The sequence below is a fragment of the Caballeronia sp. HLA56 genome, from assembly GCF_054655155.1.
Map to the genome: position 1 here is coordinate 110,843 of NZ_BAAHOB010000003.1, position 57,671 is coordinate 168,513.

Annotated in this window: 50 protein-coding genes (2 of these 50 running past the window's edge); 22 read left to right on the top strand and 28 right to left on the bottom strand. The window is 61.6% G+C overall.

All coding sequences use genetic code 11. The features are described from left to right. From ACYQ47_RS12505 to ACYQ47_RS12530, 6 genes are all read left to right on the top strand, one after another. Positions 1 to 65: the end of an ABC transporter substrate-binding protein gene (locus ACYQ47_RS12505; RefSeq protein WP_459905544.1), read on the top strand. It extends 844 nt beyond the left edge of the window; only the last 65 of its 909 coding nucleotides appear in the window; its start codon lies beyond the left edge, outside the window; it ends in the stop codon at positions 63 to 65. Next, the gene (gene fhuB, locus ACYQ47_RS12510) at positions 58 to 2,088 is read left to right on the top strand and encodes a Fe(3+)-hydroxamate ABC transporter permease FhuB (RefSeq protein ID WP_459905545.1); all 2,031 of its coding nucleotides are present in this window, start codon (positions 58 to 60) and stop codon (positions 2,086 to 2,088) included. Before ACYQ47_RS12505 ends, fhuB begins: the two co-directional genes overlap by 8 nt. Before the next feature lie 129 nt (positions 2,089 to 2,217). Continuing rightward, positions 2,218 to 4,416 (top strand): TonB-dependent siderophore receptor, encoded by a 2,199-nt coding sequence (locus ACYQ47_RS12515; protein ID WP_459905546.1) that lies wholly within the window; start codon positions 2,218 to 2,220, stop codon positions 4,414 to 4,416. A 317-nt stretch (positions 4,417 to 4,733) separates the two neighbouring features. Further along, the gene (locus tag ACYQ47_RS12520; RefSeq protein WP_244831710.1) at positions 4,734 to 5,105 is read left to right on the top strand and encodes a response regulator; all 372 of its coding nucleotides are present in this window, start codon (positions 4,734 to 4,736) and stop codon (positions 5,103 to 5,105) included. Between the two features lie 25 nt (positions 5,106 to 5,130). After that, positions 5,131 to 5,523 carry a hypothetical protein gene (locus ACYQ47_RS12525; protein ID WP_459905547.1) on the top strand — a complete coding sequence of 131 codons (393 nt, stop codon included), beginning with the start codon at positions 5,131 to 5,133 and terminating at the stop codon, positions 5,521 to 5,523. Between the two features lie 43 nt (positions 5,524 to 5,566). Continuing rightward, the gene (locus ACYQ47_RS12530; protein ID WP_459905548.1) at positions 5,567 to 6,160 is read left to right on the top strand and encodes a pyridoxamine 5'-phosphate oxidase family protein; all 594 of its coding nucleotides are present in this window, start codon (positions 5,567 to 5,569) and stop codon (positions 6,158 to 6,160) included. An 18-nt stretch (positions 6,161 to 6,178) separates the two neighbouring features. On the opposite strand, the gene ACYQ47_RS12535 is transcribed toward ACYQ47_RS12530, so the two are convergent. Next, positions 6,179 to 7,303: a sensor histidine kinase gene (locus tag ACYQ47_RS12535; protein ID WP_250469649.1), complete on the bottom strand. Its 1,125-nt coding sequence runs from the start codon at positions 7,301 to 7,303 to the stop codon at positions 6,179 to 6,181. Positions 7,304 to 7,732: 429 nt separating this feature from the next. Here ACYQ47_RS12535 and ACYQ47_RS12540 point away from each other — a divergent pair, with 429 nt between their 5' ends. Continuing rightward, positions 7,733 to 7,954 (top strand): hypothetical protein, encoded by a 222-nt coding sequence (locus ACYQ47_RS12540; RefSeq protein ID WP_459905549.1) that lies wholly within the window; start codon positions 7,733 to 7,735, stop codon positions 7,952 to 7,954. A 70-nt stretch (positions 7,955 to 8,024) separates the two neighbouring features. On the opposite strand, the gene ACYQ47_RS12545 is transcribed toward ACYQ47_RS12540, so the two are convergent. After that, positions 8,025 to 8,429 carry a DUF6632 domain-containing protein gene (locus ACYQ47_RS12545; RefSeq protein WP_310390846.1) on the bottom strand — a complete coding sequence of 135 codons (405 nt, stop codon included), beginning with the start codon at positions 8,427 to 8,429 and terminating at the stop codon, positions 8,025 to 8,027. Between the two features lie 324 nt (positions 8,430 to 8,753). Here ACYQ47_RS12545 and ACYQ47_RS12550 point away from each other — a divergent pair, with 324 nt between their 5' ends. The 4 genes from ACYQ47_RS12550 (at position 8,754) to ACYQ47_RS12565 (ending at position 13,824) form a co-directional block, all read left to right on the top strand. Next, positions 8,754 to 10,340: a sugar ABC transporter ATP-binding protein gene (locus ACYQ47_RS12550; protein ID WP_459905550.1), complete on the top strand. Its 1,587-nt coding sequence runs from the start codon at positions 8,754 to 8,756 to the stop codon at positions 10,338 to 10,340. Next, positions 10,337 to 11,335: an ABC transporter permease gene (locus ACYQ47_RS12555; RefSeq protein ID WP_459905551.1), complete on the top strand. Its 999-nt coding sequence runs from the start codon at positions 10,337 to 10,339 to the stop codon at positions 11,333 to 11,335. Before ACYQ47_RS12550 ends, ACYQ47_RS12555 begins: the two co-directional genes overlap by 4 nt. 98 nt (positions 11,336 to 11,433) lie before the next feature. Further along, positions 11,434 to 12,576: a substrate-binding domain-containing protein gene (locus ACYQ47_RS12560; RefSeq protein ID WP_244831718.1), complete on the top strand. Its 1,143-nt coding sequence runs from the start codon at positions 11,434 to 11,436 to the stop codon at positions 12,574 to 12,576. A gap of 177 nt (positions 12,577 to 12,753) precedes the next feature. Continuing rightward, positions 12,754 to 13,824 (top strand): SDR family oxidoreductase, encoded by a 1,071-nt coding sequence (locus ACYQ47_RS12565; protein ID WP_459905553.1) that lies wholly within the window; start codon positions 12,754 to 12,756, stop codon positions 13,822 to 13,824. 142 nt (positions 13,825 to 13,966) lie between these two features. On the opposite strand, the gene ACYQ47_RS12570 is transcribed toward ACYQ47_RS12565, so the two are convergent. Next, a complete protein-coding gene (locus tag ACYQ47_RS12570; protein WP_309846091.1) occupies positions 13,967 to 15,319 on the bottom strand; it encodes an MFS transporter in 1,353 nt (450 codons plus the stop codon). Between the two features lie 57 nt (positions 15,320 to 15,376). Continuing rightward, entirely contained in the window at positions 15,377 to 16,315 is a 939-nt protein-coding gene (locus ACYQ47_RS12575) for a beta-keto acid cleavage family enzyme (protein WP_459905555.1), read from the bottom strand. A gap of 157 nt (positions 16,316 to 16,472) precedes the next feature. Between ACYQ47_RS12575 and ACYQ47_RS12580 the strand changes: the two genes are divergently transcribed. The 4 genes from ACYQ47_RS12580 (at position 16,473) to hfq (ending at position 21,389) form a co-directional block, all read left to right on the top strand. Continuing rightward, positions 16,473 to 17,498: an AraC family transcriptional regulator ligand-binding domain-containing protein gene (locus tag ACYQ47_RS12580; RefSeq protein ID WP_244831722.1), complete on the top strand. Its 1,026-nt coding sequence runs from the start codon at positions 16,473 to 16,475 to the stop codon at positions 17,496 to 17,498. A 176-nt stretch (positions 17,499 to 17,674) separates the two neighbouring features. Next, positions 17,675 to 18,835, top strand: coding sequence for a helix-turn-helix transcriptional regulator (locus ACYQ47_RS12585; RefSeq protein ID WP_459905557.1), 1,161 nt, complete (start codon positions 17,675 to 17,677; stop codon positions 18,833 to 18,835). A 289-nt stretch (positions 18,836 to 19,124) separates the two neighbouring features. Beyond that, entirely contained in the window at positions 19,125 to 20,903 is a 1,779-nt protein-coding gene (locus ACYQ47_RS12590) for a hypothetical protein (RefSeq protein ID WP_459905559.1), read from the top strand. Between the two features lie 213 nt (positions 20,904 to 21,116). Further along, a complete protein-coding gene (gene hfq, locus ACYQ47_RS12595) occupies positions 21,117 to 21,389 on the top strand; it encodes an RNA chaperone Hfq (RefSeq protein ID WP_250469659.1) in 273 nt (90 codons plus the stop codon). Positions 21,390 to 21,401: 12 nt separating this feature from the next. Here hfq and ACYQ47_RS12600 read toward each other — a convergent pair whose 3' ends face one another. Both ACYQ47_RS12600 and ACYQ47_RS12605 read right to left on the bottom strand, forming a co-directional pair. Then, the gene (locus ACYQ47_RS12600) at positions 21,402 to 22,415 is read right to left on the bottom strand and encodes a hypothetical protein (RefSeq protein ID WP_244831727.1); all 1,014 of its coding nucleotides are present in this window, start codon (positions 22,413 to 22,415) and stop codon (positions 21,402 to 21,404) included. A 123-nt stretch (positions 22,416 to 22,538) separates the two neighbouring features. Continuing rightward, positions 22,539 to 23,954, bottom strand: a complete 1,416-nt coding sequence (locus ACYQ47_RS12605) for an amidase (RefSeq protein WP_459905560.1) — start codon at positions 23,952 to 23,954, stop codon at positions 22,539 to 22,541. Positions 23,955 to 24,089: 135 nt separating this feature from the next. On the opposite strand from ACYQ47_RS12605, the gene ACYQ47_RS12610 reads away from it, so the two are divergent. Then, the gene (locus ACYQ47_RS12610) at positions 24,090 to 25,001 is read left to right on the top strand and encodes a LysR family transcriptional regulator (RefSeq protein WP_459905562.1); all 912 of its coding nucleotides are present in this window, start codon (positions 24,090 to 24,092) and stop codon (positions 24,999 to 25,001) included. A 68-nt stretch (positions 25,002 to 25,069) separates the two neighbouring features. Beyond that, positions 25,070 to 25,627, top strand: a complete 558-nt coding sequence (locus ACYQ47_RS12615; RefSeq protein WP_244831730.1) for a TetR/AcrR family transcriptional regulator — start codon at positions 25,070 to 25,072, stop codon at positions 25,625 to 25,627. Here the strand turns inward: ACYQ47_RS12615 and ACYQ47_RS12620 are convergent. The 14 genes from ACYQ47_RS12620 to ACYQ47_RS12685 form a co-directional block, all read right to left on the bottom strand. After that, a complete protein-coding gene (locus ACYQ47_RS12620) occupies positions 25,580 to 27,076 on the bottom strand; it encodes an efflux transporter outer membrane subunit (protein ID WP_459905563.1) in 1,497 nt (498 codons plus the stop codon). The two genes, ACYQ47_RS12615 and ACYQ47_RS12620, sit on opposite strands and share 48 nt — an antisense overlap. After that, positions 27,073 to 30,207 carry an efflux RND transporter permease subunit gene (locus tag ACYQ47_RS12625; protein ID WP_250494960.1) on the bottom strand — a complete coding sequence of 1,045 codons (3,135 nt, stop codon included), beginning with the start codon at positions 30,205 to 30,207 and terminating at the stop codon, positions 27,073 to 27,075. Before ACYQ47_RS12625 ends, ACYQ47_RS12620 begins: the two co-directional genes overlap by 4 nt. A 15-nt stretch (positions 30,208 to 30,222) precedes the next feature. Further along, positions 30,223 to 31,503, bottom strand: coding sequence for an efflux RND transporter periplasmic adaptor subunit (locus tag ACYQ47_RS12630; RefSeq protein ID WP_459905566.1), 1,281 nt, complete (start codon positions 31,501 to 31,503; stop codon positions 30,223 to 30,225). Positions 31,504 to 31,925: 422 nt separating this feature from the next. Beyond that, positions 31,926 to 32,882 (bottom strand): hypothetical protein, encoded by a 957-nt coding sequence (locus ACYQ47_RS12635; RefSeq protein ID WP_309965283.1) that lies wholly within the window; start codon positions 32,880 to 32,882, stop codon positions 31,926 to 31,928. A gap of 62 nt (positions 32,883 to 32,944) precedes the next feature. Then, positions 32,945 to 33,952, bottom strand: coding sequence for a GntR family transcriptional regulator (locus tag ACYQ47_RS12640; RefSeq protein ID WP_250469667.1), 1,008 nt, complete (start codon positions 33,950 to 33,952; stop codon positions 32,945 to 32,947). Positions 33,953 to 34,043: 91 nt separating this feature from the next. Further along, positions 34,044 to 35,222 (bottom strand): ABC transporter substrate-binding protein, encoded by a 1,179-nt coding sequence (locus ACYQ47_RS12645; protein WP_459905921.1) that lies wholly within the window; start codon positions 35,220 to 35,222, stop codon positions 34,044 to 34,046. A 41-nt stretch (positions 35,223 to 35,263) separates the two neighbouring features. After that, a complete protein-coding gene (locus tag ACYQ47_RS12650; protein WP_250469668.1) occupies positions 35,264 to 36,313 on the bottom strand; it encodes a CobW family GTP-binding protein in 1,050 nt (349 codons plus the stop codon). Then, complete coding sequence (locus tag ACYQ47_RS12655) at positions 36,310 to 36,609, bottom strand: hypothetical protein (RefSeq protein ID WP_244831737.1); 300 nt, start codon at positions 36,607 to 36,609, stop codon at positions 36,310 to 36,312. The genes ACYQ47_RS12650 and ACYQ47_RS12655 overlap by 4 nt, the downstream gene beginning before the upstream one ends. A 12-nt stretch (positions 36,610 to 36,621) precedes the next feature. Further along, positions 36,622 to 37,377, bottom strand: coding sequence for an SDR family NAD(P)-dependent oxidoreductase (locus ACYQ47_RS12660; protein ID WP_250469669.1), 756 nt, complete (start codon positions 37,375 to 37,377; stop codon positions 36,622 to 36,624). A gap of 25 nt (positions 37,378 to 37,402) precedes the next feature. Then, the gene (locus ACYQ47_RS12665; RefSeq protein ID WP_250469670.1) at positions 37,403 to 38,158 is read right to left on the bottom strand and encodes an SDR family NAD(P)-dependent oxidoreductase; all 756 of its coding nucleotides are present in this window, start codon (positions 38,156 to 38,158) and stop codon (positions 37,403 to 37,405) included. A gap of 18 nt (positions 38,159 to 38,176) precedes the next feature. Continuing rightward, positions 38,177 to 39,547, bottom strand: a complete 1,371-nt coding sequence (locus ACYQ47_RS12670) for an MFS transporter (protein ID WP_250469671.1) — start codon at positions 39,545 to 39,547, stop codon at positions 38,177 to 38,179. A gap of 23 nt (positions 39,548 to 39,570) precedes the next feature. Continuing rightward, complete coding sequence (locus ACYQ47_RS12675) at positions 39,571 to 40,452, bottom strand: polysaccharide deacetylase family protein (RefSeq protein WP_244831741.1); 882 nt, start codon at positions 40,450 to 40,452, stop codon at positions 39,571 to 39,573. A gap of 233 nt (positions 40,453 to 40,685) precedes the next feature. Beyond that, positions 40,686 to 41,576, bottom strand: a complete 891-nt coding sequence (locus tag ACYQ47_RS12680) for an alpha/beta fold hydrolase (protein ID WP_250469672.1) — start codon at positions 41,574 to 41,576, stop codon at positions 40,686 to 40,688. Positions 41,577 to 41,692: 116 nt separating this feature from the next. Continuing rightward, the gene (locus tag ACYQ47_RS12685; protein ID WP_459905568.1) at positions 41,693 to 42,580 is read right to left on the bottom strand and encodes a LysR family transcriptional regulator; all 888 of its coding nucleotides are present in this window, start codon (positions 42,578 to 42,580) and stop codon (positions 41,693 to 41,695) included. Between the two features lie 179 nt (positions 42,581 to 42,759). Here ACYQ47_RS12685 and ACYQ47_RS12690 point away from each other — a divergent pair, with 179 nt between their 5' ends. Then, complete coding sequence (locus ACYQ47_RS12690) at positions 42,760 to 43,869, top strand: alkene reductase (RefSeq protein WP_459905569.1); 1,110 nt, start codon at positions 42,760 to 42,762, stop codon at positions 43,867 to 43,869. Positions 43,870 to 44,140: 271 nt separating this feature from the next. On the opposite strand, the gene ACYQ47_RS12695 is transcribed toward ACYQ47_RS12690, so the two are convergent. Genes ACYQ47_RS12695 through ACYQ47_RS12705 form a run of 3 tightly spaced genes read right to left on the bottom strand, consistent with a single transcriptional unit; the run spans position 44,141 to position 47,862 of the window. Further along, entirely contained in the window at positions 44,141 to 45,292 is a 1,152-nt protein-coding gene (locus ACYQ47_RS12695; RefSeq protein ID WP_459905570.1) for an epoxide hydrolase family protein, read from the bottom strand. 31 nt (positions 45,293 to 45,323) lie between these two features. Further along, positions 45,324 to 46,658 (bottom strand): tricarballylate/proton symporter TcuC, encoded by a 1,335-nt coding sequence (gene tcuC, locus ACYQ47_RS12700; RefSeq protein ID WP_459905571.1) that lies wholly within the window; start codon positions 46,656 to 46,658, stop codon positions 45,324 to 45,326. Positions 46,659 to 46,701: 43 nt separating this feature from the next. Continuing rightward, positions 46,702 to 47,862: an L-talarate/galactarate dehydratase gene (locus tag ACYQ47_RS12705; protein ID WP_250528131.1), complete on the bottom strand. Its 1,161-nt coding sequence runs from the start codon at positions 47,860 to 47,862 to the stop codon at positions 46,702 to 46,704. A 199-nt stretch (positions 47,863 to 48,061) separates the two neighbouring features. On the opposite strand from ACYQ47_RS12705, the gene ACYQ47_RS12710 reads away from it, so the two are divergent. From ACYQ47_RS12710 to ACYQ47_RS12720, 3 genes are all read left to right on the top strand, one after another. Further along, positions 48,062 to 49,093, top strand: a complete 1,032-nt coding sequence (locus ACYQ47_RS12710; protein ID WP_459905572.1) for a LacI family DNA-binding transcriptional regulator — start codon at positions 48,062 to 48,064, stop codon at positions 49,091 to 49,093. A gap of 105 nt (positions 49,094 to 49,198) precedes the next feature. After that, a complete protein-coding gene (locus ACYQ47_RS12715; protein ID WP_244831749.1) occupies positions 49,199 to 50,509 on the top strand; it encodes an SGNH/GDSL hydrolase family protein in 1,311 nt (436 codons plus the stop codon). Between the two features lie 134 nt (positions 50,510 to 50,643). Beyond that, positions 50,644 to 51,471, top strand: coding sequence for a phosphodiesterase (locus ACYQ47_RS12720; protein WP_459905573.1), 828 nt, complete (start codon positions 50,644 to 50,646; stop codon positions 51,469 to 51,471). A 9-nt stretch (positions 51,472 to 51,480) separates the two neighbouring features. On the opposite strand, the gene ACYQ47_RS12725 is transcribed toward ACYQ47_RS12720, so the two are convergent. Both ACYQ47_RS12725 and gcvA read right to left on the bottom strand, forming a co-directional pair. After that, positions 51,481 to 52,863, bottom strand: coding sequence for an MFS transporter (locus ACYQ47_RS12725; RefSeq protein ID WP_250494948.1), 1,383 nt, complete (start codon positions 52,861 to 52,863; stop codon positions 51,481 to 51,483). 127 nt (positions 52,864 to 52,990) lie between these two features. Continuing rightward, a complete protein-coding gene (gcvA, locus tag ACYQ47_RS12730) occupies positions 52,991 to 53,878 on the bottom strand; it encodes a transcriptional regulator GcvA (protein WP_250469679.1) in 888 nt (295 codons plus the stop codon). Between the two features lie 109 nt (positions 53,879 to 53,987). On the opposite strand from gcvA, the gene ACYQ47_RS12735 reads away from it, so the two are divergent. Beyond that, positions 53,988 to 54,830: a DMT family transporter gene (locus tag ACYQ47_RS12735; protein ID WP_244831753.1), complete on the top strand. Its 843-nt coding sequence runs from the start codon at positions 53,988 to 53,990 to the stop codon at positions 54,828 to 54,830. Between the two features lie 33 nt (positions 54,831 to 54,863). Here the strand turns inward: ACYQ47_RS12735 and ACYQ47_RS12740 are convergent, their stop codons facing one another. The 3 genes in view from ACYQ47_RS12740 to ACYQ47_RS12750 are tightly spaced (at most 31 nt apart) and all read right to left on the bottom strand, a layout consistent with a single transcriptional unit that may run on beyond the window. Then, positions 54,864 to 55,472, bottom strand: coding sequence for an NUDIX hydrolase (locus tag ACYQ47_RS12740; protein WP_250509179.1), 609 nt, complete (start codon positions 55,470 to 55,472; stop codon positions 54,864 to 54,866). Positions 55,473 to 55,498: 26 nt separating this feature from the next. After that, a complete protein-coding gene (locus ACYQ47_RS12745) occupies positions 55,499 to 56,371 on the bottom strand; it encodes a D-psicose 3-epimerase (RefSeq protein ID WP_250528125.1) in 873 nt (290 codons plus the stop codon). 31 nt (positions 56,372 to 56,402) lie between these two features. Beyond that, positions 56,403 to 57,671, bottom strand: the 3' portion of a protein-coding gene (locus ACYQ47_RS12750; protein WP_459905574.1) for a sugar ABC transporter ATP-binding protein. The gene runs 273 nt beyond the window's last position; the window shows 1,269 of its 1,542 coding nt (coding positions 274-1,542); its start codon lies beyond the right edge, outside the window; the stop codon is at positions 56,403 to 56,405.

Consider the following 57,671-nt stretch of genomic DNA (forward strand, 5'->3'; position numbering starts at 1 on the left):
GCTTCGCGACCGCGATGGCGAATGCACGCGCCATCATCGATAACGGCGGAGGTGGGCTTGCGTAGCAGCCGCGTCGCACTCACTCGCCCTTCGGCGCCGCCACGCGACTGGCGGCTTGCACTTTTCGCCGGCCTGATGCTGCCCGCCGCGTGCCTCGCCGCGTTGCATTTGCATGGCGCGCTCGACGGCGCATCGTTCTGGAAGGCGCTCGTTTCGCCCGATCTCACCGACATGCGCGACGTGCTGGTGCACGAGAGCGTGCTGCCGCGCATCGCCATGACGCTGCTGTGCGGCACGGCGCTCGGGCTTGCGGGCGTGCTGGTGCAGCAGGTGTTGCGCAATCCGCTTGCCGAACCGATGACGCTCGGCATCTTCCCCGGCGCGTATCTCGGGCTCGCCGTCGTGAGCGTGTGGCTGCCGGGCTGGCTCGCAGCGGGTCGCGAAACCATCGCGCTCGCGGGTGGCGCGCTGGCAATGATCCTCGTGCTCGGCCTGGCATGGTTGCAACGCATGTCGTCGCTTGCCGTGATTCTCGCGGGCATGGTGGTGAATTTGTACTGCGGCGCGATCAGCCTCGCGATCGGCGTAATGCATTTCGATCTGCTGCAAGGCTTGCAAATCTGGGGCGGCGGCGCACTCGATCAGACCGGCTGGCGAAGCGCCGCGCGCGTTGCGGCGAGCGTGGGCGGTTGCGCGCTGGCGTCGGCGCTGCTGCATCGACCGCTGCAACTCTTCGATGCCGGCGATGCCACCGCTCGCAATCTCGGCGCCGCCGTCGGCTGGATGCGCGGCGCGGCGCTGCTGGTCGCGGTCGTGCTCACGGCGAGCGTGGTGGCGCAGGTCGGCGTGATCGGGTTTGTCGGATTGGCGGCGCCGCTCCTCGCGCGGCTCACGGGCGCGCGCCGCCTGCGCGACCGGCTGGTGTGGGCGCCGCTTTTGGGCGCCGCCCTGCTCTTTCTCACCGACGAACTCGTGCGCATCGTCTCGCAGGGCGAGCTGTTCTCAGCGCATCTGATTCCCACCGGCACGGTCACGTCGATGATCGGCGTGCCGCTCCTGGTCGTCCTGCTGCCGCGCCTTCGCACCACGCCGGACATCCGCGAAACGCGTGACCGCGGCACCGCGCCGCACGCCGTGCGCACGACGCCGCTCGTGTGGGCAGCGCTCTTCGCGATCACGTGCGCGTTGTCGTTCGTCGTCACGCGCGGACCGGACGGTTGGCGGTTCGCGCATCCGGCCGACATCGACGCGCTCCTCTTCTGGCGCGTGCCGCACCTGCTGGCCGCGCTCGCAGCGGGCAGTCTGCTGGGCGCGGCGGGCGCGCTGTTGCAGCGCATGACCGCGAATCCGATGGCAAGCCCAGACCTGCTCGGCGTCGGCTCGGGCGGCATGTTCGGCGTCGTCGCGGTGCTGCTGATCGCGGGCAGCTTCGAACCGGCCGCGCTGTTCGCGGGAAGCGTGGCCGGCGCGTGCACCACGCTTGGCTTGCTGCTCTGGCTCGGGCGGCGCGCGCGGTTCGCGCCAGAGCGGTTGCTGCTCGTCGGATTGTCGATCAGCGCGCTGTTCCAGGCGGTCGTCGGCGCGGTCATGGCGAGCGGCGATCCACGCGCGGGCGTGCTGCTCGATTTGCTGGTCGGGTCGACCTACTACATCGAGCCGGCGATGGCATTGCTCATGGCCGTGCTGGCGATGTCGGTACTCGCCGTGGCGCCGCTGTTCGCGCGCTGGCTGGCGGCGCTCGGCGCCGGTCCGCAGGTGGCGGCGAGCATCGGCGTGCCGGTCGGGCGCGCGCGCTTCGGCCTGTTGCTGCTCGCGGCGGTATCGACGGCGGCGGCGACGGTCGTGGTCGGACCGCTGTCCTTCGTCGGGCTGATCGCGCCGCATATCGCGCGGCTCTCGGGCGGGCGGCGTCCGCTGCCGCAGGTCTACCTCGCAGCGATGCTCGGCGCGCTGCTGATGGTCGTCGCGGACTGGCTGGGACGGCAGATTCCTTATCCGGAGCAACTTCCGGCCGGTCTCGTCGCGACACTGCTCGGCGGTCCGTGGCTCGTCATGCTGATCCTGCTGCGCGGTGCGCGGCAAACATGACGGTTGCATCGAAGTCGATAGAACGGGGCCGCGCGTGCCTCGCACCACACAACCAATGTCCCCATCCGATTCAAGCCCGCATGCAGCGGGACGACGCCGTTTGTCTATTCAACGATGGGATGAGAAAACATGAGAAGAGGGAATGACCCGCGCGGCGCGATGCCCGCGCCGACGACGGGATGGCACGTGCGCGCGCCGCGCATGACGCCGCTTGCGCTCGCGCTTTTGACGATGCTCGGCGCGACATCGCCGCCCACACGCGCGCAAAACCCGGCGGGCAGCGATGTGACGTTGCCCGCCGTCGTGGTGACCGACAGCACCGGCGCCGATGCGACGACCGAAGACAGCGGCTCGTACGCCGCGAAACGCGCGACCATCGCGGGCAAGAGCGCGCAATCGATCAAGGAGACCCCGTATTCGGTTTCCGTCGTCACGCGCCAGCAAATGGACGACCGCAACGACACGACCATCGAAGAAGCCTTGCGCTACGTGACGGGCGTCAGTTCGGTCAGCTACGGCGACGGCACGGCTTATTTCCGCGCGCGGGGCTCACAACTTGGCATCGAATTCGATGGCACGCCCATCGTCAGCGGCCTGCAATATCTCACGCAATTCGACCTCGCGATGTACGACCGCGTGGAAGTGTTGCGCGGACCGGCCGGCGTGATCGACGGCGCAGGCGAGCCCGGCGGCGTCGTCAATCTCGTGCGCAAACGGCCGCAAAATCAATTCCATCTGACGACCGACACACAAGTCGATTCCTTCGGCAGCGTGCGGCAGATGATCGACGTCACCGGACCGCTCAACAAGGACGGCAGCCTGCGCGGGCGTGCGGTGATCGTCGGCGAGGCCGGGCATCAATCGATCGACCGGGCGCGCAGCAAGGAGTTCATGGCCTATGGCGCGATCGACTACGACTTCACGCCGCGTACGACGCTCTCGCTCTCGGGCGGCTACGAAGTCCTGCCGATGTACGGCCTCGACTACGGCGCGAGCGGCGTGCTCAATGCGGATCAGACCGCACTCGTCGGCCGCGTGCCGAGTTCGTATGCACAGAACTTCAGCCCGAGCTGGAACACGTCGTACACGTCGATTCAGGAAGCCAACGCGAACCTCGTGCATCGCTTCGAAAGCGGCTGGAAGTCCTCCACGACGTTGTTCTACCGGCACATGCTGACGCGGGCGTACTACGCGTACTCGGGACCGGGCGCGACCACCGATGGCCTCAGCTTCTACGGCGATCAGAATCAGCGCAACACGTACGACTGGTTCGGCGCGGACAGCAACGTGTCCGGTCCCATCCGGCTCTTCGGGCAGACGCACACGTTGACGGTCGGCGCAAATTATTCGGTGATGTCGTCGACGGCGCTCTCGGGCTTCCAGTCCGTCGATGGCCCGTTCGACGGCGGCACCTTCAGTCTGTTCGATCCCAACGCCGTGCCGCAGGTCGATACGCCCTTCAGCTTCGGCACGAACGAGCGCACCGTCCAGTACGGCATCTACGCGCAGGCGCGCATCAAACTCGCGAATCCGCTGACGCTCGTGCTCGGCGCGCGCGAGGCGTTCGTACAGGATCGCACGCAATCGACACTGCCCGACCTCACGGACTGGGCGACGAACTCGCAGATCAACCATCGTTTTCTGCCGTCGGCGGGACTCGTCTGGGATATCGTGCCGGCGGTCACCGCGTACGCGAATTACGCGCGCTTCCTCGACGCCCAGACGCAGACGACATTCTCCGGCGCGGGCATTCCACCGCGTTCCGGCGAGCAATACGAAGTCGGCGTGAAGAGCAGCGTGCTCGGCGGACGCCTGAATACGAACATGGCGCTGTTCCGTATCAACGACAACAACCGCGCGGTCGACGATCCCGATCATCAGTTCTATTACCTTGCCGCCGGCAAGGCACGCAGTCAGGGCGTCGAACTCGAAGTCACCGGACAGCCGATGCCGGACTGGAACGTCTATGCGGGCTACACGTATTTGAACGAGCACTTCGAGAACGATGCGCCCGGCCTCACCGATGGCACGGACCCCAAGCATCTCTTCAAACTGTGGACGCGGTATCAGTTTACGCAGGGCGTCATGCGCGGGGTATCGGTCGGCGGCGGCATGCTCGCGCAGACACGCATATCGCGCGGCGTCGAACAGGGCGCGTATGCCATCTTCGATGCGCAGGTCGGATATCGCTTCAACAAGCATCTCGAAGCGACACTGCAGTTGAACAATATCTTCGATCGCGGCTATTACATTCGCCCACCCGGCCAGTTCTACAGTGTATTCGGCGACAGGCGTAACGTCATGTTGAGTGTGCGGACCGACTTCTAAATTTACGATGACGCTTGGGCGACTGCCGGGACGGAAGCACTGACCTTCCACCGTCGGGTTGTCCGCAGACAGGCGATGATCGCCATCGGCTGTCTGCTTCTGAGTAACATAGAATCCGCAAGAATTTCGTAAGACGAAGTCGCCGCTAACGACATATGACGGAAGTTGGTAAGTCTCGGTCAAAGATTTCTCAGTGACACCAAGCAACGCAAGTTGGTGCTCAGCAGCCGCCGTCATCCAACCCAGCAACCTAGAGTAGACTGCAACCTCAACATCAAAACCCCGCACCTCGGTCCTCACTGTTGGGAGCACTTCAAATGAAAGTTCTCGTAGTGGACGATTACACCGATACCACCGACATGCTCGCCGAAATCGCGGGGTCCATGGGTCATGCGGTCACTCGCGCCTACACCGGCACCGAGGCGCTGAAAGCGGCCGCAGGCGAAGGCGCGTTCGAACTCATTCTTCTGGATATCGGGCTTCCCGATATCAATGGCCACGCTCTGTGCATGCGACTCCGCGCATCCGAGAAATATGCCTCCCGGCGCATCTTCTCGCTGACCGCACACGACGACATTCACGAACATTTCGATATGTCTTGCTTCGATGGACACTTGTCCAAACCGCTATCCGTCGCCGCCATCGAATCGTTGCTATCGGGAAAAAAAGCCGAAGAGCCGGTTCGCTAATCGAAACTCCGTCGCTTGCACCATCGTGCGCTTCGACGTATCGAACCACGGTGCAGACGATCAAATCAGGGAGGCCGCAGTGCCAGACATCAATGGATTCGCTGACGACCGTTCCGATTACAAACTCGAATCGTTACGCCCACTCGCCGATTATCTGGAACGCGCGCTCGACAAGGCGACAAGCGTCGTCCTTATTCGGCATACCGCCGACGTTTGCACGGTCTATCTCGGCGACCCATCCGGGCCCAAGGAAGAGTTGAAACAAGTAGGCTCGATTCCAAAATCGCTCGCTGATGAAATGCTGGAACTGACCTCGTCAGGTGCAAATCGAATCGAGATCGACGAGCAGTCGTATCGCTTCGTGCGCAGCTTCACGCAGATCGACGACACAGCCGCCATCGTCTTCAAGGCTGACTAATCGCCGCTGCCACTTCAACTGCATCAAGCAACGGAGGCGTCAGTTGAGCAACGCTTTGGATGCAATCCTGGCGCAGACGTGGAGCCATCTGATTTCAGGCGCCAATCCCGGCCGCGAGCGTTCCGCCTACACGTTGATGCAGTTCGCGACCATCGGGCTCGATGGCGCGCCGAAGCTGCGCACGGTCGTAATGCGGCGTGCCATCCAGGACCGCACGCTTGTGAGCTTTCACACGGACGTGAGATCGGAAAAGGTCGCTGAGATCGAACAGGAGCCGAACGTCTCCGCGCTTGTCGGCGACTGGAGTGCCGGCATCCAGATTCGACTCGAAGGGCGCGCGCAACAAGTCATCGACGACGACGAAAGACTCGCCGTGTGGAATGCGAGCCGCCCCGGATCGCTCGCGCTTTATCGTGCGCCGTTGCCTCCGGGAACACTAGTGGACAGTCCGCCCGATGCGCGCCCGAAGCCCGACGACACAACAGCGCACACTCAGACGGATGGCTTCGAACACTTCTGCCTCATCGACGTCATCGTCAGTAAGATCGATTTCCTCGACGTCTCGGGCGAAATGCACCGGCGCGCAAACTTCTGGCTCGAACGCAACGAGTGGCACGGTCATTGGATCGCGCCATGAATGCGACCAACCTCGACTTCATGCGTGTGAAACGAGCGGCAAGCGAATAATGAAGACGCAACCGTGGCCAGGAATGTCCTTCACTTCCACGGTTCCCCTCAAAGTTTCTACGTTGCGCCTCACAATAGTCAGTCCTAAGCCCAGTCCGCTGCGATCCGCATTGAATTGCACGAAAGGATCGAACATCGACTCGCCGTTCTTACAAGGAAGTCCTCCGCACTGATCGTGGATTTCAATAAAGACGTCGTGATTCACATAGATTCTCAACGCGACCGCGCTTTTCTCCTTGGTGAACTTGAACGCATTCTGTAAGAGGTTGATTATCGCCTCATACAACAAGTCGCGATCTCCACGAACCTTGATGAGCGCGTCGACCGGAGTAACGGAAAAACTTTTTCCACGGGCTGTCGCGTCCACTCGCGCCGCTCCCTCGATTTCCAGGATTAATGGAGCGAGACTGAAGATAACGTCGTCGTAACGTACGGTCGCCGGGTCTGCCGAGTCGCGAAGCATTCGGTCAGTCAGCTTGCCGAGTCGCAAAAGACTACGCTCAGCAAGTAATCCGGTGGCTCCTTTCGCGCTCAGATTTCCTCGTTGTAAAGCGGTGAATGCGAGCAGCGTAGTGTGGATCAGATTACGCATCTCGTGCGCGAGCATTCTGTTCTCATCGGTCTGCGTCTGAGCGCCGCTATTCGTGCGCGCGTTGTCTCGCGCGGCCGAATAAGCCATCACGGCATTGGCAACCGCCGTATCGATGCACAGATTGAGTATTCGAAACTCCTGTACCTTGAAAGGCGCATCCCGTTCTACGGCCAGTTCGGTAATCGCCTGGCATAGATCGCCGTAACCTACGACGATGTCTTCGATCTTGAGTCCCGTTCCGAATAGCACCCTGCCTGCTTCGCGTGCGGTTCTGCCTATCGGGGTATCCTTCGATTCACCCCGTTCGGGAAGCCCCGATGTCGAATTCGGAGTTTCGGTGGTACGGTGCTGGCGCAGAAGTTCGGTTATTTGCGTAAGCAGTTCGGGAAGGACGATCTTTATATCCGCCATCACCGGAGATTCGGCGTTCCGCTTGAAAGTCATGATGCGGCAACGTTCAAGCAAGATGCTTCGATTATTCTTGAGAAATTCGTGCATCATGGCCCTGCTCCTGATGAAGTCCAAAGCCAGGAAGCGTCCTTCAGGGAGACGATCTTGCCTGCATCGACAAGGATCGATCAGACCTTGATCGCCCGCCTTGAAACTTCGTTGGTCAAACTAATGTCGCGTTGTCGTTCGAACCGTATCGTCTTTCTTTTGTTGTGGGCGACGGTTTCACCGCTGGACTAGCGCAATCGCTATTCCCGTGCCGTGCTCCCGTGCCCATAAATAACAGTTTGGCGACGTCCCGCAGGCAACGACTAATAATCGGCGATTTCGGCTGAAGCACGACGAGAAGCGAGCGAATAACGCCCGCTCGCGTTCACACGAACTCGACTCCCTGCGCCGTTTACCGACCGGCATGACGCCGCTCGGAACGCCGATTGCTCTTTCGTCGGTCCGTATGTGGTTCCAAAAAGGAGAAGCTAAATGGCAGGCGACAGTTCGTACAAGCCCGGTGAAATCGCCAAAGTATCGGGCATTTACTCAGTGGTCTATGAGGACGGGAAAGATACCTTTGAAGTCACCTGCGTCGAAGGCGAACATTTTCCGCCCACGCGAAACGGAAAAGGCGCGCACTTCGAGCTGAAATACGGAGCGACGCATTCGCACAAGCATGAAGCGTTGAAGGAAACTCAAGCGCAAGCCTGAGCGCATATAAAGTATTGGTCGCGGTACGTCCTACATACTTGGGACGCACCGCGAACACTGCATCGGCGGATTAAAGCGCTCGTGCCTTGTTTTCGCGCGGCATAAGGAAAGCCAGCACGGCCGCGACAATAAATAGCGCAGGCACATCGCCTAGCAAATGACCGACATGGCGTGTGCCGTCCATCTCGGCGCCGAACGACTGCACAGCCATGATTGCGCCGTGCACGACGCTCGACCATACCGTGAACCAGATCAGGCTCAGATGCTTCATCGGGTTGCGCGATGCCATCAGTAGAAATACGCCGAGCGTCGCGTAGATGCCGACGATCATCAGCGGGTAGTCCGAATGGCTGCTTTGCCAACTCCATCCGGAAGGCCACAGGATCATGAGCGGCCATAACGCGAAGATGGCGATTAAACCCACGGCAATCAGCGCGATGCGCAAGGCGGCGAGTCGTCGGGCGTCGTTCATCATGCGCTCCCAAAGAAGGCGTGCTTGTCGCACACGATACTCCCGCGCACCGCTCCCTACTCGGCTGCTCCTTCGCATTGGCAACGTAGTCGAGCGTCTGCGCGCCTGACGGACAATTACTCGTAGCTCCGCGTCACAGAAAGCCGTCCCCGGAACGATAAGATCATCACAAAACGGGTCGATATTGTTGCAATTCTCCCGTTCAGAACACGAAAACTAGGGCTATCTGTTATTGACGCACCATTTACATGATGCGAAGATCACAACACAACACGCGGCCCGACCGCGAACATAAGAATTCGTCTATTTGACGAAGGAGACATCAGGATGAGTCAGCCGGTCGCGGCCGCTTCATCGCCGCCAGTTCCGTTGATCCGTGTAACCGGCGTCACCAAAAGGTTCGGTGGCGTGCAGGCGCTGCGCGGCGTCGATCTCGAAGTTCTGCCGGGCGAGGTGCACGCGCTGCTCGGCGAAAACGGCGCGGGCAAGTCCACGCTCATCAAGATATTGAGCGGCGTCCACGCCTACGACGAAGGATCGATCGAAATCGCGGGCAACCGGGTCGCATTCGAATCGCCCGCAAAGTCGCGCGAGGCAGGCGTTGCCGTCGTGTATCAGGACTTGAGTCTGGTCGAATCGTTGTCCGTCGGCGCCAACCTCATGCTCGGGCGCGAACCGCGCACGCGTCTCGGCTTCGTCCGGCAACGTGAACTCATGGCGCAGGTCAGCACCTTTTTGCGCGAACACAATATTCCGCTCGATCCGCGCGTGCCCGTGGATTCCTTGCCGTTCGCCTATCGCCAGATGACGGAGATTTGCAAGGCGCTGATGGGCGACGTGCGCGTGCTGATTCTCGACGAACCCACGTCCGCGTTGACAGGCGGCGAAGAACGGATTCTCTTCGACGCTATTCGCACCGTGACGGCGCGCGGCGTCGGCGTGATCTACGTGACGCATCGGCTGAACGAGGTCTTTCGCATCTCGCAGCGCGTGACCGTGTTCCGCGATGGTGCAAACGCCGGAAGTTTCGCCACCGCCGAAACCGACATGAAGCAGCTCGTCGCGGCTATCGTCGGCCCGCGTCATGCGGCCATGCAGGCGCGTCAGGAAACCTCGGCGGGTGCGGCGGCGCAAACCAAAGTCGCGATGGCCGATCGCGCTGCCGATGCGCCCGTGCTGAAGCTGTCGAAGGTAAGCAACGCGCATCTTTGCGCCGTCGACTTGTCCGTGAGCAAGGGCGAAGTGCATGGCATTGCCGGACTGATCGGCAGCGGCCGCACGGAGATTCTGCAAACCATCTTCGGTCTGCTGCCCGTGGAGTCGGGCAGCCTCGATCTCGACGGCGAACCGCTCGGCGCGCGCAATCCCTCCGATGCAATCCGGCGCGGCGTCGCGCTCGTGCCTGAAGACCGTCATGTGCAAGGGCTCGTGCTCGATCATTCGATCGAACGCAATCTGACCTTGCCGCGCCTGCCGCGGTTTTCGAGCGGCGGATGGCTGCGCGCGAAAGCCGCCGCGCAACAAGCACGCGTCGCGATGAAGCAGCTTTCCGTGAAAGCGCCCGATGCATCGACACACGTGAAGTTTCTCTCGGGCGGCAACCAGCAGAAGGTCGTATTCGCGAAGTGGAATCATCCGCGCCCGAAGTTGTTGTTGCTCGATGAACCCACGGTCGGCGTCGATGTCGGCGCGCGCGAGGAAATCTACGGCGTGGTACAGGACGCGGCGCGCGCAGGCACGGGCGTCGTGGTGGTGTCGTCGGATCTGGACGAACTGCTGCGGCTCTGCGACCGCATTTCCATCGTCGCCAATGGCGCGATTACACGCACTGTCGAGCGCGCCGAGATTCGTCACGCGGAAGAACTGCACCATCTCATACAACTGGCCCGCCCTACCGAAGAGCTTGCAACATGAACGAGTCTGTTTCGCCGATGCCCGCCGAACAACAAAGCGCCCAGCGTCATTCGCGCGCACGGCGCATTGCGCAGCTACTGCTGCAGGGCGACCGCCCCTACATGCTGTACTTTGCGTTCGCGATTCTGCTGGTGGTGTTCAGCTTCGCGTCGCCGTGGTTTCTCTCCATCGACAACTTCCTCAACATCGGCCGCCAGACGGCGCTCGTGTCGATCATCGCTATCGGCATGACATTCGTGATCATCGCGCGGCAGATCGACTTGTCGGTGGGATCGTCGCTCGCGCTGTCCGGCATGGCCGCCGCGCTCGCGATGTCGCATATCGGCGATAGCTGGGTCATCGGCGCGATCGCGGGCATTGGCACGGGCGCGATCGTCGGCGCGATCAACGGTCTCGTCACGACGCGTTTGAACATTCCCTCGTTTCTCGTGACGCTCGGCAGCTTGAGCGCGGCGCGCGGACTTGCATTGATGGTTACGACGACGCGGCCCGAGATCATCACGAACGATCATTTCATTGCGATCTTCGGCGAAGGCGACATTGCAGGCGTGCCGGTGCCGATCATCTGGACCTTGCTTGCCGTGATCGGCGGCATTCTGCTTCTGCATTACAGCGTGTTCGGCCGGCAAATCTATGCAGCCGGCGGCAATCCCACGGCCGCGCTCTACTCGGGCATCAACATTCGCCGCGTGACGACGCTCGCATTCGTGCTGACGGGCGCGCTTGCCGGCCTCGCCGCGCTCGTCTTGTCCGCGCGTTCGCATGCGGCGCGCCCGGACGTCGTGCAGGGCATGGAACTCGACGTGATTGCCTCCGTCATGCTCGGCGGGTGCAGTCTCTTCGGCGGACGCGGCTTCATTCTAGGCACGCTGCTAGGCAGTCTCATCATCGGCACGCTGAATAACGGGCTCGTGCTGCTCGGCGTGAGTTCGTCGCTGCAACTCGTCATCAAGGGCGTGATCATCGTCGCGGCAGTCGCGTTCACGCGCAAGTAGTTTTGGTTTCCCGCGCAGATCGACATTGCGTGAGAGACCACGAAAGGCAAGTCAAAAAAGCAGGAGACGAAGTACAACGCGACCAATGGAGGCAAGACATGAACTATCGTCGTGGATCAGGTGTAAAGCTGGCGAGTGTCGCGGCGGCGACTGCCATGGCTCTGTGCTGTGCGCAGGCGTTCGCGCAATCGTGCGAAAAGCTGAATGTGGCGTCGATCGGGCCAACGGGCATCGTCGGCCAGGGACCGAATGGCGAGAAGGCGGCAGCCGTCGATGCCGTCAAGCTGACCGATGCCGAAGCCGCCAAGGTCAAGGCCGGCAAGTTCAAGGTCGGCATTTCGATGCAGACGATGAACCTCGACTGGTCGCAACTTCAAGTGCAAGGCATTACGGATACGCTCAAGAAGTACGGCGTGGAAGTGATCGGCACGGCGTCGGCCGAGTATCAGGTCGACAAGCAGATCGCCGATATCGAGAACACGATACAGCGCCATCCGGACGGCATCATCTCCATTCCCGTGGATGGCACGGCAACGGCCGCGACCTACAAGAAGGTCTCGCAGGCGGGCATCAAGCTCGTGTTCATGGACAACGTGCCAACCGGCCTCAAGCATCCCGAGCAATACGCGGCCATGGTCTCGGCCGATAGCGAAGGCAACGGCCAGATCGCGGCGAAGGTGCTTGCGTCGTGCGTGCCGAAAGGCGGCACGGTCGGTCTCGTGAACTTCGGCGTCGATTACTTCAGCACGACGGAGCGGACCAAAGCCGTCAACGACTGGCTGAAGAAGAATCGCGCGGACATCAAGATCAAGCAGGTCGCGTTCACCGATCCGTCGAAAGTCGGGCAGATTGCGGGCGACTTTCTGACGGCGAATCCGGACGTCAAGGGCGTGTTCGCCGTGTGGGATCAGCCCGCGCTGGACACGCTTACGTCGATGCGCGCGCAGGGTATCAACACGCCTGTGACGACGGTGGACCTGGGGCTCGAATCGGCAATCGAGATTGCCAAGGGCGGTCCGCTCAAGGCGACGGGCTCGCAACGTCCGTACGATCAGGGCGCAGCCGAAGCCATGGCGATGATGAAGGCGCTGATCGGCCAGACACCGCCCGCGTGGATCGGCGTGCAGTCGCTGCCGGTCGTGCAGTCGAATGTGCTCGAGTCTTACAAGACCGTGTTCAAGAAAGACCCGCCGCCGCAATTGGCCGATGCCTGCAAGAAGGCGGCGCCCGCTTGCGGTTGATCTTCTGACCGACAGCCAGCGCGGTACTGCGAGAGCGAAGCCTTTGCGGGCTTCGCTCTTTTTGCGTGAGGCTCGTCCGATGAAGCACCGCCGTATGCAAAGTACGCGTTTGCACGATCCCGCCTACAATCGAGCGACACCAAGATTCGCATCGATCCTCATCACAGGCACATCTCCATGCAAAAACGAGCACTTATCATCGGCGCGACGGGTATTGTCGGCGGCAATCTCGCGGAACATCTTCTAACGCTCGACGACTGGCACGTAACCGGTCTTTCGCGCGGCCGCTCGGCCTTGCGCGAAGGCGTCGAATCCGTGACCGCCGACCTGACTTCAGCGGAGTCGGTCAGCGAAGCACTCAACGGGCAGCACTTCAGCCACGTGTTTTTCACGGCATGGGCGCGGCAAGCCACCGAGAAAGAAAACATCCGCGTGAATGGCGCCATGGTGCGACATGTACTCGATGCGCTTGGACCCACCGGCAAGCTCGAACATGCCGCGCTCGTGACCGGCCTCAAGCACTATCTCGGCCCGTTCGAAGCATATGGTAAAGGCAAGGTGCCGCTCACGCCGTTTCGCGAGGAACAAGGGCGGCAGGACGTCGACAACTTTTATTACGAGCAGGAAGACAAGGTCTTTGAAGCCGCGAAGAAATATGGCTTCGGCTGGAGCGTGCATCGGCCGCATACGATCATCGGCTTTGCGCTCGGCAACGCCATGAACATGGGCGTCACGCTTGCCGTGTACGCGACGCTTTGCAAGGAAACCGGCGCACCGTTCGTGTTCCCCGGTTCACCCGCGCAATGGAACAGTCTCACGGACATGACCGATGCACGCCTTCTGGCGCGTCATCTCGAATGGGCATCGACTTCGCCCAATGCGCGTAACGAAGACTTCAACGTGGTCAATGGCGATGTCTTCCGCTGGAACTGGATGTGGTCGCAGCTCGCGGAATACTTCGACATCGAGGCCGCGCCGTTCGATGGCGAAACGCGTCCGCTCGAATCGCGCATGCAGGACGCGCCGCGTTTGTGGGCCGATATCGCGGCGCGCTTCGGTCTTATCGAAGCGAACGTGGAGAAGCTGGCTTCGTGGTGGCATACCGACGCCGACCTTGGCCGGCCAATGGAAGTGCTCACCGATATGACCAAGAGCCGCAAAGCCGGATTTCTCGACTATCAAAGCACGCCTGATTCATTCTTTGAGTTGTTCGAGAAGTTGAAGGCGGCGAAGGTTATTCCTGGCTGAGGCTCGTACATGGGGCAGACCATCGAGACGGATGGCCTGCCCTGTGATGTTGCCGCCGCTGGCGACGCCAGCGCTTCCCGCAGACGCGGCAATCGTGCATTCCACGCGTTCGCGAAGAATCACGCCGCAACTGCTCGACCGCTTACGAATGCGCGCTCGCCGCACCGCCTTCGGTCACACGCGATGCACTCACATCTTCGCGTCGAATCGCTCTTGCGAACACCGGAATGAGCGCCAGTCCAAGCACGGACGCACCGAGAATCACCATGAAACCCGAATCGCTGCGGCCCGTGATGGTCTCGGTCATACCGAACAGATACGGCCCGACAAAACCGCCGATCAGCCCGACGGTGTTGATGAAAGCAAGCCCCGCCGCCGCCTGAATGCCTTGCAGTCGCTTCATTGCGATAGCCCAGTACGAAGGCAACACGCCGCCCGCGAAAAACGCCGTGACCGCGAGCAACACCATGCGCGCCGCGGGAACAGATGTCGCGACGAACACGCATCCGGCCGCGACGAGTCCCGCCGTCAGAATGCCGAGATACACGCAGTCGTTGCCGTAGCGCCGATGAATGCGCGGCAAGATCAACACGCCCAGCAGAAAGCCGATACCCACGCTGCTCGACAACAAGCCGACGATAAACGGCGTCTTCACATGCATCTGCTGAATCATTGCAGGCGTGAAGAAGTAAAGCCCGACGAACGCCACCTGATTCAAGAAATAGATGAGGCCGATGAGCACGGTCGTCGGCCGCTTGATCGCGGCGAGCCAGTCTTCCGAAGTGAGTTCGGAATGACCGTGCGTATCGATGACGGCGCGTGCTTCCAGCACTTGCGCTTCATCGGTCGAAAGCCAGCGGGCATCGCGCGGACGCTCCGGCAGCTTGAAGTAGAGCAGCACGCCCGCCAGCACGCTCGGGATGCCTTCGATCATGAACATCCATTGCCAGCCGTGCAGACCGCCCATGCCGCCCAGTTGCATCAACGCGCCGCCGAGCGGATTGCCAAGAACGAGTGCAAGCGCGGGCGCCGTGTAAATCCAGCCGACCGCGATAGGCCGGTCGGCGGGCGCGAACCACAACGTCACCATGTACATGAGCGCCGGAAAGAGCCCGGCCTCGGCGATGCCCAAGAGCACGCGCAGCGCATAGAACGACCATTCGCCTTGCACGAACATCATCGCGGTGGAAAGAATGCCCCAGCTCACCGCGATACGCGCGATCCATCGCCGTGGACCCACGCGATGCGCCGCGAGATTGCTCGGCACTTCCAGCAACGCATAGCCGATGAAGAAGATGCCGGAGCCGAGCCCATATGCCGCCGCGCTGATGCCGACATCGGCGGCAAGCTGCGCCTTTGCAAGCGCGACGTTCGTGCGATCGAGAAAGGACATGAAGTAGATCGCGCACATGAGCGGGATCAGCTTCAGCATCGCCTTCTTCGTCGCCACGCGATGCAACGCATCGATACTGTCTTTGACCATGCCGTGGTTCATGTCGTCTCCTGATAAGTCCGCTGCTGTTCTTTTATGTGGCAGCGTTGAGCATGGGATTCAGAGCGTGACTTCGTCACGTCCCTTGAGACCGAGCATTTGCCGTGCATCGGCAGGTGTCGCGATCTCGAACGAAAGCTCTTCCAGAATGCGGCGAATCTTTCTGACCTGCTGCGCGTTCGATTCGGCCTTCACGCCCTTTGCGATATACACGCTGTCCTCCAGACCCACGCGCACATTGCCGCCAAGAATGGCGCTCATGGTGACGAGCGGCATCTGATGACGTCCGGCGCCGAGCACCGAGAAGTGATAGTTGTCGCGTCCGAAGAGACGATCCGCGGTTGTGCGCATGACCGTCATATTCTCCGGGTCCGCGCCCATGCCGCCGAGAATGCCGAACACGGATTGAATGAAGAACGGCGGCTTGACGAGCCCCTGATCGACGAAATGCGCGAGATTGTAGAGATGCCCAAGGTCGTAGCATTCGAACTCGAAGCGCGTGCCCTTGTCGCCGAGTTGCTGGAGGATTCGCTTGATATCCCTGAAGGTATTGCGAAAGATCATGTCCTCCATGCCTTCGACGTAGTCCTTCTCCCAGTCGTAACGCCACGTCGACATCTTCGCGGCGAGTGGATGAATCGAGAAGTTCATCGAGCCCATGTTGAGCGAGCACATCTCCGGCGCGGCATGCAGCGGATAAGCAAGCCGTTCTTCGAGCGTCATGCGCGTGCTGCCGCCTGTCGTGATGTTGATGACAGCGTCGGTCGCCTCCGCGATGGCGGGCGCGAACTGCCTGAAGATATCGGGGCTTGGCGTGGGCCGTCCGTCTACGGGATCGCGCGCATGCAGATGGATGATCGCGGCACCCGCCTCGGCTGCTTCGATTGCCTGATCGCGAATGTCCGCGGGCGTGAGCGGAAGATGTTCCGACATCGACGGAACGTGAGTCGCGCCCGTGACGGCGCACGAAATGATGACCTTGCGGGCCGGATTGCTCATCTGACTATCCTTGTCTCCATTGAGTTTTCATCGGGTCTCGATGCCGCCCGTATCGACGGACGAACTCTTGTGACACTGATAGTAGTGAGATAGCATCTCGTCGAAAAGGTCATTTTCGGACACACGGAAGTCCCGCGAGGACATTGCGAGGAGAGCCATGGCGACGACCCGCCCGCCGCTCAACGAGCGCATCTACGCGCCCTACAAGATCGCCGCGCTGGTCGAGGTGCTGGCGGAACAAGGCATTGCTGTGGCGGACAGTCTGCGCGGCGTGGGCGTGAGCGCGGAGGAGTTGCAAGACGCTTCCGTGCTGACCTCCATCGGGCAATACGCTACCGTTTGCCGGAATGCAGTGGCGCTGTCGTGCGAACCGGCCACGCCATTCAAGGTCGGCGGCAAGCTGCATCTGTCGGCTTACGGCATGTATGGATACGCGCTGATGTCGTGTCTCTCGTTGCGCGACTACTTCAAGCTGGGCGTGCGCTATCACCGGCTCGCGACACCGACAGTCGCTATCGAATGGACCGAATATCCCGACAGAATGGTCTGGACTTTCCCGGATGCATTTATCTCGAGCCCATCGCGTGAACTGCGCGAGTTCATCATCGAACAGCAATACACGCAGCATGTGACGCATCTTCAGGATGTTGCGGGCAGCGTCTGTCCGCCGGTCAAGGCGTGCTTTTCGTATCCTGCGCCCGCGCACGCGGATATCTATCCGAAATATCTCGGCTGCCCGTGCTATTTCGATCAGCCGCAATGCGAGCTCGTCTACGACAGCGCCATTCTCGACCGCAAGCCGCAACTCGCGCACAAGCTCACGGCAGCGCTGCTACAGGAGACGTGCGACCGGTTGATTGGTCAGGCGAAGACATCGAGCGGTGTATCGGGTGAGGTGTATCAGGTCCTGATGAGCACACCCGGCGTTTTTCCGGGCATGGAAGCGGTCGCCGAATCGATGCATCTCACCACGCGCACGTTGCGGCGTCGTCTGGATGAGGAAGGGACGTCGTTCGTGGCTATCGTAGACGATGTAAAACGTTCGCTCGCACTCGAATATCTGAAGACGACGAAGATGAGCACCGACGACGTCGCGATGCTTCTCGGCTTCAGCGATGCGGCGAACTTCCGCCGCGCGCTCAAGCGGTGGACGGGCAAAGGGCCTGGCGAGCTGCGACGATAAATACATTACGGACACGTTCGCACTCTGCCGGTGCACTACTCACTCAAAGCTTTCCCTTTTAGTTCGGTTACCTAAGGTGTAATCTGCAATTCCATTCGAGGCCTTGCAACCCGAAGGCCTTCGTCTTCGGACCACGCTTCGGTCCTGAACTCGTGAGCAACCGCGAGGCAAAGATCATGGACGCAGACAATAAACCGGTCGGACATCAAGACCGGCTCGGTCCGGTAATCAGCCTTCTCTACGATGCCGCGCTCGACGACGCTCAATGGGCCGGCGTGGCTTCGGCCATTGCACGAGCGTTCGACGCCACGAGCGGTGTGCTCAAGACATGCGGCGGTCCTCGCGGTCCAAAGCTCGCAAGCGTGACCGACAATCTGCGTGTCGCGCCGAACGAACAGGCCTGGGCGGATTACTGGCATCGGAACGATCTATGGGTCGAACACTCCGCGCGGCTTCATCCGGGCGAAGTATTCACGAGCCAAAGCCTCATGCCCGATACGCAATTCGAGCGCACTGGCTTCTATCAGGACTGGACGCGGCGGCTCGATATTTATCATATGGTTGGGGTGCTGTTTCCCGTTGGCAATGGTGAGACAGGTGTGCTTGGCGTGCATCGGCCGCTTTCCGCAGGGCGTTTCGTAGAGAACGATCGTCAGGAACTGGGCGTGTTGTTTCCGCATGTGCGCCGCGCGCTCGGCTTGCGCGAACGGTTGCGCGACACCGCGCTCGCACAACGCGCGGCAGTGGATGCGCTCGATTGCATCGAGACCAGCGTGCTCGTGGTCGATGCATCGTGCATGGTCTTGTATGCGAACCGCGCTGCCGAGAATCTACTGGCTTCGTCATCCGAGATTCGCACGCATGCACGGCGCGTGTGCATGAACAGTCCCGCATTGAACAGCCGGCTTGCAAAGCTGATACGCGACGCCGTGCAAACCTCGAACGGCGCGGCTCACGCGGCTGGCGCGGCGCTCGCCGTGCCACGGCAAGGCAGATTGCCGCTCACCTTGCTCGTGGCGCCGTGGCGTGCCAATTGGGCGTCGGCGGATGTGTCACGCCCAGCGGCGAGCGTTTTCATTCGCGATCCTGAGGTTTCCGGGGATTCCGCCACACGCACGCTTCGGGACCTGTTCGGACTGACGCGCGCGGAAGCGGCAATAGCGGTCGCTATCGGCGAAGGACAATCGCTCGATCAGATTGCCGCCACGCTCGGCGTCGGGCTCGGCACCGTGCGCTCGCATCTGAAGAAAGTGCTTTCCAAGACCGGCACCAGCAGACAAGGCGCGCTTGCCGCACTGGTGGCCCGTAGCGTCGCGAGCATTTCGCCTCATCCGTAAGCCCTCACGCATCTCCTATTTGGGAGACGACTGCCCGCCCCGTCCGCCGTAGATTCATAGCGTCTCGCGTTCCGAGCGCGTCATTCACGACCGAGCGCGATCACGAGATGGCCGCCCTGTTCTGGGTGAGCCGCCCTGCGTTTTCATGCTGGCGCGACGAATCGTATCGCGAGGAGACCATGCATTACGAGCGGCCCGCGTCGGTTGATCGTCGCGTGGTCTTCGTGCTGTACATCCTTCATAAGATGCGGATACCAGGGCAATTCATCAGTCATTTGGGAGAGCGAACATGGTTACCGCCCGGAATATGGCGCGCGCTGGCGTCGTAGCAAGTTCGTTGTCGTTGCGCCGCACCGGCGTCGTTCTCGCCGGCTTCTGTTGTGCGACGCTCGCGCCCGAGGCCTTTGCCGACGGCCTCAATTTCGGCCAGATCATGAACAGTCTGCGTGGCGGCGGAGCGAACCTTCATGTGCAACCGCTCGTCAACGCAGCGAAGGGACAATACGAGAAATACGAAGCAAAGGCGCAGTGCGACGACGTAAAAACGTGGCTCACATCCGGACCGCTTCCCGCTGGCGGCGGTGGCATGAGTGCGGCGCAATCGCCGCAATCGGACCCGGCCGTGACAGCGCTGATTCAGGACGCGCGCTTTGCTCCCGTGTTCGGCAAGACCTACGATCAGATAGACCCGAAGATGCTGACGGAGTACACCAGCAAGATCTTGCCGCACTGTTTCAGCACGACCGGACCGCTCGCATCGATTCCGCCCGATCAGAAGGCCGCCGCCACTCGCGCGATGACTTCTTTCCGCTATAACAGCAATCTGCGCCTGCTCGCGCAGTCGCGCGCCGCGACTGGCGGACTCACGGAACTCGCGACGGAAGCGGAGTCGCTCAAAGCCGATGAAACGGGCCACGCGCGTTTGATCGAGATCGAAGCATCGGCGCAAAAGATTCTGCCGCAAGCACCCCGCGCCGAGCGCGATGAGTTCGCGAAACGCATGACGGTTGTCGAACAACGCGTGGCGATACCTGTCGAGGACGCGCAGACGGCGCAGGCCATCGACAACGCGCGCGGTTATCCCGGCATGGTGGAACTGGCGAAGTTGTATCGCATGCAAAACCGGCCAGCGTTCTCCACGGCGCTCACGACATCGCGCAACGCCGAGATGGCGAAGATCGGCGTCGCGCTCAATCAGTTGGGCACGGCGCAGGAAGCCGTCGAGCGGCAGAGCATCGATGCGCTCGGCACTGGCTTGGCCGGCCTGCAGCAGGGGCGTACGTGGAGCGCGGACTTCCGCCGGCGCTACGACGGCATGGAGCGTGTGCCGAGCGTTCAGAAAACCTACCAATATTTTCTGAGCCGACGCGCCCAGGCGCTCGAAAGCTCGCGAGGAGAAATCGAGCAGCAGATCAGGCACGCTCGTTCGGGCGAGGAGATCGCGCAGATCAAGTCGCGTTATCTGATGGATAGCGATGCCAACGCGCCGGCCGGCGTGGCGATTGCCACAGCGATGGTCGCGCAGCAAGAAGACTTGCGCAAACGCAGCGCGCTCGGCGATGCTTACGAGGCATCGTCCGGCAACGACTCGGCGCGTCCGGTCGCTGTCGCCGATGCACAGCCGCGCGCCACATCGAAGTCATCCGAGCGGGCATCGCATTCGGGCGGCGAACCCACGGCGGCGGAAATGTACGATGCGGTCAACAATCGGGCGCAGGCCATCGCGCGAGGTATCTCGTCGCAAAACGAGCGTTGCCAGCAGGCCGACCGTTCAAGGCTCACGAGCGGCGATGCCATGCTCTGCCTGACCACCATGTTCATGGGCAGCAAGTCGGTGCGCGGTAACGAACCCATGCGGATCGACTCGTTTCAGAAGCTCGGTTGCGCGCCGGCATCGGGCAAGCCGGGTTATGTCTGCGACTATTCGATGAACATATCGGGCGGACCCGCCGATGCCATGCGTGGCATGTTCACGACGCTTGGCAGCGGTGGCGGTGAGACTTCCGAGGCGCGGTTTCTCAATGCGGGCGGCCACTGGATCATGCAGGTGGATGACAAGAAGGAGTAGCAGCCGAGGGCAACGCGTTTCGGCGTTCACCCGTTTTATATCAACACTTAAAACCCAGTCCACCTAAACATACTAGGAAATAATCAACGCGAAACACCGTATTTTCACGGAGATTCCGAGAGAGACCGGTTTTGCCTGTGGCCCACCCCACACGTCGGGGCTTGCGCGGCGCGTATTCTGGGAGCGATGTACTCACGGAAAGGGACGGCCGCCATGACTCAAGCCGATACTGACATTCAGTCGACTTTCCTCGAGACCTTGATCGCCGAGCGAAAAACCGTATGGGTCTTTCTCGTGAGCGGGATCAAGCTGACAGGACTGATCGAATCGTTCGATAAATACGTGCTCGCGGTGCAATCGCCGAACGGCATACAGACCATCTACAAGAACGCGATATCGACCGTTTGCGAACCGCACACGCTCCCGCCCAAACGGACGGACGAACGCGCTTCGATGACGCGCGTCGAGCGCGCGCATCGAAAATAGACCGCAGTACCTTTACGCCGGTCTGACGCCGGTGCCTCGCCCGCGACGCTTCGCTGCAACGGCCGGTGTCACCACGGGCGCTGGCGCCGTCTCGATCACACCGAGCGGCGACGCTGGCGCAGCCAACCCCAGCACCGTGCTCACGCGACTGACGAAAGGCACCGCGAGCTTGCCGTATCCGGCTTCGGTCGCGTGAATTTCGTTTTCCCAATCATTGCTGATGCCCGACGCTTGCGCATCGGCGCGCGTGAGGATGCCTCGCGTATCGATCACATGAAAATTTTGCAACGTGAGGCTCATGCTGATCGAAGCAAGTTTGTCGATGAACGCGTCCGCAATGGCGTTCCAGTCGTTCGCAGGGATCTTATAGTCTGTCAGAGCAGGCAAGAGCCACGGTCCAATTCCCAAACCCGCGCCGCTCGCGCGAGGCGTCGCGTAGTCATAGGTGTGCGTGAAGATCGGCGTATTCGTGTTGTGTTTGCTCTTCGAGCGCATGAAGTCCAGCGCCTTGAATTGCTGCTCCAGATGCAGCCTGAAGGTCTCCCAACCTTGCGCCGAGATGTAGCGATTATCGGCGGCGGCGAGCGGCCCGCCCCATTCGTCGCTCGTGAGAAGCAGTCTTTCGTGCGGCGCGACAGGCACACCGTTGTCGCCGATTGCCGCGACCTGCACGGCATCGATGAGGTCGTTGCCGCCGCCCGAAAGCAAAATCGCGCTCCACGGTTGTTCCTTTGGACCGGCCAGCAGCGAATAAAACAAAGGGTCTCGACGAAGGTCGACCATGTGAGTGAGCGTATCGCCGGGGTCGGCGCAATTCACGGCGACCGCCGCCTGCGCGAACTCCAGGTTTTTTAGCAGATTCGACGAACTCCAATGCTCGACCGTATTGGTCGTGAACCACGAGTCCCCTTGCGCCAGGAACTGCCAGTTGAACGTGCCCACGTCCGGCTCGCCGTGCGCGTTCATCTGCTGCGACTGAATCACTGTCAGTTTGTCCGGCATCGTCTCCCCCGCCCTTTTCGTCATGGAAGCTCAAGGCAGCCGGGACGAACCCGGCGCTCTGAAAGCTTAGGCGATAGGCGACGAACCCTCGCGATTTGCATTCGTCTGCGTACGCAAGCGCACACATTCGCCGATGCCGCGCACCGCTCAGATAGCAGGCCGCCGCTCGCCGAGGCCGCCCTTGCGCTCGATGAGCGCGCCGAGCCGCAAGATCGTGGCTTCATCGAGCCACTTCGCGACCAACTGAACGCCGATCGGCAAGTTCTCCGAGCTGAAGCCGAAGGGCACCGAAAGCGCCGGCAAGCCGGTCAGATTAAACGGTGACGTTGCGCTCATCACATGCGTCCACGGCACCGTCACGCCATTGACCACGAGTTCCTCCGCGCCGTGCGGCGTTGCGGTCATCGGATTCACGGGGCAAAGCAGCACATCGTATCGCTCGAAGAATCCGGCGAACGCAGACCTGAGCGCTTCCGCTTTCGCTTCGGCGCCGATGAAGTCGGCGAACGCAGGGTCCGGCGTCTCGACGATGCCCTTGCCTATCGCGTGCAAGTCGTGCTCGCGGCCTTTCACTATGGCCTTGACGGACGGCACGAGTTCGCCGAAGACAAGCGTCATCAGCGCACTGAGCGGCTCGCCGAGAAACGGCAGGCGTACCTCTTCGACATCGCAGCCGAGATCGGCAAGACGCGCGGCGGCAGCCTTGACCGCGGCGGTGATCTCGGGATCGACCGGGCCGAACGCGGCATCCGATACCCATCCTACCCGCACGGGCTGACCTGCAATCCCGGCACGGTCCGCGTCGGCGTTGCGGGCATGCACGGCGTAACCATCGAAGCCATCGGGGCCTTTCAGAATCGAGTAACCGAGCGCGACATCGCCGACCGTGCGAGCCATCGGCCCGACATGCCACCAGCGCGCGATCACGCCCGGATAATGGCCCGTATAAGGCACGCGGCCATGCGTGGCCTTGAGTGCGGCGATGCCAGTGAACGCCGCCGGCCCGCGCACCGAAATGGCAACATCGCTGCCGATACCGATTGGCGACATGCCAGCCGCGATCGCCGCCGACTCGCCGCCCGACGAACCACCCGGCGTGCGTTCGAGATTCCACGGATTATTGGTTCGGCCGGTAACGAGGTTATCGGTCTCGGTCCACGCCGAGAACTCGGGCAAGTTGGTTTTCATGAGCGGGATGCCGCCTGCGGCCTTGAAGCGCGCGACCGACGTAGCGTCTTGCGCGGGTACGTTGCCGGCAAAGAGCCGCGAGCCGCGCTGCGTGAGCACGCCGGCGGTATCGAGTGCATCCTTGATGGAGAAAGGCACGCCATGCAGCGGCCCGAGCGTGGCGCCGCTCATCACGGCTCGTTGCGCCTGCCTGGCGGCTTCGAGGGCCTGTTCGCCCATTAGCGTCACCACGGCATTCACTTTGGGATTCACGGCCTCGATACGATGCAAATGTGCCTCGATCACTTCGACACTCGACAATTCGCGAGTGCGAATAAGGCGCGCGAGTTCGGTTGCGCTTGCGTAGTGAATGCGGGTTCGATCGTTGGAATTCATCTGATACTCCTTTGATGGTTTTTCGGTGCGTGCGCTTGAGCGTTGCGACGACGATGCAGCGAACGAAGCCAGAGTACATCCATCCGCCAACTCGATTAACATCGCCAGCGTGGATATGAGAAATCGAGGAAACGCATGAATGGCACAGGCTTGCTGGAAGCCGAAACGTTTCTCTTCGTCGCCGAATACGGCGGGTTCGGCGCTGCGGCGCGCGAACTGGGTGTCACACAATCCACCATCAGCCGGCGCATTTCGCTTCTGGAGAGCAGAGTTGGCGTGCGCCTCATCGAACGCACGACACGACACGTCGCATTGACCGATGCCGGCAAGTCCTACGCGAGTGAGTTACGCGACATCCTCTTGCGTCTTCGACACGCCGAAGCGCAAGCGCAACGCGGCGCGGCCGAACCCGAAGGCCTGTTGCGCATCACGATGCCGACCGCATTCGGCCGCGCCTGCGTCATTCCATGTCTTACGCGGCTTGCAAACTGTCATACGCGGCTGCGTTTCGAGGTCGATCTCTCGGATCGCTATGCCGACCTGCTCGAAGGCAATTTCGATGTCGCCGTGCGCCTTGCATCGACATCGCAATCGGGAATCAGCGAGCGGCACATTGCCTCGGCGGATCTTTGCTTGTGCGCGTCGTCGGCGTACGTGGCGATGCATGGGCCGATCACCGAGCCTGCCCAAATCGTCGCGCACGAATGCCTCGCGCTGCAGACCTACGCGCCGCGCACGAGCTGGAATGTCATCTGGCAGGGCAAACGAACCGAGATCAGCTTCACGCCGAAGATGGTCGTGAGCGATCTGTTTGCGCTTGCGGACTTTTGCCGCGCGGGTCTGGGCGTCGCGGTCCTGCCCATGTATGCGATAGGGTCTGCGTTGGCCGATGGCAGTGTCGTCGATGCCGCGCCCGAACTTTCCTTCGTGCCGCTCGAAGTCTTCGCAGCTTACGCGCATGGCCGCGAAAAATTGCCGAAGGTCGCGGCCTTTCTCGAAGCGTTGAACGACATCGGCAGCGTGGGCGCGCCTTTGAAAAAGCGTTGAAGATGCGATTGGTCACGCACGCTTTTGGATGTTAAATTACATCCATTTGGAAGAGAGATAGACACGTCATGCGCAAGTCCCGACAGGAAGCAGCCGAAACGCGCGAACGCATAGTGGAGTCGGCGTCCACGCGCTTTCGTGAGAACGGTATAGATGGCACCGCGCTCGCCGATCTCATGGCGCAAGCCGGCCTCTCGCACGGCGGCTTCTATAAGCATTTCGGATCGAAAGAACAAGTGGTGCTGGAGTCGCTCGAACTGGCGAGCGACACGTTGCGCGAGACCATGTCGTCGGCGCTTACGCGCAAGAGCGGCATCAACGCCGCCGTTGCGGACTACCTTTCGCCGGAGCATCGCGACAACGCGGGCGCGGGTTGTCCGTTCGTCGCGCTGTCGAGCGAACTCGCGCGTTCCAGCGACGAAGTGCGCACTGCCGCGACCGCGGGCATCGAGCGCCTGGTCGAACTGTTCGCCGGTAGTCTCGACGAGCCGCCCGCCGCCGCGAGGAAGCAGGCGCTCGTCATGCTCTCCACCATGATCGGCGCGCTGACACTGGCGCGCATGGTCAACGAGCCAGCGCTATCTGACACCATCCTTCGCGAGGCCAGAAAGGCGCTCGCTCAGTGAGGCATCGTCTGCGGTAGCGGCAGGTTGCGTACGCCAGCCGCCGCCAAGCGCGCGGAATGCGCCGACCGCCGCACGCGCTGCATCGGCGCGCGTGGCATCGAGATCGTCGCGTGCCACGAGCAACTGACGGTCTGCATCCAGCACGTCCGTGAGCGTGATCGCACCGGCCTTATAAGCGCGCTGCGACAAGTCGCGTGCGCGCGTGAGCGCGGCCACCTCGGCATCGAGTTCAATACCCCGGTTCTGCGTTTCGCTCAACGCGACGAACGCGTTCTCGACATCTTCCGCCGCACGCAACACGCTCTGCCGATAAACCGCCAGCGCCTCCGCATTCGCGCCACGCGCCGCCGCGACTTCCGCATCCACCTTGCCGAAGTCGAAGAGACGCCAGCGCAGTCCCGCCGTAATCGCCGGTTGAAACGCGCGCGCCGTGAACAGCTCATGCGAGCCGCCGCTATCGAAGCCGAGCAGACCAGTTAGCGAAAGCTTCGGATAATAGTCGGCAATCGCAGCGCCAATACGTTCATTCGATGCCGCGAGGCGCCGCTCCGCCGCGATCACATCGGGACGTTGACGCAACAGCGCGGTGGCATCGGGCGACGCATCGATGGATGGAATGCCGGGGATATCCGCCGCTGTCGCCAGTTCGCTCGCATACGTGCCGGGCTGCACGCCCATCAGCACGTCCAGTCGATTCAACTGCGCGTTGAGTTGCACACGGAGCGTCGGAACCACGGTGCGCGCTTGTTTGAGCAGTGCATCGGCTTGCGCGACTTCGCGTTCGTCGGCAGCGCCCGCGGCCACACGCAGACGCACGATGTCGAGCAGTCTCGCATCCGTCGATATCTGGTCCTGCGCCACCGCAAGACGTGCCTGAAAGCCGCGCACTTGCAGATAGGCATCGGCGGCATCGGCGGCGACTGTCACGCGTGTGCCGGCCTGCTCGGCCTGCGCGGCTTCTTCCTCGCGCGTGGCGGCGGCCGCATCGCGACGCAGACCGCCTGCCAGATCGATTTCCCAGCTTGCCGCCGCGCCTACCGTGTATTCGCGCTGATCGCGGCTATAGCCAGGGAAAGTGCGCGCAAGCGAGCCGAGCGGGCTGACGAGGCTTTGATGCTGCGCGCTCGCCGATGCATCGAGGTCCACCGTCGGCAACAACTGCGCGCCCGCCGATGCCGCCGCCGCCCGCGCCTGCTGTACCCGTGCGAACGACGCCGCGAGATCGAGGTTCTGCGACAACGCGCGCTCGACCACGGTGACGAGCATGGGATCGTCGAAGCCGGTCCACCAGGTATCGAGCGGTGGAGCGGTCTTGCCGGTTTGTGCGGGCACGTGCTGCAGCGGTTGCAGGGCCGTTTGAGGCGTGACGTAGTCGGGGCCGACCGCGCAACCGGCAAGCGCCGCGAATAACGTCGATGACGCAATCCATGTGAGCGATGGCTTCATCATGCACGCCCCTTGCCGAACCGGCGAATGAATACATAGAAGGCTGGCGTGAAGAGCAGACCGAAGCCTGTCACGCCCAGCATGCCGAACAACACGGCGGTGCCGAGCGACTGCCGCATCTCCGCGCCCGCGCCGGTTGCCACGGCCAACGGCGCGACGCCGAGAATGAACGCGAAAGAGGTCATGAGAATGGGCCGCAAACGGGTACGCGCCGCATGCACCGCAGCGGTGACGGCGGACACGCCCTCGTCTTCCTTCTGCTTCGCGAACTCGACGATCAGAATCGCGTTTTTCGCCGCCAACCCGACAAGCACGACGAAGCCGATCTGCGCGAGGATATCTATCGGCATGCCACGCAACGAAAGCCCGGTGACTGACGCGAGAATACACATCGGCACGATCAGCACGATGGCAAGCGGCAACTTCCAGCTCTCGTATTGCGCCACGAGCACGAGGAACACGAAGAGCGCCGCCGCGCCGAACACGACGAGCGTGGGCGTGCCGCGTTGTTGCTGTTGATATGCAAGCTCGGTCCATTCGAAGCCGATGCCCTGCGGCAGCACCTGATGCGCAAGCTCTTCCATGCGATGCAGCGCGGTACCCGTTGCCACGCCCGGCGCTGCAACGCCCTGCACTTCCGCTGCCGGATAGAGGTTATAGCGCGGCACGCGATACGGAATCGTGCGGTCTTCCAGATGCGCAACGGTTCCTATCGGCACCATATCGCCGGCCTGATTGCGCGCCTTCAACCGCGTAATGTCCTCACCTGTCCGCCGGAAACGCCCGTCCGCCTGCACGATCACTTCATACGTGCGCCCCAGATAGTTGAAGTCGTTCACGTATTGCGAGCCGAGATAGACCTGCAAGGTGGAGAACACATCCGTGGGCGTCAAGCCGACCTTTTGCGCCTTGACCCGGTCGATGTTCGCGAACACCGATGGCGAGCCCGCATTGAAGAGCGTGAACACGCCCGCGAGATTCGGATCTCGATTGGCCGCCGCGACGAGTGCGTTCGCGGCCTTCACGAGCGCTTCCGGTCCAAGGCCGGCACGATCTTCGAGCATCATCTTGAAGCCGCCTGCATTGCCGATTCCTTGCACCGGCGGCGGCGGAATGGTCAACACGTAAGCGTCCTTGATGACCGAGAGGCGCTTGCGCATATCGGCGAGTACGGTGTTGGCCGTCACGCCCGGCAGCGAGTGGCTATAGAGCGAAGGCAAGCCTGAAAACACCGTGCCAGAATTCGATGCCACCGTGAGCGTGGTTGCATCGAGCCCGACGAAGGGCGCTACGTGCTCGATACCATGTGTCGACAAGATGATATCGATGGCCTGACGCACGACCTTCTCAGTGCGTTGCAGCGAGGAACCTGGCGGCAACTGCACGACGGTAATCAGGTAACCTTGATCCTGCTCGGGGATGAAGCCCGTCGGCGTGCGCGCGAATTGCAGCGCGGTCAATCCGATGAGCGCGACATACACTGCAAGCACCACGGTCAACCCGCGCACGAGCCTTCGCGTGACGTTACCGTACCCGAACGAAAGGCGCTCGAAGCCGCGATTGAAGCGCGCAAAGCCGCCGTGCATGATGCGCGAAGCCCAGTTCGAACGCTCGGCATCGTGTTCGCTATGCGGCTTGAAAAGCACGGCGCACAGTGCCGGACTCAGCGTGAGTGAAACGAAACACGAGATCACCGTCGACGCCGCGATGGTCACTGCGAACTGCCGGAAGAAAAGTCCCGAGATGCCGCTCAGAAACGCCGATGGCACGAACACCGCGCACAACGTGAGCGCAATCGAAAGCAGCGCACCGCCCACTTCGTCCATCGTGCGATGCGCGGCTTCCACAGGCAACATGCCCGCGCGCATGTTCCGCTCGACGTTCTCGACGACAACGATGGCATCGTCCACCACGATCCCCACCGCAAGCACGAGCCCGAACAGCGAGAGGTTATTGAGCGATATCCCGAATGCCGCAAGCACGATGAAAGAGCCGAGCAACGACACGGGAATGGCCACCACGGGAATGATCGTCGCGCGCCAGTTCTGCAGGAACACAAAGACCACGGCCACCACGAGCAGGATCGCAACGAAGATGGTCGTCACGACTTCATCGACGGACTTGCCGATGAAGATCGTCGGGTCATAGATGATCTTGTAGTCGAGACCCGCCGGAAAGTCGCGCTTGAGTTCACGCATCTCGCCGAGCACGGCCTTCTCGACCGCGAGCGAGTTCGCGCCGGGTTCGGCATAGATGAGCAAGGTCGACGCATCGCTGCGATCCATGAACGCGGTCGAACCGTAATCCGCCGCGCCCACTTCCACGCGGCCGATATCGCGAATACGCGTGATGCGCCCCTGTCCGTCCGACTTCACGACGATATCGCCGAACTGCTCCGGCGTGGCGAGACGCCCCAGTGCCTCGACGTTGATTTGATACGCCTCGCTGTTGCCCGATGGCGGCTGGTTCAGCACGCCCGCGGAGACCTGCAGGTTCTGCGCACGCAGTGCCGTCAGCACTTCGCTTGCAGTGAGGTTGCTCGCCGCGACACGGTCGGGGTCGATCCAGATGCGCATCGCGTATTCGCGTGCGCCCTGGAACTGCACATCGCCCACGCCCTGAATACGTGCGAGCGCGTCCTTCACATGCAGCGTCGCGTAATTCGAGAGATACAACGTGTCGCGCAGCTTGTCGGGCGAATAGAGATGCACCGCGAGCAGAATGCTCGGCGTGGACTTGCGCACTTGCACGCCGAGTCTTTGCACGTCTTCAGGCAAGCGCGGCAAGGCATCCTGCACGCGGTTCTGCGTGAGCATCTGCGCAACGTTCAGATCGGTGCCGATGCGAAACGTGACCGTTACGGTGAGCCTGCCGTCACCGGTCGACTGGCTGCCCATGTAGAGCATGTTTTCGACGCCGTTGATCTGCTGTTCGAGCGGCGTCGCTACCGTACGCGCGATCGTCTCCGCCGACGCACCCGGATACGATGTCGTCACCTGCACGGTCGGCGGCACGATCTCGGGATACTGCGCAACCGGCAGCACGTACATGGCGCCGAGTCCGATCAACGTCAGGAAGGCACTGACGACCGTCGCGAATCGTGGACGGTCGATAAAGAAGTGAGCAATACGCATGAGTGTGTCGTTCCGCTATTTCGATTGCGCTGTCTGCGTGGTCCGCGTCGTCTGCGCGTCGTTTGCTTCGTAGCGGACCGCACCGTCGCGCGTAGTCACCTTCGAGCCGGGCGCGGCGAATGGCAGACCATCCACGATCACACGGTCATCGCGTGTCAGTCCCGCACGGATCACGCGCAAGCCGCCGCGCATCTCGCCGATCTCCACACGCTTGGGCGTGACGGTGCCGTCGTTTGCAACGGTCATCACGACATGCTCGGATTGATCCGGCAACACGGATGCATCCGGCACCAGCAAGGTCGCCGCGGGATGCGCCACGGCAAGCCGCACGCGCGAGAACTCGCCGGGCGTGAGCCGCAAGTCGGCGTTCGGCACGGTGGCGCGTGCATGGATGGTGCCGCTCGCGCGGTCGATCACGTTATCGAGGAAGTCGAGCGTGCCCTGACGCGAATAGTCCGCGTCCGTGCCCTCGCCGGAGGCCAGCTCGACCCTGTTCGCAAGCGGCCCTTTCGTATCCGCGCGATAGCGCGAGAACGACTGAAAGTCAGACTCGCTCATGTCGAAGTCGAGATAGATGGGATCGAGCGAAACGAGCGTGGCGAGCAGCGTGGTGGGGCTCGTCGCCGCGCGGCTGCCCGCGATCAGATTGCCCGCCGACACCAGGTGCCTGCCAATGCGTCCGGTGAACGGCGCGAAGATCTTGCAGTGATCGAGATCGAAGCGCGCGTCGCGAATCTGCGCGGCGGCATCGTCCAACGCGGCCTCTGCGCCATGCAGTTCGGAAGTGCGTTGTTCGACGCTTTGCCGCGTGCCGGCATCGCCTCGCTGCAACTCCTGCGCGCGCTCCAGTTCCTGCTTCGCAAGCACGAGACGCGCTTGCGCGGTCTGCTGCTGCGCCTTTGCCTGAGAGAGCCGAATCTCGTACGGCACGGAATCGATAGTGAAGAGCAGATCGCCTTTGCGGACGACATCGCCATCCTTGAAGTGGATGCCCGTGAGCGTTCCGCCCACTTGCGCGCGAAGCTCGACCTGATCCACAGCCGAGAACTGACCGAGAAACCCTAAGCGCGTATCGAGGTCGCGCACCACTGGCTTGCTCACGGTCACGTCATGACGAGGCGGTGCGGCTTGCACACTTGCGGTGCTTCCGGCATTGCGATGGTTGATGTAGAACCATCCGCCGCCTATGGCCAGCATGGCTGCAATGGCGATCCACGTGGCGGTGCGGCGCCGGGCTGGCGGACGATGGCTTTGCCCCGCCTCTGCCTCGTCATCGAGTTTTGCTTTCGTATCCACCTGCGTTCACCTCAAGAGAATTGGGATCGTCCGCCGAGCGCCGCTCGGGAAGACGTGTCCCGTCCGGCTCGTTTGGATGTCAACCATCGTCTAAAGGCGTTTAGATTACGTATACAATCTTATTGGTCAAGCGTTTTCAATAGTCGCAACCGGAATATGAAAAACGGAACGTGCGCAAGCTTCGGCCGGACAAGGCTCTGCGGGATTGTTCGCGCGCCGTGTCATGTGTGTTCAGACAGAGCGATTTATGCGGCGAATGCCGTGCTGTAGTGTGGCGAGTGTTGGCTCTCGTCATGGAGCCGTCAACGGTTGCGGATAGAGGTTGTTTCTCGTCCGCTTTGCAGGCATCGATGGGTGGACTCCTCCAACCCCCGCCCTTTGCTGCCGGAGCGCACGGCATTGCGCCGTGCGCTTTTTTTTGTTCAGTACTGCAGGCCCAGGCTTGCCGACCAACCCCGGATGTTTGGTCCGAACAAATAGCTCACGCCTAGTTTCACGCTGGTTCCACCCTGAGTTTTGGCGCTCAACGGAGTCAGCAAGCCGAGGCCGACTTCGGCAACAGTGGAAAAGCCGAGCGCACTTCGGTTCGCGCCGAAGAAGCCGCCGTAGCCGCTGCGCACGAACCAGTCGAGCTTGCGCTCGAACACGCTGAGCGATGTCGGCCGTGCATATTCCACACGCAGCGAGTACACGCCGGCGGTTTCCCGAAAGCCCTCGAGTCCCGGCGATTCATCGAAGGTCGAGATCCACGACCATGCAATATGTGCCTTGACGCTGAGGCTTTGCTCGTCCTGCTCACGCATCCATTCGATGCCGGCGTTCGGCGTGACGAGCCATGCATTCGTATGCCAGTTGAAGAGCACGCCATCGGTGAGTGAACTCAGCGGCTTCGCGGAGCCTTCGTAGCTGGCGCCGTTGATGAGGCGCGCGAGTCCGGCATCGATGGCGGGCGTGAGTGTGAAGCCATAGCCGAGCTTCTGGCGCAACACTACGCCGCCGCCCAGGCTGAAAGCGGACCATTTGCTTCCGATACTGCCCGCTCCGGGCGATGGCGAATCCACTGGCAAGGTCGCGCGATTGGAAAGATAGCCCGCGGAAACACGCCAGAAGATATCGCTTCCGGGTGTGATCGTGGCGAGCTTCGACTCAAACGGCACGCGAAAGATGTCGATGGTGGGCTTGATGCCCGCATTGGAGAGGTCGAAGTGAGCGGAATTGATATCCGGCGTGGCGGCGAGATTCAGCAGTTGCGCATAGCCCGAGCCGAGCCGGACGCCCGCGACCTGATCCGCGACCGACTGCGCAAACGCGACCCGAGGCATGGCCACGCTCGCAAGAACGCCAGCAACGATGCAACCGCCAAGAGGCATTCGACGCACGCTCGGGCTCCTTCGGGCTATACGTCGCATCATCGCACAGCGGCGCGCTTGTCACGTGACTATCAGGCGATGCGTTGCATATACGCCGGCAAGTCGGGATCGGGCAAGACCGCCAGCACTTTCAAGCGCTGCAGCGTGCGCTTCTGTCCGGCGCGAAGATGTTGCGTGAGCGCATCGGCGGCAGCCTGCGCATTGCCCTTCAGAAGAAGACGAACGACCTCGCGATGCTCGCTCAACATACCCGCTTCCGGATGCAGATTGAAGGCATCGTAAAAGGCATGATTGACGATGAGCGGCATGTGCGCATGACCGATGGCCGCGCGTAATTTGCGGTTGCGCGAAAAACTCAGCAAGCTGTCGTGCAGCGTGGTTTCGATGCGATAGAGCGCTGCGGCATCGACGGAATCGGGCAGTGCAATCGCACGCTCGATCTCAACCAGCGCCGCTTCCAGTTGCGCGCGTGACAACGAAGGCGCGCTTGCCAGCAGCGCAGCAGGTTCGAGCAACACGCGCAACTCGTAGTCTTCCGCCACGGCACGCGCGGTAAGCGGTCCACATAGCCAATGCGAATACGCCGACTTCTCCACTAACCCGCGATCGCGCAAACGGTTGAGCGCCTCACGCACCGTGCCGCGACTCACGCCGAACGCTTCGGCCGCGTCGCTTTCGTCGATCCGAAAATGTCCGAACACGATGCCAAGCGAAATCACGCCTTCGAGCGCGTCGTAAATGCGCTCGCTATTCGAGGGAATGTCGAGCGGCTCGGGCGGGCGGTCGAAGCCGAGCGCATCTTCGGAAAGCGGCGCACGTAGCGGCTCCGGCACGCCGCCGTCGGGATGCGCCACGAGATAACCGCGTCCGTCGAAGGTATGCAATAGGCCGCCCGCATGCAGCATCTCAAAGGCCTTTCTCACCGGCACGCGGCTCGTGCCGAAGATACGCGCGACGGGACCTTCGAGCAGCACGAGACCCGGCGCGATATTGCCGAGTGCAATCGCGGTCTTGAGATGATCGTGAATCAACCGGTAACGCAGACGGCTGTCCGGTTCGATAGAGTCGACCGATGCCATCGATGCGTCTGCCGTGTCCTCTGCGTCTGCGAGAGGAGCGGTGGTTCGGGAAGCGCTTGCGCGTCTTGTCATCGTTGAACGAACTTCGCTGTCAGGACCGCATGAATTCGGTCCAGCGGCGTACGAGATAGTTATGCTCGTCCATCACCGAGTCCCACACGGCGACCCGGCTCATGCGCGAGACGTAGTTGCCGCCGTCGCGCATCTGTCCGGCAGGCACGAGATGCTTGCGCGTCGGGCCGGGAAGGTCCTTGGGCGCTTCTCTGCCATCGTACCAGTACGCCCATTCCGCGTCGCTCATGTGCTCGCGCGAACGCTCCGGGTTCGAGATATAAAAGCCCTGACGCGCCATGGTCGCGCCTGCCCATCCTTCGAGCCACCAGTTGAGATATTCGTAGGAGGCATCGAGCATGCGTCCATGCGCGAGCCGCGATATACCGATACCGCCGAACCAAGCACGATACCCCTCACGCGGCCGCGCGAGCCGAAAGCGCAAACCGGCGCGTTCGAGTTCGACCGTCGCCGGCGACCAGATGCTTTGAATCACGACCTTGCCCGCGATCATCAATTGCGCGGCTTCGGCGAAGCTCGACCAGAAGCCCGCGAAATGACCGCGCCGTTTGAAGTCGATGAGCGCGGCGATCAACGCATCGATCTCTTCGATACTCAGGTTGCCGATATCCTCGAAGCGCATCAGCCCGCAGGCTTGCACCGCCAGCGCGGCATCGATCGCGCCGATGGCCGCATCCGCCTGCAGCGCGACGCGTCCCGCAAGTTCGGGCGCAAGCAGCCATGCCCAGCTTTCCTCGCCTGCAAGAAGCGAAGGCGGCATGGCATCTTCGAGGTAGACGAAGCTGTCCGCATTGTGCGTGAGCGGCAGCATGCTGATGCGTTTGCTCGGCTTGCGCGCAAGCGATCCGTCCGTCTGCACGAAGAGGCGGTCGGCGGGCACGCAGCCCACGCCATTGCTCAAATTGCGTCCGGTATGTCCGGTGCGCGCAAGTGTGTTGACCTCGTCCCAACGACGAATGCGCGCGACATCGATAGGCTGCAACGCATGCGCGGGCCACAGGCATTCGATGCTATGAAACCATTGATCGTAGAGTTCGTAGCGGTCCGGGTGCATCACGCCTTCGCGCTGCACACTCGAACCGTCATCGACGATGAAGCGCAGTTTGATACCCAGGTCCTGCTCCGCGCGCTTGCGCAGATGTTCCTGTAGCGTGACGGATGTGCCGAGCACGCGCAGCTCGACCTTCGACGGATGCACGGCGGGCGCTTGTGGACCGGAGAGATTCGAGCGGACGGGATTCAATCTATGGCTTCTGTCTCGAGGTGCCGGCAAAAGCGCCGGTAGGAAGCAGCCACTGCGTCGCGATCCAGTCCTTCCGCAATGAACACGAGTCGCGAAAGCGGCGCGCCGCCGGGCCAAGCGTCGAGATGCAATACGGGATGCACGAGATGATGCACGGCATGCAGCACGACCGGTTGGGACTCGCCGCGAATGGCGAGCAGTCCCTTGACGCGCAGGATGTTATCACCGTGACGGTTGAGCAGCATGGTGAACCATAACGTGAACACGGGCCAGTCGGGTGCCTGGTCGAAATCGATAGAGAAGGAAGTCAGCGTCGAGAGGTTCTCCCGGTGTTGCGAAAGACGCGCCAATGGACGCTCGCCATCGTCACGTCGTGCGTTCGATGTCATGCCCGTGCGACGCACGAAGTCCGCGAAATCCGGCACATGCGCTGCAAGGCCGAGCACCGCGGATGCATCGTCGGTAACGGTACGGCGCGCCATGCTCGCGGCCGGATTCACGCGTTCGAGTTCGGCTTCGAGTGCCGCGACGTGAGCTTCATCCACGAGGTCCGTCTTGCTGATGAGTAGACGGTCCGCAGCCGCCACTTGCGCGAGCCATTCGGAATGCCGCTCGCGTTGCTGACGCGCGTTGACGGCATCGACCACAGTGACGACCGACGCGATCGAATAATGACTCGATACCACGCGATCGCCGAGCAAGGTCGCCATGATCGGCGCGGGCGTGGCAAGCCCCGTCGTTTCCAGCACCACACGCGAGAACGGCGGCACTTCACCGCGTGCGCGTCGTGAGAACAGGTGCGCAAGCGCGTCCTTCAACTCGCCGCGAATGGCGCAGCAGACGCAACCGTTGTCGAGCAGCACGGTCTCCATTTCCACCTTGCCGATCAACAAATGGTCCAGCCCGACTTCGCCGAATTCGTTGACGAGCACGGCCGTATCGCGCGCGGCATCGCCCTTGAGGACATCTGCAAGCAAGGTCGATTTACCGCTGCCGAGAAAGCCCGTCACGACGATCACCGGAATCACATCGTAGGCAAGGCTCATGGCGCGGTCTCGTCATCGGCGAAAAGTGTCAGCGGATCGAGCGGACGCCCGAGCATGCTTTCCGCGGCCTTCCATATCTGCATGAAGTCTTCGATCATCAATTGCGCGCCGGTCGGCGAAGAGAGTACGAACGATTGGCCGTGAAAGTCGGCAAGACGCAGACGAAACGTTTCGAGCACGCGGTTCGCATGCGCGACCTGCGCATAGCGCTGCGCGCGCGCATTCACGCCCGCGCCCGCCGAAACCGTGTTCGACCAGTGCCGTCCGCCGCCCAGTAATCCGCACATGCCGCACATGAAACCTCCCTCTTAAGGCATGACGTCGCCGGAATTCGGTCCGAGCGTCTGCCCGACGAACAGGTTGCCGCCCGGGTCGGAGGCGAGCAAGACCGCTGTGGGCGCAACTTCTTCCGCGCGGCCGAAGCGGCGCAGCGGCAGTTCTTTCGCCTTCATCTCCTTCCATGATGCGCTGATTCCATCGACGAGCGGTGTCTCTATCGGCCCCGGCGCAATGGCGTTGACGAGCACGTTGTCGGGCGCGGCTTCCAGCGCGAGCGATTTGGTGAAGCCGATCACGCCCGCCTTGGCCGCCGCGTAATGTGTGAGTTCCGCGCCGCCCTTGATGCCGAGCTGCGACGCCACGTTGATGATGCGTCCCCAGCGCTGCGCGGTCATCGAAGGCAATGCGCGACGCGAGCAGAGAAACACGCTGCGTAAGTCCACGCGCATCATGTCGTCCCACATTGACGTGGTGAGGTCCATGCAGCGTGCCTGCGTGAGCATGCCCGCATTGTTCACGAGAATGTCGATGCCGCCATAAGCCTCGATACAACGATCCACGATACCGTGCGCGCCCGCCTCTTCGCCGACATCGGCGATCACGGTTTGCACTGTGACGCCGAGCGCGCGGCATGCGTCCGCTTGTGTGGCCAGACGCGCTTCGTTGAGATCCGCGAGCACGAGACGCGCGCCCGCTTCCGCATAAGCGAGCGCAATTGCCGCGCCGATACCGCTTGCCGCACCGGTCACGACCGCGCGACGGCCTTCGAGTGAAAAGGATGCCATGTGCTGTTGTTCCTGTGCGTGAGAATCAGCCGGGCCAGCGCACGGTGAGTCCGCCATCCGCGATGATCGACTGGCCGGTGATGTAGGAGGCGTCGTCGCTCGTCAGATAGCGAATCAGCACGGCGATTTCTTGCGGCCTGCCGACGCGTCCGAGCGGAATGCCCTTCGCGGCTTCGCGCAAGCCATCGGGGCCGAGCGAATTGACGGCATCGAGCGATTGCGGCGTTTCGATCAGGCCCGGAATGACCGCGTTGCAACGGATGTTGCGCGGCGCGAGTTCCATCGCCACTGCGCGGCACAGTCCCGGCACGCCCGACTTCGCGGCGGAATAATGCGTGTGGTTCTCCCATCCATAGACACCACCCGCTATGGACGATATCGCGACCATCGCGCCGCCATCGGTCATATGCCGCGCTGCCGCACGGAAGGTGCGCATGACACCGGACAGATCGACATCGAGCATCTGATGCCATTGTTCGTCGCTCATCTCGGTGAGCGGCGATGCGCGCAGCAAGCCCGCATTCGCCACCGCATAGTCGATGCGTCCGAAGCGCGTGATCGCTTCGTTCGCGAAGGCTTCGACTTCCTCGGCGGAAGTCACGTCCACCGCGTACATCACGCACTGACCGCCCGCCTTCTCGACTTCGGCTGCCGTGACTTGCGGGTCATGCGGGTCGCCCGGAAAGTATCCGCCGACCACGGCCACGCCGATCTGCGCGTATGCCACGGCCAGCGCTTGCCCAATGCCGCTCGCCGCGCCCGTTACCAATGCTGCTTTCACGAAAGACCTCCAGTGGAGTTACTTGATTTCGGTGGGATCGACATGACGCGCGAACATAATTAGCACGCCGGAAAGGAAACACGGCAATGCGCCGAACCAGAGCGCCGCGTGCAGCCAGTCGCTACCGTGATTGAGCATCGAGGTGACGCCGACGCCCGCGAGGATCGCGCCGATGGGACCCATTGCATGGACGATCGAGCTGCCCGTGCCGCGAATGGCCGTCGGATAACTTTCGCCGATGAAGAACAGCGCCGCCGAATACGGTCCGATCAGGAAGAAGAGACCGAGGCTATAGAGCGCGACGACCACGCCCTGGCTGCTCGGACCATAAAGCATGCCCGCGAACGACAGACCGCCGAGCATCCAGCCGATGGCGAGCGTGTTGCGCCGGCCGATCTTGTCGCCGATCCATCCGTGACTCAGATAACCGCAATAGCCGATCACGTTCGACAACACAAGAATCAGCAGCGAGCTTTCGAACGACACGTTATGCACGCGAGTGAGCACCGTCGTGCCGAGCACGCTGAACACCTGAATCGCGGACCAGTTCAGCAAAATGCCGCCGCCGAGCACGAGCGTCGCACGCAATGCGCTGCCGCGAAACGCTTCGGAAAGACCTGCGCGGCTGTGCTCCTCGTAGTCCACCGAATGCGTGCCCGCGAGACTGCGCGCTTCGCCGTCGTGACCGGCTTCGCGCAACTGTTTGATGCGCTTGTGCAGCAGGAATTGCGGGCTTTCCTTCAGACGCCGCGTCATGAAGAAGATGACGATGGCCGGGAACGTCGCGAAGATGAAGCACCCTTGCCAACCGATACGCGGCAACAAGAGCGCCGTGAGACCGGATGCGATCAGCGCGCCAATAGGCCAGCCGCCTTGCACGAGGCTATAAATGAAGCCCTTGTTGCGATTGAGCTTCGGATCGTTGGCCGCCGAATACAGTTCGTTGAGGTAAGTCGCGTTGACGGTTTCCTCGGCATAACCGAGACCCGAGAGTGCGCGGATGAACACGAGCGGCCACTGACCCATTGCGCCGCCCACGACCGTCAGTCCCGAGCACAACGCCGCGCCAGCCACCGTCCACAAGAGCCCTGCCTTGCGGCCGAGACGATCCAGTAATGGCCCGATGGCGAAGGCGATCACCGCCGTGCCGATTGCCACCAGCGTGGCGATTTCGGCTTGCGAGGCGGCGTCCCAGTTGTAGTGCTTGCCGATCTCGGGCAAGAGCGTGCCGAACAGGATGAAGTCGTACACGGCAAAGACCCACGCGAAAAAAGCGACCACGGTTGCGCGTTTTACGTCGCCGGGCGTTATATGTTCGAGTTTGAAGCTTGATGCCGACAGCGGGTTCGCTTTCGCCGGCGCGCTCTTGCTGAGCTCGGAAGGAGTCATGGGATGGGCTCGTATCGGTAGGGTCAGGACTTGCGTGGCTGGCGGCGCAGGAAGTCGTCGGCGATTTCATCGCAGGTGCAAAAGCGCACGCCTTCGTGCTTGCGGAAATGCGCGATCAGACGTTCGAGCATGAGCAATACTTGCGCGCGGCCGGATACATCGGGATGGATGGTGATGGGAAACACCGCATAGTCGTGCTCGCGGTACACCCAGTCGAATTGATCGCGCCACATCTCCTCGATATCGCGCGGATTGACGAAGCCGTGACTGTTGGGCGCCTTCTTGATGAACATCATCGGCGGGAGATCGTCGAGATACCAGTTCGCGGGAATCTCCACGAGATCCGTTTCCTGTCCGCGCGAAAGCGGCTTCATCCACGTATCCGGATGCTTGCTGTAGTCGATCTTCGTCCAGCTGTCGCCGACGCGCACGTAGTACGGGTGGTAGTCGTTGTGCATCAGGCTGTGGTCGTACTTGATGCCCTTCTTCACCAGTAACTCGTTCGTCACGTTACTGAACTCCCACCACGGCGCGACGTAGCCCGTCGGCCGCTTGCCCGCGAGTTTCGTCACCAGGTCGATGCTGCGATCCAGCACGGCTTCTTCCTGCTCCGGCGTCATCGCGATGGGGTTTTCGTGGCTATAGCCGTGGATGCCGATCTCGTGGCCCGCGTCCGCAACCGCCTGCATCTGCGTGGGAAAAGTCTCGATCGAATGGCCGGGAATGAACCATGTGGTCTTGATCTTCTCGCGCTCGAAGAGCTTGAGAAGGCGCATGGAGCCGACTTCGCCCGCAAAGAGGCCGCGCGAGATGTCGTCGGGCGAGTCTTCGCCGCCGTATGAGCCGAGCCATCCGGCGACCGCATCGACATCGATGCCGAATGCTACGAGTATTTCCTTGGCCATCTGCTTTTCTCCTTTGAGCGCTGCGTTGTCGGTTCGAAGCATTGCTTCGCTTTCACCGGGCACTTAAATGTACATCGTTGACAACATACGTTTACGATGCCGGGTTAAAAAATAATCGGCAAATGAGGGATTACCCTTAGTAACGATCTCGAAGATGAAAAGGGACGGGCGTGCGGAGGCGCGGCCCGTGCATTGAGCGTGGACCGGATTGAACGGAGGCGACGGCGAGGGGTTTAGGTTTGCGCGTGCAGCGTTAGTAAGGCATCGGCGAATGCCTCGGGTTTTTCTTGCGGCAGGTTGTGTCCCGCGCCTTCGACGACGCGATATTCAAAAGGTCCGCTGAAATGCACAGAGTGATGCGCGGTGCCGCCGGTGGACATGACACCGTCGTCCGCGCCGTCGAACGAGATCGTGGGAACAGAGATGGGCGGCGCCTTCGCGAGTTGCTGTTCGAGCGCGTCGTAACGCGGATCGCCATTCACGAGCCCATAGCGATGCCGATACGAATGGATCACGACGTCGATGAAGTCTTCGTTGTCGAACGATGCGGCCGTCGCGGCGTAAGTGTCGTCGTCGAAGCGCCAGCTCGGTGACCATAACGTCCACAGCAAGCGGCAGAGTTCTCGGCGGTTCGCGGTCAGGCCGGCACGGCCGCGCTCGCCATGAAAGTAATACTGATACCAGTAGCGAAGCTCGTTTTCCGGCGACGACGGCTTGCCCGATGCCGCGATGTCCTGAATGTTGTAGCCGTTGAGCGTGACGAGCGCCCTGACGCGTTCGGGATGCAGCGCCGCGACGATGCACGCGGCGCGTCCGCCCCAGTCGTAGCCGCCGAGCATTGCGCGCCCGATGTCGAGCGCATCGAGCAATGCGAGCAGGTCAGCGCCCAACGCCGCTTGCTCACCGGAACGCGGGGTATCGGCGGAAAGGAAGCGCGTTGGACCGTAACCACGCAGATAAGGAACGATGACGCGTGCGCCTTGTGCCACGAGAAGCGGTGCGACTTCATCGAATGAATGAATGTCGTAGGGAAAGCCATGCAGCAACACAACGGGCCAGCCGTCTGTCGGCCCGGACTCTTCATAAGCGATATCAAGCAAGTCGGTCTCGATGCGGTTGATCATGCGCTTATCCTCGACGTAGACGTTCGATGACAGCTAGCGTATACGATCCGCATGATTCGCGTGGCGCTTACGAGATATCGAACACGCTCGAAAGCGGAGGTCATTGGCAATAGAGACTAAGCAATCCGCAAATGCTCGCTGATGTAGTCGATGAACACGCGCAGCTTCGGCGATGCATAACGCGTCGCCGGCCAGAGAATCCAGAATGTCACCGTCTGATCGATGTAATCGTCCAGCACGATTTGCAGCGCGCCGCTTGCAAGCGCATCGCGCACGAGAAAGGTTGGCACGAAGATAAGTCCTTTATCTTGCAGCGCCAGGAACGCCAGCACTTCAATGGTGTTGCTCACGAACGTCTGCGGCAACTCGGGCTCCGCTTCCGCCGTGCCGAGCTGAAACGGCCAGCGTTCGAGCTTGCCGGTGGCGGGAAACTTATGCAGCAGGCATGCGTGATTCACGAGTTCCGCCGGATGACGCGGCACGCCATGCTGCTTCAGATATCCGGGTGACGCGACGACCACTTGCCCGCATGAACCAAGACGCCGCGAAACGAGCCGCGAATCGTGCTGCGCGCCCGTGCGGATCACGGTGTCGAAACCTTCCTCGATGATATCGACCATACGGTCTGACAAATCGACATCGATTTCGATATCCGGATACTGCGCCATGAACCCGTCCAGCGCGGGCATGATGAGCGCGGACAATTGCGGCGTGCTGATTCGCAAACGCCCGCGCGGGCTGCCCGCTGCATTGGACAGTTCGGCTTCGGCGGCTTCGACTTCGCCGAGGATGCGCCTGCAACGTTCGAGAAAGAGCGCGCCCTCGGCGGTCAGCGTAATGCTGCGCGTGCTGCGATGAAAAAGCCGCACGCCGAGACGCTCTTCCATGCGGGCAATGCCCTTGCCCACCGCCGACGACGACACGCCCAATTGCCGTCCCGTCTCCGTGAAGCTGCGCGTTTCAGCGACTTGCACGAACATCGAAATGCCGCCTAGGCTGTCCATGAGTATCCCGAAGAACTGGCCGACTCGCGCGACGCGATCCGCCGATTAAGGAAGTTCTTGTCCGATATATTCGGATCCTTAGCCCATTTTTCTTATGTCGTCCGGTTCATACACTCTCTTCAAGCCTTAACACCTGCCGTCGAGGAATTCGACGGTCATCCGCATTCCGGAGAGAGAACATGTCCAAACTTCATTCAGCCGTCAGAGTCGGTCCCTACGAGTTTTCGCATCGCGTCGTGCTGGCGCCGCTCACGCGCATGCGTGCCGAGGAAGGCGCCATCCCCGGCCCGTTGATGGCCGAGTACTATGCGCAACGCACGTCGAAAGGCGGCTTCCTGATCAGCGAAGCGACCATTGCCGCGCCGAACGGCAACGGCTACCTCGGCGCGCCCGGCCTTTACGACGACAGCCAGATCGAAGGCTGGAAGCAAGTCACGGAAGCCGTGCATGAAAGAGGCGGCCGCATCTTCCTTCAGCTTTATCACGCGGGCCGCCAGTCCAATAGCCAGTTGCAGCCGGATGGCGGCGCGCCGGTGGCACCGTCGGCGGTATTGCATGGCGGCGTCGCTTATACGGAAGCTGGCTGGATTCCCAACACCCCGGCCCGCGCGCTCACCAGTCCGGAAATCGCGCAACTCGTCGAGCGCTTCCGCACGGCAGCGGAGCGTGGCAAGAAAGCCGGTTTCGATGGTGTCGAACTGCACGCCGCGAACGGCTATCTCTTCGATCAGTTCCTTCAAGACGGCAGCAACATGCGCACCGACATCTACGGCGGCTCGTTCGAAAACCGCGCGCGCTTTCTGCTGGAGGCCACGCGCGCCGTCATCTCCGTGTGGGGCAGCCAGCGCGTCGCGGTGCGCCTCGGGCCGAGCGGCACGTGGGGCGATATGTCGGACAGCAATCCCGAAGCGCTCTTCTCCTACGTGGCGCGTGAATTGTCGAAGCTCGATCTGGCGTATCTGCACTTGATCGAACCGCGCGTGCTCGGCAATGTCGATGACGACAGCAAAGACCCCGCACCCGTGGCCGCGCAACTGATCCGCAAGCATTACGAGGGCGTCATCATCGCGGCGGGCGGCTTCAAGGGGCCGACGGCCGAAGCCATCCTGCAAGCAGGCGATGCCGATCTAGTGGCGTTCGGACGCGACTTCATCGCCAATCCGGATTTGCCCGAACGCCTTCGTAATCGGTGGCCGCTCAATGCGTATGACCGTCCCACGTTCTTTGGCGGAACCGAAGCTGGCTATACCGACTATCCGTTCCATCGCGCCGAAGCACGGGCCGCGTAAGCCGGACGCCGCCATGAACGCTACTTCCCCGCCGGTGTCTCTCTGACGCCACTCTGCTGGCTCGCGCTCGGCATGTTGCGGGGTTGCGCGGTGCGCCTGTCGCGTTATCGCTCAATGCATGGTTCATGTGTCTCGGCTTCTCACTCGGCGCCGCGCTCGGGTCGATCACGCTGAATGTTGCGTCGTGACCGATCTTGGCTTGACCGCGTCGGTCTGCAAGATCGCGGCGTTCACGCTGACCTTGTGCGAAGCGGCGCCCGCCGCGGCATGACTAACGAAAGCGCCTGAAGAACGTGCGCATTTCGACGGCAAGAAGTTCGGGCTCTTCCATCGCGGCGAAGTGGCCGCCGCGCGGCATCTCGGTCCATTGCGCGACATCGAAGACACGTTCGAGCCATTCGCGCGGCGGCCGGCTCAATTCTTTGGGAAAGCGCGCGTAACCCACTGGCGGCAACACGCGCTGACCCGCAGCGAAACGCATGGGTTGCAGGCGGTTTTCGTAGTACATCTGCACCGCCGTGCCAATGCTCTGCGTGTGCCAGTAGAGCGAGAGATTCGTCAGCAACTCGTCCTTCGAGAAACTGCGCTCCACATCGCCGTCGCAATCGCTCCATGCGCGGAATTTCTCGCAGATCCATGCGGCGAGTCCCACGGGGGAATCGTTGAGCGATGCAGCAAGCGTCTGCGGCTTCGTGCTGTGCATGTGCGCGTAGGCGCCTTCTAGTGCGACCCACTCGCTTCGCGCGCGCACGAAGTCTTGTTCGGCAGCATTCGTCGGCGCGTTTGCCGGATCCACCGATGGTTCGTAAGAGCCTGGCAGAAAGTTTAGATGAATACCATCGACATGCCGTCGATGCCGTAACGCCAGCGCAACCGACACCGCCGAACCCAGGTCGCCGCCTTGCGCACCGAAGCGCTCGTAGCCTAGACCTTGCATCAGCGCGGCCCAGATATCGGCGACTTGAAACGCGGACGTGCCGGGCTGCGCGGGCGCGGCGGAAAACGCGAAGCCCGGCAGCGAAGGCACAATGACATCGAAGGAATCGGCCGGGTCCGCTCCGAACGATGCGGGATCGCACAGCATCTCCGTCAGCGCATGAAACTCGAAGAACGATCCCGGCCAGCCGTGCGTGATGATGACCGGATACGGCTTTGGACCTACGCCCCGCCGATGCACGAAGTGCACGCGCTGACTGTTCACATCCGCAATGAATTGCGGTTGCCGGTTGAGCTCGCGTTCGGCGGCGCGCCAGTCGAACGTATCGGTCCAGTACTGCACGAGTTCGCGCAGCCACGCGATATCGATACCTTGTTTCCAAGACTCGGATGGCGTCATGGGTGGCCAGCGGGTATCGCGTAGCCGGCGGCGCAGGTCGTCTATCGCTTCGTCGGGAACGGCAATCTTGAATGGCTCGATGTGCATGGCGGGTCGCTACTCCAGCAAGGTCGGAGGTTCAGTGTAACTCGACCTTTTGCCGCGCTCCCGTCTTCTCGTGATTCAGGCAAAGCGCCGCCGCGAGGCTGATCGCCGCGTTGATCGCGAGCCACACGCCGACCATCGCGCTGCTATGAAACGTGTGCGTGAGCCATGTGAGGATGGCGGGCGTGAAGCCGCCCAGCACGGCCGCTGCGATAGCCTGCGCGAACGCATAGCCGGATGTGCGCGCATTGGGCGGCACGAGTTCGACCATGGCCGCGACCTGAACGGCGCTGTAGGCTGCATAGATGAACGAGAACCACAGTTCGACCACCGCGAACCTCAGCACGGTTGCATGCGCGGCGAGCCATGACATCAGCGGATACGCGGTGACGGCGGCCAGCAACGTGACGACGATCAGCACCGTGCGACGGTTGAAGCGATCGGCCACGAGCGCCATGATCGGCAGCCAGACGAGCACCGACAAACCGCCGAAAAAGAGAATGATGAAGCCCGCGGATGCGCCCAGATTCAGGCTCTTGATGAAGGTCGGCGCGTAAGTGGTGATGGTCTGCGAAGTCACAGTCGCCATCGACACCATGCCCATGCACAGCACGATGGTGCGCCAGTCCGAGACCAGGCTCGTGCAGATCTCGGACATCTTCGGCGCGCGCTTTCTGGCCGCGAACACCGACGTTTCCTGAAGACTCGACCGCAGCCAGAACATGACGGGAATGACCATGCAGCCGAGCAGAAGCGGCACGCGCCATCCCCATGCGTGCAGTTCGTCTTGCGTCAGCCAGTAAAGCAGAACGAGTCCGACGAGCGACGCCACCATCACGGAGATTTGCTGGCTGCCGGCTTGCCAGCACGTATAAAACGCGCGGCGTCTGGCCGGCGCGATCTCCGCGAGATAGACCACTACGCCGCCGAGTTCGGCGCCTGCGGAGAACCCTTGCATCAGCCGTCCAAGCAAGACGATGATCGGCGCCGCGATACCGATACTCGCGTAGGAAGGCGTGCATGCCACGGAGATGATGCCGAGCGACATCAACGACAACGCGAGAATGAGACCCTTGCGGCGCCCATGACGGTCCGTATACGCGCCGAGCACGATAGCGCCCACGGGCCGCGCGAGAAAGCCGAACGCGAAGGTCATGAGCGACATCATCAGCGAGATGTATTCGTTGTCGCTCGGAAAGTACGTCTGCGCGATGTATCTCGCGTAATAGCCGTAAATCATGAAGTCGTAGATTTCCAGCGCATTGCCGGCGACGACCTGAATGATCGGCTTGATCGCGACTCTCGATCTATCGACCTCCGGCGCACTCGCTGACGCGAGGCCTGGGCTTGCAACCGCGGAATCCTTCATCGCTACTCCTGTCGAAAAGCGTTCTTTCTGGCCGATGGAAACGTCAGGCGCGTGCGCCGATCTCCACTTCCTGCGCGGTCCAGCCCGCAACGCGGTCGCTGAGCGTGAGACCGAGACCGGGACGCGTCGGCACGAGCATGCGGCCATCGCGCGTTTCGAGCCGTTCGTTGAAGAGCGGTTCGAGCCATTCGAAATGTTCGACCCACGGCTCGCGTGCATAGCTTGCCGCGAGATGCACATGCAGTTCCATGGCGAAATGCGGCGCGAGCATGAGACCCGCGTGATCCGCGAGCGTCGCGACTTTAAGAAACGGCGTGATGCCGCCGACGCGCGGTGCATCCGGCATCAGATAATCCGCCCCGCGCAACCGGATGAACTCCCAGTGCTCCGACACGCTCGTCAGCATCTCGCCTGTGGCGATCGGTGTATCGAATTGCGTGGCGAGCGCTGCATGGCCTTCGGCGTCGTAGCAATCGAGCGGCTCCTCGATCCAGACGAGATTGAACTGTTCGAACGTTCGGCACATGCGTTGTGCGGTCGGACGGTCCCATTGCTGGTTGGCGTCGACCATGAGCGGGAAGGCATCGCCCAGATGCTTGCGCACGGTTTGCACGCGATGAATGTCGAGCGCCGAGTCCGGCTGGCCCACCTTGAGCTTGATGCCACCGATGCCTTTTTCGCGCGATATGTCGGTGTTGGTCATCAACTGATCGAGCGGCGTATGCAGGAAACCGCCCGACGTGTTGTAGCAGCGCACCGACTCGCGTTGTGCGCCCAGCAGCTTGGCAAGCGAGAGGTTCGCGCGCTTTGCCTTCAGGTCCCACAGCGCGACATCGAACGCGCCGATGGCTTGCGCCGCCATGCCGCTGCGCCCCACCGACGCCCCCGCCCACGCGAGCTTGTCCCACAGCCGCGCGATGTCGCTCGGATCCTCGCCGATCAGCACGGGCGCGATCTCCTTCGCATGCGCGAACTGGCCCGGACCGCCCGCGCGTTTTGAATAGCTGAAGCCGAGTCCGCGTTGACCATCGGCCGTTTCGATCTCCACGAAAAGAATGGCGATCTCGGTCATCGGCTTCTGCCGGCCGGTCAGCACCTTGGCGTCGCTGATGGGATTGGCGAGCGGCAAGAACGTGGAGGCGACGCGAATCCACCTTATTGAATCGTTCGATGTTCCTGCGAGAAGCGAAGACGTTGCGTTCATGTGCCGATTCCTTGAGTGACGAGTTCGAAGCCTTTAGCGATGAGTCGATCATACAATGATTGCGCAATCATTCAAGCTTAATTGATTGCGCAATCATCATGGTTTACGCTTAATGCACGAGTGCAAACGTCTTTGATCGGTGGGCCTTCATGGTCTAATCCGATGCGTGGCGCTTTGAAGAAAACGAAGTCGGGGAAATATGGCGAAGAAAGACGAAGGTGTTCAGGCGACGGCGGAAAGCGTGACGCTTATCGATGTCGCGCGCGTGGCGGGCGTCGCGCCGATGACCGTGTCGCGCGCACTGAACCGGCCGGAACTCGTGCGCAGCGACACGCAGAAGAAGGTGCTCGACGCCGTTCGCGCGACGGGTTACGTGCCCAACCTGCTCGCTGGAGGACTGGCGAGCAGCAAAAGCCGTCTCGTGGCCATTCTGTTGCCGACCATTGCCAACTCCATCTTCGCCGACACCGTGCAGGCGCTGGTGGACCGTCTGACGGCATCGGGATATCAAACGTTGCTGGGCGTGACCGCTTATTCAACCTCGCGCGAGGAAGCGCTCGTCGAAGCCATTCTCGGACGCCGCCCGGATGGCATCGTGCTCGCTGGCACCAGTCACAGCAAGGCCACCGTCGCGCGGCTGGTGAAGGCCAACATACCCGTTGTCGAGATATGGGATCTCACGAGCAAACCTATCGATACGGTCATCGGTTTCTCGCACGAACAGGTGGGTAAAGAGGTCGCGCAACATCTCGTCGCGAAGGGCTATCGTGACTTCGGCGTGTTGTCCGTGGACGATCCACGCGGTTTGCGGCGCTGCAAGAGTTTGATCGCGCAACTCGCGGCACAGGGAATCAGGAACACCGCGTTCGAGATAATGCCCGCGCCGGCAACGTTGCAGGCAGGACGAGAAGGCACGGCAAAGCTGTTGCAGGCACGGCCGCCGCGCATCGTCGTATGCAGTTCGGACACGCTCGCGCAGGGCGTGCTCGCGGAAGCCGCCAGCCGCAAGTTGAACGTACCGGACGATATCGCCGTGATGGGCTTCGGCGACTTGAGCACCGCCGCGCACGTGTACCCTGCACTCTCGACGGTACGTGTGGATGGCGCGACCATCGGCATGAAAGCGGCCGATACCTTGCTCGCGCGTTTTTTGCAGGGCCGCACGGGCGCCGTTTCCTCGCGCGTGAAGATCGACACGGGCTTTACGATCATCGACCGCGAAAGCACATGACACGCCCGCAAGCAGCGGGGTATACGATAGTGACATCGTCCAATTCGTCGTCCATATTTACTTGGCTATCCTTACAGGATGGTCAAATAAATAACGGAGACATCCATGAGCGAACGTCTGTTCTTCCGCGCGGCTGGCCGCGCGATGGCGCTGCTATGCGCAGCGTATTTCGTTCTCGCCGCGCCGAACGTCTCGGCATCGCGAGGAGACGGCCGCGACGATGGATGGATCTCCACATGGACAGCAAGTGCCGATCGCAATAACAACCTGACCACGCCGCAGAGCTTCAATGCGTCGACGACGATTCGCCAGGTCGTGCACTTGAGCGTTGGCGGCGACCGCGTTCGCGTGCGTCTCACCAACGAGTTCGGCACGACGCCAGTAACGGTGGGACCGGTACATATTGCGTTATCCGTCGGCGGCGCGAAGATCGCGCCGAACTCCGATCGCACGCTTACCTTCGGCGGAAAGACCACGGTGACGCTTTATGCGGGTGCGCCGATTCTCAGCGATCCAGTAGATATCAAGCTGCCGCCGTTCGCGGACATTGCCGTGAGCTTCTTCCTGCCTGACGCCACGCAAGCACAGACCGTACATCAACTGGCCGTGCAGAACGCGTATGTATCGAGTGGCGACAACACCGCCACGGCCGATCAACCTTCTCCGCAAAAATACACGAACCGCTTTTTCCTGTCCGGCGTGCTGATCGATACCGACCGCGACACACCCGCCGTCGTGACCTTCGGCGATTCGATCACGGATGGCTACGCCTCCACCGTCGATGCGAACCGCCGCTGGCCCGACGATCTCTCGCAACGGCTGAATGGCGGCTCGGCGCGGCGCAGCTATGCCGTGCTGAATCAGGGGATCAGCGGTAATCGCGTGATCAAGGATGGCTCGGGCATCAGTGCGCTCGCGCGCTATGACCGCGATGTCCTCAGCCAGTCGAACGTCAAGCTGGTGATCTTCCTCGAAGGCATCAACGATATCGGCTGGCCTCAGACCGTGCTCGACCCGACGGCGGGACTCGTTCCGGCGCAGGACATCATCGACGGATACAAGCAGATCATCGCGCGGACTCATCTGCGCGGCATCAAGATCGTGGGCGGCACACTGACACCGTTCCACAACGCGCTGCAAGGCACGCCGAACCAAGGCTACTGGACGCAGCAAAAGGAAGCGATCCGTCAGACCGTCAATGCCTGGATACGGACGAGCCGCGCGTTCGATGCGGTCGTGGATTTCGATGCGGTGCTGCGCGATCCGGCGCATCCGATCGACATTCGCGCAGTGTATGACAGCGGCGATCATCTGCATCCCAACGATGCGGGCTATGCGGCCATGGCCAATGCTGTCGATCTCTCGCTGCTCTACAGGGCCGACGACGACCGCGATCACGATCACGACCATCATTGATTGAGGAACATGCGGACGCGCATCGCGCGCGTTCGCATTCGCGTCTTCCCGCGCACTACCCACCTGTCCGCGCTATCCTGCTGATTAGCCCATTCTTCGCATGGACCCTGCACCCGCACGGCCTGTCGACTCTCATGCTATTAGCGCAAATCAGCGATCTCCATATCAAGCGGCCCGGCAAGCTCGCCTATGGACGTGTCGATACCGCCGCCTATCTCAGCCGATGCATCGAGCATCTCAACGCACTCGATCCGCGACCCGACGCCGTGCTGATCACGGGCGATCTCGTGGATTTCGGCAATACCGAGGAATACGCCTATCTACGTACGCTACTGAATCCGCTTGCGATTCCGTATTACCTTTGCATCGGTAATCACGATGGACGAGAAGCGCTGCGCGAGGTATTCGGCGATCATGCGTATCTGCGAGACCAAGCGCGTTTTGTTCAGTATGAGTTCGAGCTAGGCGGCGTACGCATTGTCGTCGCGGACTCGCAAGACCCGCCACACGGAGGCGGCCGGCTGTGCGATGAACGGCTCGACTGGATTGCAGAGACGCTGGCAAGAAGCGCTGCGCAGCCGATCTTGCTTGCCATGCATCATCCGCCGTTCGATTGCGGTATCGAGCATATGGACGAGCAAAAGCTCGATGCCGCCGATGCAGCGAAGCTCGCGGCTATCGTCGCGCGTCATCCGCAGATCGAGCGTCTACTGTGCGGGCACGTGCATCGCGCCATTCAAATGCGCTTTGCCGGCACGATCGCGAGCGTGTGTCCGTCGACCGCGCATCAAGTCGCGCTCGACTTGCGCAAACGCGGCCCGTCCCGCTTCGTGATGGAACCGCCTGCATTCCAGTTGCATCGCTATGTCGCGGGCGAAGGGCTCGTCACGCATACGGCATTCATCGGCGATTACGGCGGTGCTTATCCGTTCTATGACGAGAACGACGCGCTCATCGACTAAGCGGTGCTTTTAGCGTCGCGCCATGCCGAGATCATCGGCTGCGTTCGACGCACTCGCCGCGCGCTTGCCTTTGTTCCCTTCTTCGAGCGCGTTCAGTTGTTCGAGGCTCAGATTGCGCGTTTCAGGCGCGAGCCACACGGAGATCAGCAAGCCCGCGAGCGCGATGCCGAAGAAGAACCACAGCGCCGCACTCGCGCCCCACCACGCGACGAAATTGGGGAACACGAGTACGCCGAGAATCGAGCCGATGCGGCTTACGGAAGTCGCGAGACCCGATGCGCCCGCGCGCACGTTCGTCGGAAAGAGCTCGGTCGGATAGACGAAGTTGAGAATGCCGCCGCCCGAATTAGCGAACAGAACCGCGCAACTGAACAGCACGACCAGAAAGCCGAAGGTCGGCTTCGAGTTGAGCGCGAGCACGAGAAGCGCGGCGGAAAGCCCGGCAAACGACGTGATCAGCAGCGGCCTGCGTCCCCAGCGATCCACCAGATTCATGCCGATGATCGCGCCGATCATCCCGAGAATGGCGATGAGACCCGACCCGATGATGGTCAGCACGCGCGAGCCATGCGAGAACGGCGAGATGATGGTCGGCGCGTACATCGAGATGCCGTAATAGGCAGTTGCATAACAAAACCAGAAGCCAAGCACGAAGATCGTACGGCGCAGCATGGGCCTGGAAAAGAGCGATGCGAGACTGCCCTTCGACTCGACCTCGCGCGCAAGCACGACACGCTCGCCCGTTACCGCGAGCATGACGGCTTCGGCTTCCTCGTGACGGCCTTTGGATTGCAGCCAGCGCGGCGATTCCGGCAGCGTCATGCGAAAGAAGAACACGATCAACGCGAAGATGGCGCCCACGCCCAGCATGTAACGCCATGCGTTATCGCCGAGCGGCAGGCACGCAAGCCCCACGACATACGCGGCCACCGCGCCGACGAACCACATCGCCGCAAGAAAGGTGCCGTGCTGTCCGCGCTTGTGCCGCGAACTGAATTCGGCGACGAGCGTGGCGGAGATAGGATAGTCCGCGCCGATGCCCACGCCCAGCAAGAAGCGAAACAGGATGAGTTGCCACGCGCTCTGTGAGACGGCCGTCAAGAGCGCGAACAGCACGAACGCCAGCAGATCGACGACATACATGGCCTTGCGGCCGAAGCGATCCGTCAGCCGCCCGAGCCAGGCCGCGCCGATGAAGGCCCCGATGATCGCCGACGACACCACGAGACTCTGCACGCCCGCGCCGAGATGCCACTGCTTGATCACCGAAGGCAGCGCGACGGCGACGATCGTCAAGTCGAAGCCATCGAGGAAAGTGCCTCCGGCGGACAGCAGCGTGACCTTGCGTTGAAAGCGCCGGACCTGCTGTGAGTCCAGATGATCGAAGCTCATTGCGTGACTCCCATACGTAAGCGATTCGTCAGCGTGACGACTTGTGACGGACGAAAATTCGTGTGGCGCGAGTGTGACGGAGGTCTGTGACAGGCCGATGATGTCGATATCGTGTACCGCGCGTGAATCAGCGTATTCCCTCACCTTCGAGCCATGAGCGGAACAGGACGACGAGTTCGTCGTCGGACTTCGCATCCGGCACGTAGGTGCAATAGCTCCGCGACGGCAGGCGCGGCTCGGCAAACGGCGTGACGAGACGGCCAGCGGCCAGATCGTCGGCAACGAGCGCGGTCGGTCCCATCGCAATGCCGAGTCCGTCGATGGCCGCCTGCAAGGTGAGATAAAAGTGATCGAAGGTCAGGATCGCGGCAGGCCGCAACGCGGGAATCTCCGCACGCGCGAGCCAGTCCGGCCATAAACGCGGGAGGCTCGACGTATGCAACAACGTATGCTGCCGCAAATCTTCCGGCGTGCGCAGCGCGACGCGTTGCATTAACGCGGGGCTGCACACAGGCACTCTTTCCTCGACGAGGAACGGCCGCATAGAGTAGCCATAGAACGTGTCGGGACCGCCGCGAATCACGATGTCGTGAATATCTTTAAGGCTCTCGACCGATGCGTTCGATGTCTCCACCTTGACGTCTACATCGAGATGCTCGGCGTGGAACTTCGCGAGCCTTGGAACCAGCCAACGCAACGTGAAAGTGGCGGGCGCATTCACGGACAGCGTGCGCGAAACCGTTCCAGGGTAACCGTATCGCGCAGTGGCCTGCGACAATTGCTCGAAGAGCGGACCGATTTCATCCAGGTAGGCCTTTGCCTTGGGAGTCAACACCACGCGCCGGTTATGCCGCTCGAACAGCGGTTCGCCGAGCCACTCTTCGAGCAGGCGCACTTGCTGACTGATTGCCCCATGCGTCACATGCAATTCGGCTGCGGCTTCCTTGAAGCTGGCAAGACGCCCTGCGGCTTCGAACGCGCGCAGTGCATTGAGCGGAGGCAGGACTCGTTTCATTCGAAAGAGTTTATCTAACGCGAGCGGCCAATTTAACTGGTTTGCCGCACGCTCACAAGATAGATAACCTGCTTACATCCCTCTTTCGCGTCCTTAGCCTGGAATCCGCATGCTCAGTTATACCGGCGGTCTCGTCCTTATCGCCGCCGTGCTTCACGCCAGTTGGAACGCGATGTTGCATGGCAATCGCGACCGCTTCCTCTCCATGACGTGGATGAGCATTGCCATCGCGGTGGTCTCGACCATCGTGATCGTTTTTTTGCCGATGCCCGCTTCCGCCGCGTGGCCATGCATCGTTGCATCGGGGCTCGTGCATATCGTCTATAACGTGAGCCTCGTGCGGTCGTATCGGCGAGGCGATCTCGCGCAGGCTTACCCGATTGCGCGTGGTTCGTCGCCGCTGCTCGTCACGCTCGGCGCAGCGCTCTTCGCGCACGAGGCCATCGGGCCGCTGCATGCGTTCGGCATCGTGATGATCTCGGGCGGCATCATCTCGCTGGCGCTGCAAGGTAGCCACGTATCGCGCGCAGGTGCGTTGGCGGCATTTCTGACTGGCGTGACCATCGCGGTCTATACCGTGATCGACGGTATCGGCGTGCGCTTGTCGGAGGGCAACGCGCTTGCCTATACCGCGTGGATGTTCATGTTCTACTGGCTGATGCCGCTGCTCTTCATGGCGACGCGCGGGCTCTCTGCACTATGGACGCCGATACGCACCGCCCCGATGTCGATCGGTTCATCGCTTGCGGGCGGGTTGGTATCGATCGGCGCATATGGCATCGTCATTTGGGCGATGCAGTCGGGCGCGATGGGCGCGGTATCGGCATTGCGCGAGACGAGCGTGGTGTTCGCGGTGCTGATCGGTAGAGTGTTTCTGCGCGAAGCCGTCAGCGTGAAGCGCTGGCTCGCATGCATGGTCGTCGCGGCGGGCGCGATATGTCTCGGGCTTTGACCGCTCGCTTCCAGTGTCGCTTCTTTCGTCGCTTCAGTCGAAGTCGATATGACCGCTTCGTCTCAGCTCATCCAGCCTGAAAATTTGCTGCGGCAGCACGCGCCCAAGCGATAGCGCGGGAAGATCGTCGAGGCTGAAGAATCCGACGGCACTCGTTTCCGCACCGATGACCTCGCCCGCCTCGACGATCTCGCCGAGAAAAATCAGCTTCCAGATGTGAAAGACCGATGGTGGATGCGGATGTCTGTCTGCATCCCATACCGCGAGCAAGCGCTGAATCTTAACCGTATAGCCACTTTCTTCCCGCACTTCCTTCGCCGCGTTCTCGGCGGGCGAAACGCCTATGTCGGCCCAGCCGCCTGGAAGCGACCACATGCCGTCCGCCATTTCGCGCACGAGCAGAATCTGCCCCGCTTCATTGAATACCGCGGTACGCACATCGAGCTTTGGATTGGCATAGCCTGTTTCGAACGCGAAAAGTTCGGCTATCTTGGTCGAATCAGTCGATGAGAGCGCGGCGAGTTCAGCGTGCGCGATCTGCGCGATCTCATCGTAACGTTCGGTATCGAAAACGCTCGTTGCGTAGTGCAATCCGGTTTGCGCCAGTGCAAGCAGGCGGCGAGCGCGTTCCAAAGATGCCATGTAGTCGGTTCCGATGCGGCCTCAGTTCACGTCAAATGGCCTCTCACGAATTGCAAGGAGCGGCGTGCGCGCTCGTCCATTTGTTCGTCTGTCGCGCCGTTCGACATGTCGCGCCAGACTCCTACTGCGCGGCTCACGTTTCCGCCCTTGCGCATGAAAGGCTCCATGACGATTGTCCCGTCATATTCGATCTCTTTCAACGCGCCAAAAATCTCGTCCCACGGCAGACGCCCTTCGCCTGGCGGCAAGCGGTTCGCTTCGCCCAGATGGAAGTGTCCGAGCTTTCCCTTACACGCGAGGATTGCATCGCGAAAAGAGTGCTCTTCAATATTCATGTGGAACGTGTCGAGCTGCACCTTACAGTAAGGGTTGTCGACCGCATCGCAGAACGCGAGCGCTTCGCGTGCATCGTTGGCAAGCCATTGCTCGAAGCGGTTGACCACTTCCAGCGCGTAGATGATCCCATAGCCTTCCGCTACCTTGATGACGCGACGCACGCTGTCCACGGCACGCTCCACGTAGGGACGCTTGTCCGTCATGCCGGGCGGCGGCGATTGCGGCCACGCGCAGAAAGTGAGTCCTGCAAAAACGGGCGCACCGAGCATATGGCAATCGTCGAGCAAGCGCTTGACGTACTCCGTGCCTGCATCTCTCACGCTTTGCTCGGGAGAGGCGAAATCGTACTCGGGCTTGAGACCGATACAGCACATCACGGTGAGGCCGAGATCGTCGGCGACGGTCTTCAGTTCGCGCTTCTTCGCATCGGGAAGATTGTTGAATTCGCCGAGCGAAATTTCCATCATGTCGAAGCCCAAGCCGGATATGCGCTTCGCCACGGCCGGAAAATCGACCAGCCATTCGGTCGACCAATACGTGTAGAACATGCCGACTTTATTCAAGGCACGACTCCTTTGATGTTTGCCTGACTTGCTAGGCCACGAAGCCTTTTGGCTTGACCTCGGGATGCGCGGGGTCAGCATGTTCGAGCGCGGCCAGCGACATGATGCGTTCCTCGGAGGCGTCGTCGAAGCCGACTTCACCCGCAAGCTGACCGCCCCGCATGACAAGGATGCGGTCGGAGATGGTCAGTATCTCCGGGAGGTCGCTGGAGATAACGAGAATGGCGAGACCTTCTCGGGCAAGTTCGCGCATGAGCGCGTAAATCTCGGCTTTAGTGCCGACGTCCACGCCGCGCGTGGGTTCATCGACGATCAGGACACGCGGTTTCGACGCGAGCCATTTCGCCAGCACCACCTTCTGCTGATTGCCGCCGCTCAAGAGACCCACGAGTTGTTCGACGGTCGGCGTCTTGATGTTGAAGCGCCCGACGTAACTGTCGATCATGCGCGCTTCCTGCAACGGGCGAATGACCGTGCCCTTCGAAAGACGCCCAAGCCCCAGCGCAGCGAGCGACAGGTTGCTGCCCACCGACATGCCGAGCACGAGCCCCTGATCCTTGCGGTCCTCGGGCACGAGCCCGATCCCGAGCTTCATTGCATCGCGAGGCTTCGCGATCCTGAGGGGCTTGCCTTCGATGGTGACGTTGCCGTGCTTCGGCGGCGGCGCACCGAAGATACCCATCGCCACTTCGGAACGTCCCGCGCCGATCAGTCCGGCAAGTCCCACGATCTCGCCGCGTCGCAACGAAAACGATACGTCGCGGTAACGCTCGTCGTCGCCCAGACCATCCACTTGCAGCACGATTGGCTGATGCGCGTTATCGGGCTTGATGCGCCGTACTTCGGCGAGATCGCGGCCCACCATCAGGCGCACGACTTCATCGGGTGAGGTATCGGCAAGACGCGCGGTACGCACGTGCTTGCCGTCGCGCAGAACGGTCACCGCATCGCAGTTGTCGAACACTTCGCGCATGCGATGCGAGATATAGAGAATGGTCACGCCGCTCGCGCGCAGTTCGTGAACCACTTTGAAGAGCGTCAGGGAGTCGGCTTCGGAAAGACTCGAAGTCGGTTCATCGAGAATCAAAAGGCGCGGCTCGTGAATCAACGCCTTGCATATCTCGATCAACTGCTGCTGCGCGATGGTGAGATCGCCGAGACGCGTATCGGGATCGAGTGCGATGCCAAGCCGTTTCATCGCGGCCTTCGCTCTCGTCAACAGCACGCCGCGATCGACCAGCACGCGCGCCATGCGCGGCTCCGCGCCGAGAAAGATGTTCTCGGCAATCGTCATGTTCGG

Excerpts from the sequence above, each read along its gene's own strand:
- ACYQ47_RS12515 (WP_459905546.1), top strand. The coding sequence starts at position 2,218 with ATGAGAAGAGGGAATGACCCGCGCGGCGCGATGCCCGCGCCGACGACG.
- ACYQ47_RS12520 (WP_244831710.1), top strand. The coding sequence starts at position 4,734 with ATGAAAGTTCTCGTAGTGGACGATTACACCGATACCACCGACATGCTC.
- ACYQ47_RS12535 (WP_250469649.1), bottom strand. The coding sequence starts at position 7,303 with ATGATGCACGAATTTCTCAAGAATAATCGAAGCATCTTGCTTGAACGT.
- ACYQ47_RS12540 (WP_459905549.1), top strand. The coding sequence starts at position 7,733 with ATGGCAGGCGACAGTTCGTACAAGCCCGGTGAAATCGCCAAAGTATCG.
- ACYQ47_RS12545 (WP_310390846.1), bottom strand. The coding sequence starts at position 8,429 with ATGATGAACGACGCCCGACGACTCGCCGCCTTGCGCATCGCGCTGATT.
- ACYQ47_RS12550 (WP_459905550.1), top strand. The coding sequence starts at position 8,754 with ATGAGTCAGCCGGTCGCGGCCGCTTCATCGCCGCCAGTTCCGTTGATC.
- ACYQ47_RS12555 (WP_459905551.1), top strand. The coding sequence starts at position 10,337 with ATGAACGAGTCTGTTTCGCCGATGCCCGCCGAACAACAAAGCGCCCAG.
- ACYQ47_RS12560 (WP_244831718.1), top strand. The coding sequence starts at position 11,434 with ATGAACTATCGTCGTGGATCAGGTGTAAAGCTGGCGAGTGTCGCGGCG.
- ACYQ47_RS12565 (WP_459905553.1), top strand. The coding sequence starts at position 12,754 with ATGCAAAAACGAGCACTTATCATCGGCGCGACGGGTATTGTCGGCGGC.
- ACYQ47_RS12570 (WP_309846091.1), bottom strand. The coding sequence starts at position 15,319 with ATGAACCACGGCATGGTCAAAGACAGTATCGATGCGTTGCATCGCGTG.
- ACYQ47_RS12575 (WP_459905555.1), bottom strand. The coding sequence starts at position 16,315 with ATGAGCAATCCGGCCCGCAAGGTCATCATTTCGTGCGCCGTCACGGGC.
- ACYQ47_RS12580 (WP_244831722.1), top strand. The coding sequence starts at position 16,473 with ATGGCGACGACCCGCCCGCCGCTCAACGAGCGCATCTACGCGCCCTAC.
- ACYQ47_RS12585 (WP_459905557.1), top strand. The coding sequence starts at position 17,675 with ATGGACGCAGACAATAAACCGGTCGGACATCAAGACCGGCTCGGTCCG.
- ACYQ47_RS12590 (WP_459905559.1), top strand. The coding sequence starts at position 19,125 with ATGGTTACCGCCCGGAATATGGCGCGCGCTGGCGTCGTAGCAAGTTCG.
- hfq (WP_250469659.1), top strand. The coding sequence starts at position 21,117 with ATGACTCAAGCCGATACTGACATTCAGTCGACTTTCCTCGAGACCTTG.
- ACYQ47_RS12600 (WP_244831727.1), bottom strand. The coding sequence starts at position 22,415 with ATGACGAAAAGGGCGGGGGAGACGATGCCGGACAAACTGACAGTGATT.
- ACYQ47_RS12605 (WP_459905560.1), bottom strand. The coding sequence starts at position 23,954 with ATGAATTCCAACGATCGAACCCGCATTCACTACGCAAGCGCAACCGAA.
- ACYQ47_RS12610 (WP_459905562.1), top strand. The coding sequence starts at position 24,090 with ATGAATGGCACAGGCTTGCTGGAAGCCGAAACGTTTCTCTTCGTCGCC.
- ACYQ47_RS12615 (WP_244831730.1), top strand. The coding sequence starts at position 25,070 with ATGCGCAAGTCCCGACAGGAAGCAGCCGAAACGCGCGAACGCATAGTG.
- ACYQ47_RS12620 (WP_459905563.1), bottom strand. The coding sequence starts at position 27,076 with ATGATGAAGCCATCGCTCACATGGATTGCGTCATCGACGTTATTCGCG.
- ACYQ47_RS12625 (WP_250494960.1), bottom strand. The coding sequence starts at position 30,207 with ATGCGTATTGCTCACTTCTTTATCGACCGTCCACGATTCGCGACGGTC.
- ACYQ47_RS12640 (WP_250469667.1), bottom strand. The coding sequence starts at position 33,952 with ATGGCATCGGTCGACTCTATCGAACCGGACAGCCGTCTGCGTTACCGG.
- ACYQ47_RS12650 (WP_250469668.1), bottom strand. The coding sequence starts at position 36,313 with ATGAGCCTTGCCTACGATGTGATTCCGGTGATCGTCGTGACGGGCTTT.
- ACYQ47_RS12655 (WP_244831737.1), bottom strand. The coding sequence starts at position 36,609 with ATGTGCGGCATGTGCGGATTACTGGGCGGCGGACGGCACTGGTCGAAC.
- ACYQ47_RS12660 (WP_250469669.1), bottom strand. The coding sequence starts at position 37,377 with ATGGCATCCTTTTCACTCGAAGGCCGTCGCGCGGTCGTGACCGGTGCG.
- ACYQ47_RS12670 (WP_250469671.1), bottom strand. The coding sequence starts at position 39,547 with ATGACTCCTTCCGAGCTCAGCAAGAGCGCGCCGGCGAAAGCGAACCCG.
- ACYQ47_RS12675 (WP_244831741.1), bottom strand. The coding sequence starts at position 40,452 with ATGGCCAAGGAAATACTCGTAGCATTCGGCATCGATGTCGATGCGGTC.
- ACYQ47_RS12680 (WP_250469672.1), bottom strand. The coding sequence starts at position 41,576 with ATGATCAACCGCATCGAGACCGACTTGCTTGATATCGCTTATGAAGAG.
- ACYQ47_RS12685 (WP_459905568.1), bottom strand. The coding sequence starts at position 42,580 with ATGGACAGCCTAGGCGGCATTTCGATGTTCGTGCAAGTCGCTGAAACG.
- ACYQ47_RS12690 (WP_459905569.1), top strand. The coding sequence starts at position 42,760 with ATGTCCAAACTTCATTCAGCCGTCAGAGTCGGTCCCTACGAGTTTTCG.
- ACYQ47_RS12695 (WP_459905570.1), bottom strand. The coding sequence starts at position 45,292 with ATGCACATCGAGCCATTCAAGATTGCCGTTCCCGACGAAGCGATAGAC.
- tcuC (WP_459905571.1), bottom strand. The coding sequence starts at position 46,658 with ATGAAGGATTCCGCGGTTGCAAGCCCAGGCCTCGCGTCAGCGAGTGCG.
- ACYQ47_RS12705 (WP_250528131.1), bottom strand. The coding sequence starts at position 47,862 with ATGAACGCAACGTCTTCGCTTCTCGCAGGAACATCGAACGATTCAATA.
- ACYQ47_RS12710 (WP_459905572.1), top strand. The coding sequence starts at position 48,062 with ATGGCGAAGAAAGACGAAGGTGTTCAGGCGACGGCGGAAAGCGTGACG.
- ACYQ47_RS12715 (WP_244831749.1), top strand. The coding sequence starts at position 49,199 with ATGAGCGAACGTCTGTTCTTCCGCGCGGCTGGCCGCGCGATGGCGCTG.
- ACYQ47_RS12720 (WP_459905573.1), top strand. The coding sequence starts at position 50,644 with ATGCTATTAGCGCAAATCAGCGATCTCCATATCAAGCGGCCCGGCAAG.
- ACYQ47_RS12725 (WP_250494948.1), bottom strand. The coding sequence starts at position 52,863 with ATGAGCTTCGATCATCTGGACTCACAGCAGGTCCGGCGCTTTCAACGC.
- gcvA (WP_250469679.1), bottom strand. The coding sequence starts at position 53,878 with ATGAAACGAGTCCTGCCTCCGCTCAATGCACTGCGCGCGTTCGAAGCC.
- ACYQ47_RS12735 (WP_244831753.1), top strand. The coding sequence starts at position 53,988 with ATGCTCAGTTATACCGGCGGTCTCGTCCTTATCGCCGCCGTGCTTCAC.
- ACYQ47_RS12740 (WP_250509179.1), bottom strand. The coding sequence starts at position 55,472 with ATGGCATCTTTGGAACGCGCTCGCCGCCTGCTTGCACTGGCGCAAACC.